51 protein-coding genes, 2 tRNA genes and 1 other RNA gene (2 of these 54 cut by a window edge) are annotated in these 57,469 nt (G+C 64.2%); 23 read left to right on the top strand and 31 right to left on the bottom strand.

All coding sequences use genetic code 11. The features are described 5' to 3' along the window. The 6 genes from eda to GRI97_RS03560 form a co-directional block, all read right to left on the bottom strand. Positions 1-314 carry the 5' portion of a bifunctional 4-hydroxy-2-oxoglutarate aldolase/2-dehydro-3-deoxy-phosphogluconate aldolase gene (eda, locus tag GRI97_RS03535; protein WP_161389732.1) on the bottom strand. 301 nt of this gene lie to the left of the window's left edge, so only the first 314 of its 615 coding nucleotides appear in the window; its start codon is at positions 312-314; its stop codon lies beyond the left edge, outside the window. After that, a complete protein-coding gene (gene glk, locus GRI97_RS03540; protein ID WP_161389733.1) occupies positions 311-1,300 on the bottom strand; it encodes a glucokinase in 990 nt (329 codons plus the stop codon). Before glk ends, eda begins: the two co-directional genes overlap by 4 nt. Positions 1,301-1,316: 16 nt before the next feature. Next, on the bottom strand, positions 1,317-3,128 hold the full coding sequence (gene edd, locus GRI97_RS03545; RefSeq protein ID WP_161389734.1) for a phosphogluconate dehydratase: 1,812 nt from the start codon (positions 3,126-3,128) through the stop codon (positions 1,317-1,319). Positions 3,129-3,152: 24 nt separating this feature from the next. Then, on the bottom strand, positions 3,153-4,586 hold the full coding sequence (gene zwf / locus GRI97_RS03550; RefSeq protein WP_161389735.1) for a glucose-6-phosphate dehydrogenase: 1,434 nt from the start codon (positions 4,584-4,586) through the stop codon (positions 3,153-3,155). Positions 4,587-4,683: 97 nt separating this feature from the next. After that, a complete protein-coding gene (locus GRI97_RS03555) occupies positions 4,684-5,502 on the bottom strand; it encodes a transglutaminase-like domain-containing protein (protein WP_328598490.1) in 819 nt (272 codons plus the stop codon). Between the two features lie 40 nt (positions 5,503-5,542). Beyond that, positions 5,543-5,959 carry a secondary thiamine-phosphate synthase enzyme YjbQ gene (locus GRI97_RS03560; RefSeq protein ID WP_161389736.1) on the bottom strand — a complete coding sequence of 139 codons (417 nt, stop codon included), beginning with the start codon at positions 5,957-5,959 and terminating at the stop codon, positions 5,543-5,545. A gap of 183 nt (positions 5,960-6,142) precedes the next feature. On the opposite strand from GRI97_RS03560, the gene GRI97_RS03565 reads away from it, so the two are divergent. Beyond that, positions 6,143-7,657, top strand: coding sequence for a PepSY domain-containing protein (locus GRI97_RS03565; RefSeq protein ID WP_161389737.1), 1,515 nt, complete (start codon positions 6,143-6,145; stop codon positions 7,655-7,657). Between the two features lie 69 nt (positions 7,658-7,726). Further along, positions 7,727-9,226 (top strand): hypothetical protein, encoded by a 1,500-nt coding sequence (locus tag GRI97_RS03570; RefSeq protein WP_161389738.1) that lies wholly within the window; start codon positions 7,727-7,729, stop codon positions 9,224-9,226. Positions 9,227-9,281: 55 nt separating this feature from the next. Here GRI97_RS03570 and GRI97_RS03575 read toward each other — a convergent pair whose 3' ends face one another. The 7 genes from GRI97_RS03575 to serS form a co-directional block, all read right to left on the bottom strand. Next, positions 9,282-9,863, bottom strand: coding sequence for a hypothetical protein (locus tag GRI97_RS03575; RefSeq protein ID WP_161389739.1), 582 nt, complete (start codon positions 9,861-9,863; stop codon positions 9,282-9,284). A 93-nt stretch (positions 9,864-9,956) separates the two neighbouring features. Continuing rightward, positions 9,957-13,304: a TonB-dependent receptor domain-containing protein gene (locus tag GRI97_RS03580; RefSeq protein WP_161389740.1), complete on the bottom strand. Its 3,348-nt coding sequence runs from the start codon at positions 13,302-13,304 to the stop codon at positions 9,957-9,959. Positions 13,305-13,896: 592 nt separating this feature from the next. Next, positions 13,897-15,261 (bottom strand): 30S ribosomal protein S12 methylthiotransferase RimO, encoded by a 1,365-nt coding sequence (gene rimO, locus GRI97_RS03585; protein WP_161389741.1) that lies wholly within the window; start codon positions 15,259-15,261, stop codon positions 13,897-13,899. 130 nt (positions 15,262-15,391) lie between these two features. Then, complete coding sequence (locus GRI97_RS03590) at positions 15,392-16,456, bottom strand: potassium channel family protein (RefSeq protein ID WP_235917593.1); 1,065 nt, start codon at positions 16,454-16,456, stop codon at positions 15,392-15,394. A 3-nt stretch (positions 16,457-16,459) separates the two neighbouring features. Further along, positions 16,460-17,245 carry a M23 family metallopeptidase gene (locus tag GRI97_RS03595; protein ID WP_161389742.1) on the bottom strand — a complete coding sequence of 262 codons (786 nt, stop codon included), beginning with the start codon at positions 17,243-17,245 and terminating at the stop codon, positions 16,460-16,462. Further along, the gene (gene surE / locus GRI97_RS03600; protein WP_161389743.1) at positions 17,242-17,997 is read right to left on the bottom strand and encodes a 5'/3'-nucleotidase SurE; all 756 of its coding nucleotides are present in this window, start codon (positions 17,995-17,997) and stop codon (positions 17,242-17,244) included. The genes GRI97_RS03595 and surE overlap by 4 nt, the downstream gene beginning before the upstream one ends. Before the next feature lie 14 nt (positions 17,998-18,011). Then, entirely contained in the window at positions 18,012-19,292 is a 1,281-nt protein-coding gene (serS, locus tag GRI97_RS03605) for a serine--tRNA ligase (RefSeq protein WP_161389744.1), read from the bottom strand. 194 nt (positions 19,293-19,486) lie between these two features. On the opposite strand from serS, the gene GRI97_RS03610 reads away from it, so the two are divergent. Next, positions 19,487-19,885: an HIRAN domain-containing protein gene (locus tag GRI97_RS03610; RefSeq protein WP_202392564.1), complete on the top strand. Its 399-nt coding sequence runs from the start codon at positions 19,487-19,489 to the stop codon at positions 19,883-19,885. An 80-nt stretch (positions 19,886-19,965) separates the two neighbouring features. Here GRI97_RS03610 and GRI97_RS03615 read toward each other — a convergent pair. After that, positions 19,966-20,040: transfer RNA gene (locus GRI97_RS03615), tRNA-Val, on the bottom strand. 115 nt (positions 20,041-20,155) lie between these two features. Then, the gene (gene sppA / locus GRI97_RS03620) at positions 20,156-22,060 is read right to left on the bottom strand and encodes a signal peptide peptidase SppA (RefSeq protein ID WP_161389746.1); all 1,905 of its coding nucleotides are present in this window, start codon (positions 22,058-22,060) and stop codon (positions 20,156-20,158) included. 124 nt (positions 22,061-22,184) lie between these two features. Between sppA and GRI97_RS03625 the strand changes: the two genes are divergently transcribed. Both GRI97_RS03625 and GRI97_RS03630 read left to right on the top strand, forming a co-directional pair. Further along, positions 22,185-23,225, top strand: coding sequence for an aspartate carbamoyltransferase catalytic subunit (locus tag GRI97_RS03625; protein WP_161389747.1), 1,041 nt, complete (start codon positions 22,185-22,187; stop codon positions 23,223-23,225). Beyond that, positions 23,222-24,454, top strand: coding sequence for a dihydroorotase (locus GRI97_RS03630; protein WP_161389748.1), 1,233 nt, complete (start codon positions 23,222-23,224; stop codon positions 24,452-24,454). Before GRI97_RS03625 ends, GRI97_RS03630 begins: the two co-directional genes overlap by 4 nt. Positions 24,455-24,521: 67 nt before the next feature. Here GRI97_RS03630 and GRI97_RS03635 read toward each other — a convergent pair whose 3' ends face one another. After that, on the bottom strand, positions 24,522-25,991 hold the full coding sequence (locus GRI97_RS03635; RefSeq protein ID WP_161389749.1) for a tetratricopeptide repeat protein: 1,470 nt from the start codon (positions 25,989-25,991) through the stop codon (positions 24,522-24,524). Between the two features lie 25 nt (positions 25,992-26,016). Next, positions 26,017-26,364, bottom strand: coding sequence for a hypothetical protein (locus GRI97_RS18345; protein ID WP_202392684.1), 348 nt, complete (start codon positions 26,362-26,364; stop codon positions 26,017-26,019). A 415-nt stretch (positions 26,365-26,779) separates the two neighbouring features. On the opposite strand from GRI97_RS18345, the gene GRI97_RS03640 reads away from it, so the two are divergent. The 6 genes from GRI97_RS03640 to GRI97_RS03665 all read left to right on the top strand — a co-directional run bounded on the left by GRI97_RS03640 (position 26,780) and on the right by GRI97_RS03665 (position 31,642). Further along, positions 26,780-28,003: an SPOR domain-containing protein gene (locus tag GRI97_RS03640; RefSeq protein ID WP_235917594.1), complete on the top strand. Its 1,224-nt coding sequence runs from the start codon at positions 26,780-26,782 to the stop codon at positions 28,001-28,003. A 60-nt stretch (positions 28,004-28,063) separates the two neighbouring features. Further along, positions 28,064-29,299, top strand: a complete 1,236-nt coding sequence (locus GRI97_RS03645; protein WP_161389751.1) for a DUF418 domain-containing protein — start codon at positions 28,064-28,066, stop codon at positions 29,297-29,299. 195 nt (positions 29,300-29,494) lie between these two features. Next, positions 29,495-29,722, top strand: coding sequence for a (2Fe-2S)-binding protein (locus GRI97_RS03650; RefSeq protein WP_161389752.1), 228 nt, complete (start codon positions 29,495-29,497; stop codon positions 29,720-29,722). Between the two features lie 130 nt (positions 29,723-29,852). Next, positions 29,853-30,335, top strand: coding sequence for a bacterioferritin (gene bfr, locus GRI97_RS03655; protein ID WP_161389753.1), 483 nt, complete (start codon positions 29,853-29,855; stop codon positions 30,333-30,335). A 60-nt stretch (positions 30,336-30,395) separates the two neighbouring features. Beyond that, positions 30,396-30,962 carry a DedA family protein gene (locus GRI97_RS03660; RefSeq protein WP_161389754.1) on the top strand — a complete coding sequence of 189 codons (567 nt, stop codon included), beginning with the start codon at positions 30,396-30,398 and terminating at the stop codon, positions 30,960-30,962. A gap of 62 nt (positions 30,963-31,024) precedes the next feature. Continuing rightward, entirely contained in the window at positions 31,025-31,642 is a 618-nt protein-coding gene (locus GRI97_RS03665; RefSeq protein ID WP_161389755.1) for a nuclear transport factor 2 family protein, read from the top strand. A 283-nt stretch (positions 31,643-31,925) separates the two neighbouring features. On the opposite strand, the gene der is transcribed toward GRI97_RS03665, so the two are convergent. After that, positions 31,926-33,317, bottom strand: coding sequence for a ribosome biogenesis GTPase Der (gene der / locus GRI97_RS03670; protein ID WP_161389756.1), 1,392 nt, complete (start codon positions 33,315-33,317; stop codon positions 31,926-31,928). A 117-nt stretch (positions 33,318-33,434) separates the two neighbouring features. Between der and GRI97_RS18350 the strand changes: the two genes are divergently transcribed. Then, a complete protein-coding gene (locus GRI97_RS18350; RefSeq protein WP_202392566.1) occupies positions 33,435-34,388 on the top strand; it encodes a CHAP domain-containing protein in 954 nt (317 codons plus the stop codon). Positions 34,389-34,451: 63 nt separating this feature from the next. Here the strand turns inward: GRI97_RS18350 and GRI97_RS03680 are convergent, their stop codons facing one another. After that, positions 34,452-34,892, bottom strand: a complete 441-nt coding sequence (locus GRI97_RS03680; RefSeq protein ID WP_161389757.1) for a VOC family protein — start codon at positions 34,890-34,892, stop codon at positions 34,452-34,454. Positions 34,893-35,100: 208 nt separating this feature from the next. Here GRI97_RS03680 and GRI97_RS03685 point away from each other — a divergent pair, with 208 nt between their 5' ends. Then, a complete protein-coding gene (locus GRI97_RS03685; RefSeq protein WP_235917687.1) occupies positions 35,101-35,751 on the top strand; it encodes an SIMPL domain-containing protein in 651 nt (216 codons plus the stop codon). Positions 35,752-35,799: 48 nt separating this feature from the next. Here GRI97_RS03685 and GRI97_RS03690 read toward each other — a convergent pair whose 3' ends face one another. After that, positions 35,800-36,552: a TorF family putative porin gene (locus GRI97_RS03690; protein ID WP_161389759.1), complete on the bottom strand. Its 753-nt coding sequence runs from the start codon at positions 36,550-36,552 to the stop codon at positions 35,800-35,802. A gap of 182 nt (positions 36,553-36,734) precedes the next feature. Between GRI97_RS03690 and GRI97_RS03695 the strand changes: the two genes are divergently transcribed. Continuing rightward, entirely contained in the window at positions 36,735-37,541 is an 807-nt protein-coding gene (locus tag GRI97_RS03695) for a metallophosphoesterase (RefSeq protein WP_161389760.1), read from the top strand. A gap of 49 nt (positions 37,542-37,590) precedes the next feature. Here GRI97_RS03695 and rnpB read toward each other — a convergent pair. From rnpB to GRI97_RS03715, 4 genes are all read right to left on the bottom strand, one after another. Then, an RNA gene (gene rnpB / locus GRI97_RS03700) (RNase P RNA component class A) lies at positions 37,591-38,025 on the bottom strand. Between the two features lie 8 nt (positions 38,026-38,033). Then, positions 38,034-38,789: an N-acetylmuramoyl-L-alanine amidase gene (locus GRI97_RS03705; protein WP_161389761.1), complete on the bottom strand. Its 756-nt coding sequence runs from the start codon at positions 38,787-38,789 to the stop codon at positions 38,034-38,036. Next, positions 38,782-39,420, bottom strand: a complete 639-nt coding sequence (locus GRI97_RS03710; RefSeq protein ID WP_161389762.1) for a histidine phosphotransferase family protein — start codon at positions 39,418-39,420, stop codon at positions 38,782-38,784. Before GRI97_RS03710 ends, GRI97_RS03705 begins: the two co-directional genes overlap by 8 nt. Before the next feature lie 126 nt (positions 39,421-39,546). Continuing rightward, complete coding sequence (locus GRI97_RS03715; RefSeq protein WP_161389763.1) at positions 39,547-39,942, bottom strand: Mov34/MPN/PAD-1 family protein; 396 nt, start codon at positions 39,940-39,942, stop codon at positions 39,547-39,549. Positions 39,943-39,958: 16 nt separating this feature from the next. On the opposite strand from GRI97_RS03715, the gene GRI97_RS03720 reads away from it, so the two are divergent. The 5 genes from GRI97_RS03720 (at position 39,959) to GRI97_RS03740 (ending at position 44,127) form a co-directional block, all read left to right on the top strand. Continuing rightward, positions 39,959-40,903, top strand: a complete 945-nt coding sequence (locus GRI97_RS03720) for an RluA family pseudouridine synthase (protein WP_161389764.1) — start codon at positions 39,959-39,961, stop codon at positions 40,901-40,903. Between the two features lie 129 nt (positions 40,904-41,032). Beyond that, positions 41,033-41,935 (top strand): RNA polymerase sigma factor RpoH, encoded by a 903-nt coding sequence (gene rpoH, locus GRI97_RS03725; protein WP_161389765.1) that lies wholly within the window; start codon positions 41,033-41,035, stop codon positions 41,933-41,935. 210 nt (positions 41,936-42,145) lie between these two features. Continuing rightward, positions 42,146-42,685, top strand: a complete 540-nt coding sequence (locus tag GRI97_RS03730) for a hypothetical protein (protein ID WP_161389766.1) — start codon at positions 42,146-42,148, stop codon at positions 42,683-42,685. 55 nt (positions 42,686-42,740) lie between these two features. Then, on the top strand, positions 42,741-43,409 hold the full coding sequence (gene mtgA, locus GRI97_RS03735) for a monofunctional biosynthetic peptidoglycan transglycosylase (RefSeq protein WP_161389767.1): 669 nt from the start codon (positions 42,741-42,743) through the stop codon (positions 43,407-43,409). Further along, on the top strand, positions 43,402-44,127 hold the full coding sequence (locus tag GRI97_RS03740) for a GH25 family lysozyme (protein WP_161389768.1): 726 nt from the start codon (positions 43,402-43,404) through the stop codon (positions 44,125-44,127). The genes mtgA and GRI97_RS03740 overlap by 8 nt, the downstream gene beginning before the upstream one ends. A 337-nt stretch (positions 44,128-44,464) precedes the next feature. Here the strand turns inward: GRI97_RS03740 and clpX are convergent, their stop codons facing one another. The 6 genes from clpX to GRI97_RS03770 all read right to left on the bottom strand — a co-directional run bounded on the left by clpX (position 44,465) and on the right by GRI97_RS03770 (position 52,138). Then, positions 44,465-45,733: an ATP-dependent Clp protease ATP-binding subunit ClpX gene (clpX, locus tag GRI97_RS03745; protein WP_161389769.1), complete on the bottom strand. Its 1,269-nt coding sequence runs from the start codon at positions 45,731-45,733 to the stop codon at positions 44,465-44,467. A gap of 173 nt (positions 45,734-45,906) precedes the next feature. Next, the gene (locus tag GRI97_RS03750) at positions 45,907-46,599 is read right to left on the bottom strand and encodes an ATP-dependent Clp protease proteolytic subunit (RefSeq protein ID WP_161389770.1); all 693 of its coding nucleotides are present in this window, start codon (positions 46,597-46,599) and stop codon (positions 45,907-45,909) included. Positions 46,600-46,740: 141 nt separating this feature from the next. Next, a complete protein-coding gene (locus GRI97_RS03755; RefSeq protein ID WP_235917595.1) occupies positions 46,741-47,607 on the bottom strand; it encodes a hypothetical protein in 867 nt (288 codons plus the stop codon). Then, a complete protein-coding gene (locus GRI97_RS03760; protein WP_161389771.1) occupies positions 47,607-50,186 on the bottom strand; it encodes a TonB-dependent receptor in 2,580 nt (859 codons plus the stop codon). The genes GRI97_RS03755 and GRI97_RS03760 overlap by 1 nt, the downstream gene beginning before the upstream one ends. Positions 50,187-50,396: 210 nt before the next feature. Then, positions 50,397-51,989, bottom strand: coding sequence for a trigger factor (gene tig / locus GRI97_RS03765; protein WP_161389772.1), 1,593 nt, complete (start codon positions 51,987-51,989; stop codon positions 50,397-50,399). A gap of 64 nt (positions 51,990-52,053) precedes the next feature. Continuing rightward, a tRNA-Leu gene (locus GRI97_RS03770) sits at positions 52,054-52,138 on the bottom strand. A gap of 186 nt (positions 52,139-52,324) precedes the next feature. Between GRI97_RS03770 and GRI97_RS03775 the strand changes: the two genes are divergently transcribed. The 4 genes from GRI97_RS03775 to GRI97_RS03790 all read left to right on the top strand — a co-directional run bounded on the left by GRI97_RS03775 (position 52,325) and on the right by GRI97_RS03790 (position 56,252). After that, a complete protein-coding gene (locus GRI97_RS03775) occupies positions 52,325-52,654 on the top strand; it encodes a DUF3297 family protein (protein ID WP_161389773.1) in 330 nt (109 codons plus the stop codon). A 123-nt stretch (positions 52,655-52,777) separates the two neighbouring features. After that, positions 52,778-53,689: a sulfite exporter TauE/SafE family protein gene (locus tag GRI97_RS03780; RefSeq protein ID WP_161389774.1), complete on the top strand. Its 912-nt coding sequence runs from the start codon at positions 52,778-52,780 to the stop codon at positions 53,687-53,689. Then, positions 53,686-54,468 (top strand): TIGR02186 family protein, encoded by a 783-nt coding sequence (locus tag GRI97_RS03785; protein ID WP_377018762.1) that lies wholly within the window; start codon positions 53,686-53,688, stop codon positions 54,466-54,468. Before GRI97_RS03780 ends, GRI97_RS03785 begins: the two co-directional genes overlap by 4 nt. A 113-nt stretch (positions 54,469-54,581) precedes the next feature. Further along, a complete protein-coding gene (locus GRI97_RS03790) occupies positions 54,582-56,252 on the top strand; it encodes an ATP-binding protein (protein ID WP_161389775.1) in 1,671 nt (556 codons plus the stop codon). Positions 56,253-56,325: 73 nt separating this feature from the next. Here the strand turns inward: GRI97_RS03790 and GRI97_RS03795 are convergent, their stop codons facing one another. Beyond that, positions 56,326-57,469: the 3' portion of an MATE family efflux transporter gene (locus tag GRI97_RS03795; protein WP_161389776.1), read on the bottom strand. 320 nt of this gene lie beyond the right edge of the window; only the last 1,144 of its 1,464 coding nucleotides appear in the window; its start codon lies off the right edge, out of view; it ends in the stop codon at positions 56,326-56,328.

The following is a 57,469-nucleotide window of genomic DNA, read 5'->3' on the forward strand; positions in this document are numbered from 1 at the left end:
AACGGCACCTTGGCCTCGATTGCCGCGCGACCGAGCGTTTCGGTCAGGCCGGGGGACACGATGAACTCGCTGCCTGCCGCCAGCGCCGCGTCCAGATCATGCGGGCCGTTCACCGTGCCCGCGCCGACAATGGCACCAGGAACCTGCTTCATCGCCCGGATCACATCCAGCGCCACCGGCGTGCGCAGCGTCACTTCCAGCACCGGTAACCCGCCGGCCACCAGCGCCTGGGCCAGCGGCACGGCCTGATCCAGATCGTCGATCACCAGCACGGGGATCACCGGGGCGGTGCGCATTATCCGTTCGATGGTCATGTCTGCGGTTCTCCGGAATGATCGAGGGCGAAGGCGGCAACAGCGCCGAACAGGCCGGGCTGGGGGTGGATGATCAGCTTGACGGGAATGCCCGCCATCATCTGCTGATACCGTCCCTTGAATCGAAATCGTTCGCCAAAGCCCGAACGCGGCAGCCATTCGCGCAGCCTCAGGCCAATTCCGCCGGCCAGCACCACGGCATTGGCGCCATGGGCCAGGGCGTAATCGCCGGCCACGCTGCCCAGCGACATGCAGAAGCGCTCCACAGCTGCCGTGGCCAGGCTGTCTTCGCGCGCCAGGCCGCGTTCCCAGATCGCCCGGTCCTCCACCGGTGTGTCGATCGGCCGTTTTTCCAGCGCGGAGAGCGCGCAATAGATTTCGACGATGCCCGGCCCGGAATTGACCCGTTCGGTCGAAACCCGCCGGTGCTGCTGCCGCAGCCGCGCCAGGATCGCATCATCGACAGCATCGAGCGGGGCGAAATCCAGATGCCCGCCCTCGGTTGCCTGCACGCGATAACCACCGGGAAAACGATGGAAATGCGCCACGCCCAGCCCGGTGCCGGGGCCAACCACGCTGGTCGTGCCCAGTGTCGGCAGCGGCCCCTGCGGCCCGGTGATATGTATCAGTTGATCCTCGGGCGCGCGGGCCACGGCATGGGCCACGGCGGCAAAATCATTCAGCACGCAGACCGCATCCAGCCCCAGCTGTTCGTCCAGCGCGCCGGTGTGCAGCACCCAGCTGTTGTTGGTCATGCGCACGGTTTCGCCATTGACCGGCCCGGCAATCGCGATGGCCGCGCGGCGCGGCACGCTGCAGCCGCACCGCCGTTCGAATTCCTCCCATGCGGTCTGCAGGCTGGCGAAATCCGATGTCTTCAGCGTGATCGGCTCTGCCAGCGAAATCGCGCCATCATCGGCGATCTCTGCCAGGGCGAAGCGGGCATGGGTTCCGCCGATATCGACCGCGACCAGGGACGTGCTCATGTCTTCGATGCTCCGCTCACAGTCCGGCCATCGCCAGCATCGCCGATCCGCCCTTTTCCGCCTCATCTGCGCAGAGCCGGAACATGGCGAACAATTCGCGCCCCGTGCCCATCTGCGGCTTGGGCGGGCTCGCAGCCTCGCGGGCGGCAAGATCGGCCGTCGTGGTCAGCACGCCGTCCTCGGCCGACAGCCGCACCATGTCGCCGTCGCGCAGCAGCGCCAGCGGCCCGCCGCCCAGCGCCTCGGGGCTGCAATGGATTGCGGCCGGCACCTTGCCGCTGGCGCCCGACATGCGGCCATCGGTCACCAGCGCGACGCGATATCCGCGATCCTGCAGCACGCCGAGCGGCGGCGTCAGCTTGTGCAGTTCGGGCATGCCATTGGCGCGCGGCCCTTGGAACCGCACCACCACCACCACGTCCCGGTCCAGTTCGCCGGCGGCAAAGGCCTCGATCACGCCCGTCTGCGTATCGAACACGCGGCAGGGCGCCTCAATGGTCCAGCGGACGGGATCGACCGCGCTGGTCTTGAAACAGGCGCGGCCCAGATTGCCTTCCACCAATGTCATGCCACCATCGGCCATGAAGGGATCGGCCGGCGTGCGCAGCATCTGCGCATCGCCCGACGGACCAGGATCGCGCCAGGCCAGCTGGTCGCTGTCGAGCCAGGGCTCTTCGGCATAGGCACGCAGGCTGTCGCCACCCACGGTCATGATGTCCTCATGCGCCAGCCCGGCATCCAGCAGTTCGCGGATCACGAAACCCATGCCGCCCGCCGTGTGGAAATTGTTCACATCGCCCGATCCATTGGGATAGACGCGGCAGAGCAGGGGCACGACCGCGCTCAGTTCGGCCAGATCGGTCCAGTCGATCTGCACCCCGGCGGCACGGGCGAAGGCCGGGATATGGATCGCGTGATTGGTCGATCCACCCGTCGCCAGCAGGCCGATGGCGGCATTCACCACCGCCTTTTCATCCACGCAGGCGGACAGCGGGCGATAATCCGCCCCGTCGCGGGTAATCGCGGCCAGCCGGTGAACCGCAGCCCGCGTCAGCGCTGTGCGCAGCGGCGTGCCCGGCTGCACAAAGGCGGCGCCCGGCAAATGCAGCCCCATCATTTCCATCATCATCTGATTGGAATTGGCCGTGCCGTAGAAGGTGCAGGTGCCGGCCGAATGATAGCTTTTGGCTTCGCTTTCCAGCAGCTCGGCACGGGTCGCCTTGCCTTCGGCATAAAGCTGACGGACCTTCTGCTTTTCCTTGTTGGCGATGCCGCTGGGCATCGGGCCGCTGGGAATGAAGATCGCCGGCAACCAGCCGAAACGCAGCCCCCCCATCAGCAGGCCGGGCACGATCTTGTCGCAGATGCCCAGCATGGCCACGCTGTCATACATCGCATGGCTTAGCCCCACGGCGGCGGCCTGAGCGATCACATCGCGCGAAAACAAGGACAGCTCCATGCCGTCCATGCCCTGGGTCACCCCATCGCACATCGCCGGGGTCGCGCCGGCAACCTGCGCCGTGGCGCCCACTTCGCGAGCCCATATTTTCATCTGCGGCGGGTAGGCGCCATAGGGCTGATGCGCGGAAATCGTGTCGTTATAGGCGCTGATGATGCCGATATTCGGCCCGCGTTCGGCGGCAATACTGGCCTTGTCCTCCCCCGCAGCGGCAAAACCATGCGCCAGGTTGGAACAGGGCAGCACGGTGTTGCGATCGCTGTGCCTGTCGGCCTCCACCGCCATCAGTTCCAGATAGGCGGAACGCGATGCGCGCGACTTTTCGATGATCCGGTCGGTCACCCGGTCGATAACAGGATGCAGCGTCATGAACGCTCATCCAGGCTGCGGTAACTACTCATGCCAGCTCACTCCGCCCCGTTCAGCCAGGGCAATCGCCGCGCTGGGCCCCCAGCTGCCGGCGCTATAGGTTTTCGGGGCCATCCCGTCCTTGTGCCATTCCTCGCGAATGCCATCGATCCAGGCCCATTGCGCTTCCACCTCGTCCCGGCGAACGAACAGCGTCTGATCGCCCTCGATCAGATCCAGCAGCAGCCGCTCATAGGCGATCCGCCGCACCTTGCCCGAAAAGGCATCGGGCATGGCGATGTCCAGCGGCACCTGCCGCAGGCTCATCCCCTGCCGGTCCAGCCCCGGCACCTTGCTCATCAGTGACAGGGTGATGTTTTCTTCCGGCTGGATGCCGATCACCAGGCGATTGGGTTTGGCCTTCGTGCCGTTGAAGATGGAATGCGGCACCGGGCGAAACTGCACCACGATTTCCGTCACCCGCTGGGGCAGGCGCTTGCCCGTGCGCAGATAGAACGGCACGCCCTTCCAGCGCCAGTTGTCGACATGGGCTTTGAGCGCAACGAAGGTTTCGGTGTTGCTGTCTCGGCCCAGTTCCTCGTCATAACCAGGCACGATCGTGCCGCTGACGGCGCCCGCGCGATATTGCCCGGTCACGCTTTCGCCCGATTCCATCCGGCGCAGGGCGCGCAGCACCTTCACCTTTTCATCGCGCACGGCATCGGCGGAAAAGCTGCTCGGCGGCTCCATCGCCACCAGCGCCAGCAATTGCAGCATGTGGTTCTGCACCATGTCGCGCAGCGCCCCGGCGCCGTCATAGAAATCGACGCGGCTTTCCAGCCCTACGGTTTCGGCAACGGTGATCTGGACGTGGTCGATATATTGGGCGTTCCACAGCGGTTCGAACAGCAGATTGGCAAAACGCAGTGCCAGCAGGTTCTGTACGGTTTCCTTGCCCAGATAGTGATCGATCCGGAAAATACAGCCTTCGGGGAAGGCGGCCGCGACCGCATCATTGATTTCACGGCTGGATGCCAGATCATGCCCCAGCGGCTTTTCCAGGCTGATGCGCGTGCCATTGTTGGCGAGGCCTGCCTGCATCAATCCCTTGATCGTCGGGCGGAACAGATCGGGCGCGGTCGACAGGAAGATTGCCAGGCGCTCCGCAGGCAGGCCCACCTTTTCCGCCAGCGGGCCGAAAGCCGCCAGATCGTTTACATCGACATGCTGATAGCTCAGCCGATTGAGGAAATCGGCCATCCGCCCGCGCCGTTCGGCGGGCATGAATTTTTCCAGCGAGGCGCGGGCGAAATTGCGATATTCGCCATCGCTCATATCCGATCGCGCGGCGCCGATGATACGCAGCTCCGGATCGATCAGCCCGTCTGTATGCAGGGCGCACAGCGATGGCAGGAGCATGCGCTGGGCCAGATCGCCCGTGGCACCGAAAAGGAGCAGTCTGTCCGCCCGGAAGCTCATGCTTTGCCCGTGACCTTATTGTTTTTTGACGCAGCCCCATGCTGCACTGCAAAAGGGCCAGCCGCAAGGGTCGGCCCCGATTTGCGCCGTCTTTCTGTCAGTTCCGCGCCGTCACCAGCACCTCTTTCGCCTGGAAATGGGCATAGCCGAAGGTGGTCATGAAACTGACGTCGGCGGCATCGCGGCCGACGCCGATCTTCACCGTTGTCGCCGGATCGGCCATGCGCGTGGCATCGATGATATGCCACACGCCGCCGCCGGGAATTTCCGGATCGGCCAGGAACACCTCTGCCACGGCGTGGAAATCGGGCGGGTTCACGCCCGGATCGTAAACGCTGAGGTAGCGCGCCGGGATCGCGGCGGCACGCGCCAGGGTGATCATCACATGGGTAAAATCGCGACAGATGCCGCGCCGTTCCACGAAACTGTCCAGTGCGGTGGTCTGCGGCGTGCTGCTGCCCGGTTCATAGGTGAAGCGCTGGTTGATCCAATCCTGCATCGCCAGCACCAGTTGCCCGCCGCTCAACTGCCCGAATTCTGCATTCACGAAAGGCTGGAACTGGCTGGCCGGGCAATATCGGGAATCGAACAGATACTGCACCGCCTCGCCAGGCAGCTCATGCGGCTCCAGCCGGTTCAACGTGGCCAGATCGTCCAGCCGGCGGCGCACTTCCACCGATGCGCGATATTCGATGTCGAACCGGCCGTCGGCATGCAGCCAGATGCGTTCGCCGATGTCGTCCTGCGCCGGAATGCGGGCGATGTGATCCGCTTCCCCGATCGAACAATGGCTCTCGATGATGTGCTGTTCGGGAATGGCGGCGGCTTCGAACTGCAGCAGCACATCGCTCGGCTGGTCCAGGGTGAAGGAAAAACTTGCGGTGATATCGGTCGTCATCGTCGTTTCACTGCCCATGCGTCTGCCCTGTCCGTCTGCGCAAACCGCCCATGATTCGTCAGGTTCCTGATATATGGGCAACGATGTTACGGCGATGGGGCGAACGGCGGTGTTCCGCCAGATAAATGCCCTGCCAGGTGCCCAGTTGCAGCCGCCCGCCGGCATACGGAATGGTCAGGCTGTTGCCGGTCAGCATGGTGCGGATATGCGCGGGCATATCGTCGGGGCCTTCGTCATCATGTTCGTAACCCGGCCCTTCCGGGGCGATCCGGTCCAGCCAGCGCAGCAGATCGCGCTGCACGGCGGGCGCTGCGTTTTCATTGATCAGCAGGCTGGCGCTGGTGTGCTGGCAGAACAGCGTCAGCAATCCCGTATCCGCGCCGCTGTCCGCCAGCCACCCGGCGATGTCGGGGGTGATCTCATGCAGTCCGCGCCCCGGCGTGGCGAAGCGCATGATGGTCTGGCTCTGGAGCATGGCGGGTCCTCTGGCTGCTGCCGGCGTGGCAGTTTTGCCGCTGTAACGTGGCGTAACCCCGGCTGTTACCGTAAAATGACTTACGCGGCTTGGGCCACCGTCTCTATCTGCTATGCCCATGGTTCCTGCCAAGCGATGCCGCGCCGCCCGGCGCTGCATCGATCATCTTCGGAAGTGAGTCTGATGTCTTCTCATTCGCCCTCCCGCGCTATCCCAGGGCGCACGGGCGATGCGCCGCGTTTCACCGGCCTGCGCAATGCGGGCCGATGGGCGCGGCGCACCTCTTTTCTCGTGCATCGCTGGCTGGGCGTGGCTCTGGCGCTGCTGATGGCGCTGTGGACGCTCAGCGGCATCGTCATGATGTACGTCTCCTTCCCCGAAACCACGCGGGAAGAACGGCTGGCCGGGCTTGCCCCCCTTGATCTGACCGCCTGTTGCGACAAGGCCTATCTCCCCGGCGGGGTCCCCATCACCGCCGCGCAGGTGGAAATGGTCGCTGGCGAACCCATGCTGCGCTGGCAGGGGCCGGCGGGGCCGGGCATCGCCAGCCTGGCCAATGTCGCTCTGCCGGATATCGGCCCCGAACAGGCTGCCACCGTGGCGCGCGATCATGTGCAGCGCGCCTTCGGGCTGGATGCGCAACCGGTGGTCGAACAGATCACTCGCGATCAGTGGACCGTCTATGGCCGGTTCCGCCAATATGGCCCGCTCTACAAGGCCAGCTTTGCCGATGATCGCGGGACGCAGCTCTATATCGCCAGCGGTACGGGCGAGGTGGTGCAGGATACCAGTGCGCACGAACGGTTCTGGAACTGGCTCGGCGCGGTGCCGCACTGGCTCTATTTCACCGCGCTCCGCGAAAATCAGCCCTTGTGGTCCAATCTGGTCACCTATGCCTCGCTGCTGGGCCTGTTTCTGACCGTGACCGGCATCTATGTCGGCATCCGCCAATATGGCCGGGGCAAGCGGCTTTCTCCCTATCGTGGGATGGCGCTGTGGCATCACTGGACCGGGCTGATCTTCGGCATCGTCACCCTGACCTGGGTGTTCAGCGGGCTTGTCTCGATGCAGCCCTGGGGCACGTTCGAGAGCGAAGGGCCGGGCCAGGCGATCGAACGGCTGGAAGGGCGCCCTCTGGCCGAAGCCGACATCACCACGCTGTTCACCGCGCTCAGGGCCCGTCCGCAGCCCGGTGTCGTCTCGGCAGAGGTGGTGATGCAGGCCGGGCAACCGGTGGCGATCCTGTCTGCTGCCGATGGATCGATGCGGCGCGCCACGCTGCCCGATCTGACCGCTGCGCCGCTCTCCGCCGCCGATCTGCGCGCCCGCGCCGCCTCCGCCCGGCCGGATGTACCGCTCGCCTCGGCAGAGATGATCACCCGCGCCGATGCCTATTATTACGGCCATCACACCGATGTCGTGCTGCCGGCCTATCGGGCGATCTACGCTGACGAGGGGCAGACCCGGCTCTATTTCGACCCCCGTAGCGGGGAAGTGGTGAGCTTCAGCGATTCCACCAGCCGGCTGTACCGCTGGCTGCACTATGGCCTCCACCGGCTCGATTTCGCGGTGCTGCGCGAACGCCCGCTGTGGGATGCGGTGATGCTGCCGCTGCTCGCGGGCGTCTCCGCGCTGTGCCTGCTGGGCGTGTGGATGGGCGTGCGGCGATTGCGGATCAAGGCACGCGGGAAGCGGTGACGGCTTTTCATTTTCCTTGCCGCAGTCCATGCTCCGCATCGGGAACAGGGATGATGGGGCAAAATCATCATGAAGATCTGGAAATACATGATGCCGGCCTTGATGCTGGCTGGTCCGGCGGCAGCGCAGGAAACCGGGACTGAGGCTTCATTCGCATCCTTGAGTCGGGAAGATATTGAGCTGAAGGTCCGGGACTATTTGTTCGCAAGTCAGATCGATCACTGCGTGCATGGCGTATCGCTTGGTCAGGAATTGCGCCGCCGGCTGCCTAATGAACCGCGATCTCAGGCGATGGTTGATTATGCCGACCTGAATTGCGCCGCGCAAAAAGGTGACTTCCAGACCGCCTACCGCGGATTGGTGGCTCTTGAGGGGCGGGGGTTCAAACTCACCGATGCGTTCGGTCTGTATCTTGCCGAAAGAACAAAGGACATCAGCGGCTCGTTGACCCGGCTGAGAAGGTTCCTTTTGTCGACCGTGAAGTTCCCGCAGTTGTCTCGGGAATTCCCGACGGCTTATGCGGCCATTCGCATGCTTTTGGAGGCCAATGAGGCTGAACAGTTGGGGGCGCTAGCGCTCAACATCATGCAGGACGCAGAATTCACGCAACTTGATAAGGGAATGCGGTCCGACCTGGCCTTGCTGGCAATAGATCAAGCGGTCAGGGCGGATCATGCGGTGGCTTCCGATCTGCTGACGGAAATTGGTTCGCCGGCCGCATTGCGCAGACTGCTGCTGCTTCGTCAGTATCAGCCTGTTTGGCCTGCGGTAGAACAGAAGGTGGGACCGCATTTCTCCATCGCTGACGAGCAATACCTGTCACAGATGCGTCTGGCGTACGAAAAAGACAGCGACAATTCTGCAAGGATGAGAGCGTATGTAGCCGCCTTGTGGGAGGTGGGAAAAACCGCTGATGTCGTGTCATTCGTGGAACAAGCTGCGCCTGTTGGCGATGATTTCAGTGAAATTGGGGAGGATATGGCATGGATTATCAACATCTACGCCTTTTCTCTTGATGCACATGAGCGTGTTGCAGAGGCCGACATCCTGTTTGACCGGTTGGCTGGAATCGAGAACAAATACTGGCAGGTCAATTTCGTGGTCAATCGCGCCGCGCGGCTGACCGATCAGGGCCGCTGGCAGGAGGCTCTCGCAGCGCAGCCTGCGGCCAGCGCAGTCGCGACTGCATCAGGTACGGACTATTCTCGTGCAATTGCAGCCCAAGTTCAGCTTTGTTCGCTCAGCAAGCTTGGTCGAAGCCAGGAGGCTGCCGCGTTGCTGCCAAGTTTGCGACAACTGGGCACTGACGCGGCCTGGCCTGTTGCAGAAGCGCTGATGTGTATGGATCGTGATGAGGAGGCCGCCGCACTTGTAGCATCGACAGTGGCAGATCCGGTCTATGGTGAAGACTTTGCTTTGGAACTACTGTCGGACACACCCGATGCACTCGGCGAATCCGCAGCTTTGCCGAGTTTGAAAGAACTGATCGAAAACTATCCGTCAGTGCGTGATGCCCTGCTGAAACGCGCGCGCCTGTTTCCTGAGGAGTTCCAGCGCGTCGAAAGCTAGATCGCGTGCCGGCCTGGAGACAGGCGCGGCCCGCGATCCCTGCAATCTGCTCTGATCACTGCACGCGGCGGATGCGCACCGGCCGCTGATCGCGATAATCCATCAGGAAACTGCCGAGAGAGGCTCGGCGCAGGCTGATCTGCGACCCGTCGCGCGGCGGATCGTAGGTGAACGGCACGGCATCCTGAAACTGCCATTGCGCCCCATCGCTCAGCGTCAGGCGATAGATACCCTCGCTCATCTTTTCGGCGCGGGCGATCCGGCCGGAATAGCGGCCATCGCTGTCGGTCTGGTCATCGCCCGGACGCGGCGCGCGCGGGGCGGGCAGGGTTTCGGCCCCGAAACCGGTCGGTGCAGCAGCCGCCGCCACAGCGCGCGGCGGGGCTGGCTGGGGCGATGGTTGCGGCTGATTGCGTGCCGGCTCGGCATCGCGGCGGGAAATCAGCCGGTCGGTGGCGATGGTGTTGTCGTAACAGGCCGCGCGCGCCTCCAGCGCTTCGATCTTCGCGCATTCGCGCATGATCCGCACGGTGGCTTCGTAATCGGTCTGCTGCGCCTGTGCCGGCGCAGCGACGCCCATGGCCAGCAGCGTCGATGCCGCTGCAATGTGCCATTGCCTGGTCAGGTGTCTGGTCATGTCGATGGTCCCTTCCAATGTCCGGTGGCGGTGAGTGAAGGGCTACCCACCGCCACCGGCGCGGAAAACCGGCCGCTGGCCGGCTCCGACAACTTACAGCTTGAAGTTCACGCCCAGATAGAACCGGCGCCCAAGGACGTCGTACTGGCTGGGCAGATAGGGATTGGCCGCCTGGTTGAAGCGCGTCCGCGCATCGCCGGTGACGTCGTCCGTGAAGAAGCCGACATAGGGCGGGGAGACATCGAACAGATTGTCGATGCCGCCGCGAATGGCGACGTTTTCCATCACATCATAGCGGAAGTTCAGGTTGAACAGGCTGTAGGCCGGCGCACCTGCCACCGTGGTTGCCGTGTCGGTGGCGGACTGCACGGACTTGACCGAAGGCTTGTGCTGCCACTGCAGGCCGATATTGGCCGGGCCGACCGAATAGTTCAACCGGGCGAACAGTTTCCACCGATAGGCGCCGGGGTTGGCGCCCACGGCATTGGCCGAATCCGGGCCCAGCGTACCGGCATAATCGGTCAGGGGCACGGCAATCTGGTCCGGCGTGGTCTTGAAGCTGTCGAGATAGTTGAAGTTGATATTGGTCGAAATCGCACCCGGCAGACCGATGCCCGCATCTTCGAAATTCAGACCCCAGTCGAGCTGGACATCGAAGCCGGCCGTCTGGATCGCGCCCTGGTTACTGAACCGGATTTCGACCGTCTGCATATTGCCGTTCACTTCATCGCGTTCGATGCGGCCGCAGGCGGCGTTCAATTCGAAGTTCGGATTGAACTCTTCGGTAAAGCACTGGCGCAACACTGAATCGATGCCCTGCAGCGAAATCCCGTCTTCCAGCTTGATGTTGTAATAGTCGACCGACAGCCGCAGACGCCGCAGCCAGGGATTGTCGGACAGGCCACTGATCACGCCACCGATGGTGTAGGTGGTGGCATTTTCTTCCCGCAGACCGTCTGCGCCCAGTTGCAGGGCGGTGAACAGCTGTGAACCGAGCAGATAGTCGGTGCGCGCGGGATCGTAATACAGCGCCGCCCCTTCGGCGCCCATCATCTGGCGGCACAGCGCCTCAACCCGCGCGGCGGTGCCGTTGGTGTTGAGGTCGGGGTTGGCGGAGTAATTCCCGTAACGCTGCGGCGAGGTGTTGTTGAGGCGCGAACACGGATCGCCATCGCCGGTGTTGAGCAAGGTGTTGGTGCGTGCCGTGAACAACTCACCCAGATTGGGTGCACGGCTGGCAGTCTGATAACCACCACGGAACCGCAGCCAGTCGGTCGGGGCCCATTCGCCATTGATCTTGTAGGTGCCGATCGATCCGACCGAATCATAGTCGGACAGACGATAGCCCAGCTCCAGGTTCAGCTCCTTGGCGAAGGGCAGGTCGGACAGGACCGGGACCAGCAGTTCGCCATAGAGTTCGCGGACGGAGGTCGAACCGATGCTGCTTGCCTGGGGGAAGGTGGTCGTGGTCTCGAGGAAGGATGAGCCTTCGAACGCCGAACTGTCGGAGGTGAATTCGATCGAGTTGCGGCGATATTGCCCACCGACGGCGAAGCGCAGCTTCCCGGCGGGAAGTTCGAACAGGCTGCCCTGCAGATTGGCTTCCAGCACTTGCTGGCCGATCTTGTTTTCGAACTGCAAATCCGCGCTGGTGGCCGTGTCGCAATCCGCGCTGAAGGCGGAATTGAGGATGAACGGGCTCAGGCCGGTATCACAACTGGCTGATGCGCCATAACGCTGGCCGTTGTTGCCCAAGGCGAAGAAATTGGCGCCGTAATTGGGCGAGGTCAGAATCGCGCGGAACCGTTCGAGCGAAATCAGCCCGACCAGATTGGTCTTGGCCACGGTTTCACCATGCGAACCCACCAGATCCCAGGTCAGATCGGTGCCGGGGATGGACCCCTCGAAACCGAGCTGCATCTGGAAGGTGTTGGTGAAGTTTTCCGTCCCCCGGCGGCCGAAGGCGTCGAGCGAGAAATTGGCATTCCAAGGGCCATTGGGATCGGCACGGCTGTCCAGCAGGGCAGCGATATTGGCCGGAACCGGGAACACCTGCTTGTTGGTGCAACCGCCGATCGGGCCGCAGTTCAGGCCGAAGCGCCCACCGGCCATGAAGTCCGGATTGGTCGGGTTGTCACTCAGATCGCCCGGGGTGCTGTCGGGCAGCACAGAGGATGATTTGAAGTTCGCGACGCCATTGATGTAGGGGCTGCCGACATAGATATTGTCGTCATAGGGGATCGGCGTGCCGGTGGAACCCAGCAGCACGGTGTTGAACGACAGCGATCGGGTCTGGGTGCGGGCGAAATAGGCTTGGCCGACGAATTTGGCCCAGCTGGTCAGCTCGTAATCGCCCTTCGCGAAGAAGGAATAGCGATCCTGCGGAGCAGACAGGATGCGGTCTGGATTGTTCTGTTCCAGCAGCCCGTTGTCGATGATCTTGCGGTTTTCATCCGCAAAGCCGCCCTGATAGTTCAGCAACAGCGGATGATAAACACCGTTCACCGTGGCGGAGGTGTTGATCCAGTTCGTGCCGTCATCGTTGAAATAGATGCTGGCGGTGCGCGGAATGTTCACACCCGCCGGACGACCGGGGAAGAAGCTGTTGATGGCATTCTGCCCGAACGGATTGGTGCCCGGGGTGGACACATAGTTTTCCGACAGGAAGAACTCATCGCCCCGTACGAAGGGATCGGCGGCCGCCCGGCGATAGCTTTCGCGGTCCGACCGCAGCAACTGCTCGCGCTTGTAATACTCCATGCCCAGGATGATCCCGCCGCGACCATCGTCAAGCGCGGCACCGAGCAGGGTGGAAACACGGTATTCCGCACCACCGCCCTGTGGCGAAAAGCTGCTCTGGGCGTCGAAATCGATACCGGTGAAATCATCTTTCAGAATGAAGTTGACCACGCCGCCCACAGCATCGGCGCCATAGGTGGACGATGCGCCGCCGGTGATGATCTCGACCCGCTGGATCGCGGCCGAAGGAATGGTGTTGATGTCGATCACGCCGGTGCCGTTGATCGGCGTGGCGCGGCGGCCATCCAGCAGCACCAGGTTGCGGTTGGCGCCCAGCTGGCGAAGGCTGATGGTCGAAGCGCCAGGGGTGACATTGGCGTTCGGCTGGATTTCGGCGGCATCGAACTGGGTCAGCGCTGGGCTGAACTGCGGCAGCTTGTTGAGATTCGCTTCCAGATTGACGGCGCTGCTCTGTTCGATCAGCTCGGAATCCACCGACACGATCGGGCTCGTCGCGTTGTAATCGGGCCGGGCGATGCGCGAACCGGTGACGATGATGCTTTGCTGCTGTTGCGGCGCGGCTTCTTCCCCGGCGGCCGGGGCGGCATCCTGCGCGAAGGCGGGCATGGTGATCGCCGCGCTGCAGGCCGATCCGGCCAGCAGCAGCGCACGGCAAAGTCTTGTCTTCTCTGAAATCCTCATGGTCTTCCCCTCTGGAAATCCCCGGCGGCTCCGCATCCGGGGCTTTCATTGTTCTCTTCGGGGGAAACACGCCGTCACATCTGTCACCGCTCCGGGGCGCGACCGGCCACGGGCGGAAAGCACGCATCCGTGCATCCGCCTTGCGGCACTTCCCGTTCACGGGCCCTGTTGCGGGCGAAGACGATTACGCGTGGGCGCTCTCCCCGGGCTGCCGATCTTGTCCCGATCGGCTTGCCTGGGGAATTGGTAACAATGATAAACCATTTAGTCGACATATGATTTTTAATCATACTGTTCGTACAAGAATGATTATCAGACATAATCAATTTGGGTTGGTCGGGTGGCACCCGGCATCCGCCGAACACGGATTGTCGCTGGCCGAACGGCACGCAGGAAAAGCCCCAGCCTGCGAAGGCAGGCCTCAGGGAGCCCGAGCCCGTTGGTCCGGCAAATTTCAGGGTGCAGAATTGGGACAGCGACAACTGCGCTGTGGCAAAATTCTGTTACAAACTAGGATGTAAGGCGCAGTCAGCCTGTCGGCATCAGCCTATTGCGCCGATCAGGGTGCGCCAAAGCGCATCCTGGCAGGGAATCAGGCGATCACCCCGAACATGTCATGTGCGTCGGTTTCCTCGATCGTGACATTCACGAAATCGCCAGGCTGCACCGTCGCCGGCACATTGCGCAGATAGACCTGGCCATCGATCTCGGGCGCATCCGCCTGGCTGCGACCGGTCGCGCCGATGTCGCCATCCTCGTCGGGCTCGCCCACTTCGTCGATGATCACCGGCACGGTGCGGCCGACCTTGGCCTGCAGCCGTTCGGCGCTGATCCGCTCGGTGACTTCCATCAATCGGGCGTAGCGTTCTTCCTTCACCTCTTCGGGCACAGGATCGGGCAGATTGTTGGCGGTTGCGCCTTCAACCGGTTCGAAGCGGAACGCGCCCACGCGGTCGAGCTGCGCTTCTTCCAGCCAGTCGAGCAGATAGCGGAAATCCTCTTCCGTCTCGCCGGGAAATCCGACCACGAAGCTGGAACGGATCGCCATGTCCGGCGCAATCGCGCGCCAGTTCTTCAGCCGTTGCAGCACCTTGGCGTCATTGGCCGGGCGCTTCATCGCTTTCAGCACATTGGGGCTGGCGTGCTGGAACGGAATGTCGAGATAGGGCGTCAGCAGCCCCTCCGCCATCAGCGGGATCACCGCATCGACATGGGGGTAAGGATAGACATAGTGCAGTCGGGTCCACGGCACCTGCCCGTTGGGCGTGCGCAGCTGGCCCAGCTCGCGCGCCAGATCGGTCATATGGGTGCGGACGGGGTTGCCCTTCCACATCCGCTCTTCATGGCGGACATCCACGCCATAGGCACTGGTGTCCTGGCTGATGACCAGCAGTTCGCGCGTGCCGGCGGCCACCAGCTTTTCCGCCTCGCGCAGCACGGCATCGATCCGGCGGCTGGCCAGCTTTCCGCGCAATTGCGGAATGATGCAGAACGAACAGGCGTGGTTGCAGCCTTCGGAAATCTTCAGATAGCTGTAATGGCGCGGGGTCAGCTTGATGTCGGGCTGGGGGATCAGATCGACGAACGGGCCTTGGGTCGGCGGGGCCGCCTCATGCACGGCTTCGACCACCTGTTCATACTGGTGGGCGCCGGTTACGGCCAGCACCTGGGGGAAGCGGGCGCGGATGGTTTCCGCCTCCTCACCCATACAGCCGGTCACGATCACGCGGCCGTTTTCGGCAATGGCCTCGCCAATCGCCTCCAGGCTTTCTTCCTTGGCCGAATCGAGGAAACCGCAGGTGTTGACCACCACCACATCGGCGCCCTGGTAGTCCGGGCTCATGGCATAGCCATCCGCACGCAGACGCGTCAGAATCCGTTCGGAATCAACAAGCGCTTTAGGGCAGCCGAGGCTGACCATGCCCACGCGGCGGGCTTCGGGAATCCGGGTTGCCATGATCGGCGCGCCTGTACACGGATGCGGGGCTTTGGGCCAGAAGGTTTTCCAGCCAGGCGAAACCACCCGCCCGCCCCGGCAACCGTCCAGCCTGTCGGGCGCTCACCCGCCCGATGCAAACCGCCGCGCGTCAGGCCTTGCCGGCCGTTTCCGGCGTAGGGATGATTTCCACGATCGTATCGCCTTCCTGCAGGGCCTCGCTGCCGGGTTCCCAGAAACCGATCACTTCATGCCGGCGGTGAATGCGCAGGCCTTGCCCGCCTGTCGCCAGCCGGGTCAGCGGCCGGCCGATTTCCTCCGGCAGCACCGGCCGTTCGACCAGTTCCACCCGCCCGCCGACAGAGGCCAAATCGGCAAGATATTCGGCCAGATGCGCGCCCTGGGCGCTGCCGGCCAGCAATTGCCCGGCAAAGCGCACAGGGTTGATCACATTGTTGGCCCCGGCCTGGTGCGCCAGCAATTCATTGTCGGCCGCCCGCACCACCACGCTGATCGGCACATTGGGCGCCAGATGGCGCACCGTCAGCACGATCAGGATCGAGGAATCGTCGCGCCCGGCAGACACCAGCACGGTGCGCGCGCGCGAAATGCGCACGGCGTGCAGATGCTCGTCGCGCGTGGCATCGGCCCTGATGACATTGCAGCCCAGTGCCTCGGCCTCGTTCAGCCGTTCGGTCCTGGTGTCCATCACCACGATATCGGCCGGCTCGGTGCCGCGCTGGATCAGTTCGTTGACCGCTTCGGATCCGGAAACCCCGAAGCCGAGCACCACCACATGGTCCGACAGCTTTTCCTGAATCCGGGCCATGCGCCATTTCTCCCAGCTGTATTTGATGATGAAATTATAGGCCGCGCCCACGAAGATGAAGATCACGATGAAGCGGATCGGGGTCACGATGATCGCTTCGACCATGCGGGCCCGGTCGGTCACCGGGGCGATATCGCCAAAACCTGTCGTGGTGATCGATATCATCGTGAAATACACGACATCGGTGAAGCTGACGTGGCCGTCGTGATTGTCCTGCAATCCGCCGCGATCCAGCCAGTGGATCATCACCACCACCATCACCAGCATCATCGCCGCGCCCACCCGCAGGCCCAGATCGGCCCAGACGGGAATATGCAGCCCGCGTTTCAGCGGGGTGAAATTATGCGGTGCCCCGCGCCCGATGCGATAGGGGAACCGGCGGGCCAAGGCTCAATTGCCCCCCGTCTGCCCCAACAGGGGCGCGGGATCGACCGGGGTTTCGTTGCGGCGGATCTCGAAATGCAGTTCCGGCCGCGTGGCCGTGCCGCCCTGGCCGCCGATGCCGATCCGCTCGCCGGTCTTGATGGCATCGCCGGCCTTCACCGTCACCCGGGTCAGATGGCCATAGGATGATGTCCAGCCATTGCCATGGTCGATGATCACCAGCTTGCCGAAGCGTGTCGGCTCATCGCCCGCGAACAGCACGGTGCCGGTGCCCGCCGCGCGGATCATGTCGCCGGGATTGACGGCATAATCGATGCCTTCATGCCCGCCACCATCGGCGCGGCGGCGCCAGCCCAGCAGCACCGCCCCATCATGCGGGCGGCGGAAATAGGGGCGGCTCGGCGTGCTGGCGGTGGTGCTGGCTGCGCGTTCGGGCAGCACGGCGGGAATGATCAGCCGCTGTCCGGCGCGCACCGTGCCGTCGGCGGGCAGCTGGTTGGCAATCGCGATCTGGGAAAAGGGTACGCCATATTGATAGGCGATGCCAAATCCGGTTTCGCCCGATTTCACCACATGGTTGCGCTGGCGCGGGATGATCAGCTTCTGCCCCAGGCGCACGCGATAGGGTTCGCTCAGCCCATTGGCCACGGCAATCACGCCCAGCGATACCCCGGCGCGATTGGCAATGCCGCCCAGCGTTTCCCCTTCGGTTACCACATGCTCGGTCTCGGTCCGGGGGTCACCGGCGGCCAGCAGCAATACGGCAAAGGGAAGCAGGGCAAGCCGTTTCATTCCGCATATCCTTCCGCAAGAATACCGATCGATGCATGATGGGTCAGGTCGAGCTGTAGCGGCGTCACGGAAATGAAGCCATCATTCACGGCTTCCAGATCGGTGCCATGATCCAGCGTATGTTCGACATCATGCAGGCCGAACCAGAAATAGGGGCGCCCGCGCGGATCCACCCCTTCGACCAGCGATCCGCGCTCATAATCATGGAACCCCTGCCGCACCACGCGGATGCCGCGAACATCATCGGCCGCCAGCGCCGGGAAATTGACATTCACCACCGTGCGGCGCGGCAGGCGTGTCGTCATCAGCGGGGCGATCACCTTGGCGGCCCAGGCCTTGGCGGCGGCAAAGCCATGGCCCTGTCCGCGCATTGCCTGGCTCAGCGCCACGGCGGGAATCCCCGCCAGTGCGCCTTCCATCGCGGCTGAAACCGTCCCGGAATAGGTGACGTCGTCGCCCAGGTTTTCGCCATTGTTCACGCCTGACAGGATCAGATCGGGCGCATGTTCGGTGAAGAGCTTGCGCAGCGCCAGATTGACCGAATCCGTTGGCGTGCCGGTCACCGCATAGCGCCGCTCGCCATGTTCATGTAGGCGGACCGGCTGATGCAGCGTCAGCGAATGTCCGACGCCGGATTGTTCTTCCGCCGGGGCGCAGACCCACACATCGTCGGACAATTCGCGCGCGATGGCCTCCAGCACGGCGAAGCCGGGGGCGTGGATGCCATCGTCATTGGTCAGCAGAATGCGCATCGGTTCTCCCCGGCTCAGGCAACCGGCGTCAGGCGGTCGATGCCCCCCATGTAACCGCGCAGCGCTTCCGGGATGATGACAGAGCCGTCATCCTGCTGATAATTTTCCAGCACCGCCACCAACGTGCGGCCCACGGCCAGGCCCGATCCGTTCAGCGTGTGGACGAATTCGGTGCGCTTGGCACCTTCCGGGCGGAAGCGGGCGTTCATGCGCCGCGCCTGATAATCGCCGCACCAGCTGATCGAACTGATCTCGCGATAGGCGGCCTGCCCGGGCAGCCAGACTTCTAGGTCATAGGTCTTCTTGGCCGTGCCGCCCATGTCACCGGCACACAGCAGCATCTTGCGGTAAGGCAGACCCAGCGCTTCCAGCACCGCTTCGGCGCTGGCGACCATATGGCCATGTTCGGATTCCCAGTCGTCGGGGCGGCAGATGGTGACCAGTTCCACCTTCCAGAACTGATGCTGGCGAATATAGCCGCGCGTATCGCGCCCGGCCGCGCCCGCTTCGGAGCGGAAACAGGGGGTCAGCGCGGTCAGGCGGATCGGCTGCGCCAGATCGCCCAGGATATGTTCGCGCACCGAATTGGTCAGGCTGACCTCGGCAGTCGGGATCAGCCAGCGGCCATCGGTGGTGTGGAACAGATCCTCGGCAAATTTGGGCAATTGCCCGGTGCCGAAGGCAGCCTCGTCGCGCACCAGCAGCGGCGGGGCGCATTCGCTGTAACCGCGCTGCGCGGTCTGGAAATCCAACATGAACTGGCCCAGCGCGCGTTCCAGCCGCGCCATCTGCCCGCGCAGAAACGCAAAGCGCGCGCCGGACATGGCGGCCGCCGTTTCGAAATCGAGCCCCAGCGCCGGGCCCAGATCGGCATGTTCCTTCGCTTCGAAGGCGAATTCGCGCGGCGTGCCCCAGCGCGACACCTCGACATTGTCGGCCTCGTCCTTGCCGGCGGGCGCATCGGGTGCAGGGATGTTGGGCAGCCGGGCCAGCCGGTCGTCCAGCTCCGCGCCCAGCGCCTTTTCTTCTTCTTCCAGCGCGGGGAGGGTGGTCTTCAGCGCGGCCACTTCGGCCTTCAGCGCCTCGGCCGTGGCGGTATCGCCCTGGCCCATGGCCTTGCCGATCGCCTTGGACGCATCATTGCGGCGCGACTGCGCCTCCTGCACCTGCGTGGTCAGCGCACGGCGGCGCTCGTCCAGCGCCAGAATGGCGGATGCGGCCGGCTCAGCCCCCCGAAGGGCTAGGCCGGCGTCAAAGGCTTGCGGGTTTTCCCGGATGATACGCAGATCGTGCATGGCGCATGCCTATGCCTGCGCGCCGGGCGCATTGTCCAGTGGTTCGCCATGTTTCGCGGCGGGCAGTTTTGCGGGCATGCTCATCGTTCGGAAGCTCGGCAAAAACGGGCTGCAGGGAATTGGTGTCATGTCCTGGGCCCAGCCACCCGCTTGTAGGGTTTCGGTCGCCAGGGGAGCGCCTCTATAAGGTCGCCATGCCCCCTCCTGCGATCACCCTTGCCATCGTCGGCGCGGCCTATCCGAACAAGGACGGCAGCAACCGCCAGTTCTCGATCGCCATGTGCAGCCCCGGCGATCCGCTGCACCTCGTGCCTGAACCCGACAATCCCATCGACGAACACGCCATCGCAGTGTTCAGCGAACATGGCGAACAGATCGGCTATGTCACTTCGGAACGGGCGCCCTATCTCAATGGGCTGATGCGGGCGGGGCATGAACTGCACGCGGTCTATCAGGCGCGCACCAAATGGGGGGCGTTTGCGCGCATCGGCATTGATGAGATGCCCAGGCTGGTTCCCTCAACCACGAAGCCAGCCGTGCCGGTTGAGGATGACAGCGGCTTCTATCCGAATTTCATCCCGCCTGACGACTGATTAAAGCGGCATTGCCGGGGGAACCAAATGCAAGGATGCCGGATCGTCGGCTGCTCCATGACATCCGCGAGCGGACGCCATGGTGGGCGCGACAGGGATTGAACCTGTGACCCCACCCGTGTGAAGGGTGTGCTCTACCGCTGAGCTACGCGCCCGCCTTATGGACTGTGCCGCTGATGGATCAGCTGCGTGTCCGGCAGGGGCGGGCCTTTGCCATGGCTCCGGCGTGCTGGCAAGCCCTCCCCAGACAGAAAAACACAATCGGAAAAATCAGCCGATCAGAAACTCCCGGATCATCATCCACACGCCGCTCTGCGGCTCGGTGCGGGCGGTGCCACGGCTCAGCCGCACCGGTGTGGCGGGGCATTCCAGGCAATGGGCCATGGCCCCGCGCGATGAAAACAGCCGGTCCAGATCGGACACGGCCTGCGCCGTCAGCGCACCCTGCTGATCGGCAAAGCGGGAGAACATGTCCCCGCCCACCGCCTTACGGGCGCTGTTCTGCCCCAGCAGGCTCGCCAGCAGCATGGCATTGGAATCCGGCGCGGTGCTCAGATAGGCGGTCTGCCACTCGTCATCCTTCAGCTTGGCCTGCTTGGCGGCCCATTCCAGCGCGGTGTTGAGGCTGCCGAACTGATCGACCAGCCCCAGCTGGCGGGCGCTGCCGCCGTCCCACACGCGGCCCTGGCCCAGCTCGTCGGCGCGTTCCGGCGTCACCTTGCGTGATGCGGCCACCAGGCTCAAGAAACGGCGATATCCCGAATCGACGCTCGCCTGCAGAATGGCGTCGGTTTCCGGCGTGAAGCCGGCGGCTACATCGGGCTGGCCCGACAGCGGCGTGGTCTGCACCCCGTCGGATGTCACGCCCCATTCGGCCAACGCATCCTGGAAAGTCGGCACCACGCCGAAGATGCCGATCGATCCGGTAATCGTGCCGGGCTCGGCAAAGATCCGGTCGGCCGGGGTGGACACCCAGTAACCGCCGCTGGCGGCTACATTGGCCATCGATACCACGATCGGGATCTTGGCGTCCTTGTGCCGCAGGATGGCGCGGCGAATGGCTTCGGAACCGGTCACCGTGCCGCCGGGCGAATCGACCCGCACCACCAGCGCGGCCAGCTCATCGTCCAGCGCATCGTCCAGCAGCGCCACGATGCGTTCGGCGCCCGCTTCGCCGGGGCCCGCCTCGCCATCGCTGATTTCTCCGGCAATGGTGATCACGCCGATCTTCTTCGCGCCCGACCGGTCATCCCCCGGGCCGATCGCGGCCAGCCAGGGATCGATTTCAGTCGCGGCAAAGGCGCCCGGGCTTTTGTCCAGATCATCCTTGCCCACCAGTTCGGCCAGCCGCTTGCCCCATTCGATGCGGGTGCCCACGCGGTCAGCCAGCCCGGCCTTCACCGATGCCTGTGCCACGTCGCCGCCGCTGGCGTTCAGCCATTCCACCACATTGCCGGTCACCAGCGCGATATCGGCCTTGGGGCGGGCCTTCTTCACATCCGCCTGCCATTCGTCCCACAGCGTGCCATAGAGCGATTGGGCATTCTCGCGCGCTTCGGGGGACATGCCGCTCAGCAGATAGGGTTCGACTGCGCTCTTGTAGGTGCCGACGCGATAGACCTTGGCGCGGATCTTCAACTTGTCGAGCAGGCCGGCATAATACATGCGCTTGCCGCCGGGGCCGGCAATGGCGACCCCGCCCAGCGGATCGACCCAGACTTCGGTCGAATGCGCGGCCAGCAGCATGGCATCATCGGACAGAGCAGTGCCATAGGTCAGGATCGGCTTCTTGGTCGCGCGGAACCGGTCCAGCGCATCACCCAGCGCCTGCATATGCACCTGTCCGCCACCCAGGAAGGTGGACAGGTCCAGCGCCAGCGCCTTGATCCGGTCGTCCTTCGCGGCCTTGTCGATCGCCCGCACCAGATCGCGCGCGGCATATTGGCGGGTCGGCACGGCAGAGGACAGCAGCGCGTTCAGCGGGTCCACATTGGCGACCTCTTCCACCACGCTGCCATCCAGCTGCAGCAGCAGGGCGCCTTCGCGCACCTTGGCCGGGCTGGGGCGTACGCTCAACGCGGCGGCAATGGCGGCGAAGAACAGCAGCAGGAACAGCAACGCCAGCGCATCCTTGATCCCGACCAGCAAACGCCAGACTTTGCCCGCAAAAGCCATTCCATACCTTTCCACACGCGCGGCCGTTCCGGCCCCAAGCGCACAATAGGTAGCGAGGTTTCCCACCAGTTCCAGCCGTTTCGGCTTGAGCCGCGCCCCACAGCGCGTTAGTTGCCCGGCTTTAATGACATCGCTGCCACCCACCCCGCCCGCAGGTCGCTATCCGGCCGGTGCGCTTGCCTTCCCGCATCGCGATCTTCTCGCCATCGGGCAGCTGCAAACGCATGAGATCCTCTATCTGCTCGACGAGGCAGAACAATGGGTGGCGCTCAACCGCCAGGCCTCCAAGCACAGCAATGCGCTGGCCGGGCTCACGATCATCAACGCCTTCTTCGAAAACTCCACCCGCACGCTGCTGAGTTTCGAGATTGCCGGCAAGCGGCTGGGCGCGGACGTGGTCAATATGCACGCCGCCCAATCCAGCGTGAAGAAGGGCGAAACGCTGATCGACACGGCGATGACGCTCAACGCCATGCGCGCGGATGCGATCGTGATTCGCCATGGCAGTTCGGGCGCAGTGCGGCTGATTTCCAACAAGGTCGATTGTCCGGTGCTCAATGCCGGGGACGGGCAGCATGAACACCCGACCCAGGCGCTGCTGGATGCGCTGGCCATCCGCCATGCCCTGCGTGCGCGGGGCCGTAATGAATTCAACGGGCTGCGGGTGACGATCTGTGGCGATATCCTGCACAGCCGTGTGGCCCGCTCCAACATCCTCTGCCTGCAGGCATTAGGTGCTGTCGTGCGCGTCTGCGCGCCGCCCGCGCTGATGCCGGCGGAAATCGAGATGATGGGCGTTGAACCCTTCCACGATTTCGACGCCGCGCTCGACGGGGCAGAGGTGGTGATGATGCTGCGGCTGCAGAATGAACGGATGGACGGCCAGTTCATCCCCAGCCCGCGCGAATACCGCCATCTTTATGGCCTGACTGTCGAACGGCTGGGCCGCGCGGCGAGTGATGTGATCGTCATGCATCCCGGGCCGATGAACCGGGGCGTGGAAATCGACAGCAATGTCGCCGATCTGCCCGGCACCTCGATCATCACCGATCAGGTGGAAATGGGCGTGGCCATCCGCATGGCCTGCCTCGACGTGCTGACCCGCCGCGCGCGCGGCGTGGACGGCTGGGGCGAAAAACAGGCACGACCGGGGGATTGGGTATGAAACAGGCACGCCCCTTGATCATCACCGGCGCGCGGCTGGTCCTGCCTTCGGGCGTTACCCCCGGCGCGCTGCGCAGCGTGGGTGGGGTGATCGACGCGGTCGGCGATGTGCAGCCGCAGGATGGCGACGAGATCCACGATGCGCGCGGCGCGCTGCTGGCGCCTGGCCTCGTCGATTTCGGCGTCTTCGCGGTCGACAAGCCGGCGTTCCACTTCGGTGGCATCACCCGCGCCGCGCTGATGCCTGATCAGTCGCCCGCGCTCGATCATCCCGCGCCGGTGCGATTCGCGGCGCTGAGCGGCAAGCCGGATTTCTGGGTCCACCCGCTGGCCGCCGCCACCGTGGGCCTGGCCGGCACGCATCTGGCCGAAATCGCCCTGATGCGCGACGCTGGCGCGCGCGGCATTGCCACCGGGCGGCGCTGGATCGCGGACAGCGGCGTGATGATGCGGCTGATGCGCTATGCCGCCATGCTCGATCTGGTGGTCGTGACCCATGCCGAAGACGGCGGCCTCGCCGGCACCGCCGTTGCCACAGCCGGGGACATCGCCACACGGCTCGGCCTGCCGAGCGCGCCTGTGGAGGCCGAAGCGCTGGCCGTGGCGCGCGATATCGCGCTGGCCGAAATCACCGGCGCCCGGCTGCATCTGCGGCAGGTGACGACCGCGGGCGCGCTCAAGCTGGTGCGCGCGGCCAAGGCACGTGGCGTGGCCGTCACCGCCGGCGTCACCCCGGCGCATTTCATGCTGTCGGATCTGGCGCTGGTCGAATTCCGCACCTTCGCCCGCCTGTCCCCGCCGCTGCGGTGTGAGGCGGATCGCCAGGCAGTGATCGCCGCGCTGGCCGATGGCACGATCGACGTGGTGTCCTCCGGCCACGATCCGCGCGGCCCGGAAGACAAGCGCCTGCCCTTCGCCGATGCTGCGCCGGGCATGGCCGGGGCGGAAACGCTGCTCGCCATGGTGCTGACGCTGGTGCGCGACGGGGTGATCGGGCTCGAACGCGCCTTCGATCTGCTTGCCCGCAATCCCGCCCGCCTGCTCGGCGTCGATGCCGGGGAACTGCGCGTGGGGGCGGAGGCGGATCTGGCGCTGATCGATCAGGATCGGCCCTGGGTGGTCGATTCGGCGCGCATGGCGGCAACGGCGGGCAACACCCCGTTCGATCGCCAGCCCGTGCAGGGCCGCGTCACCGCATTGTGGAAGGGCGGGGTCGAAGTCGACGACTGAGCCGCCCCACAGCCAGCCCGATACAAAAAGGGCCGGTCCCCAACTGGTGACCGGCCTTTTTTTGTTTTCAGCGCGATGCGAGCCGCGCGTTCTGCGTCGATGGCGCTTCGGCCATGGCGATGCAATTGCTGCCCTTGGCCTTCACCTTGCCGCACAGCGCATTGGACTGCGCCACATTCATGCCGCCGGCCGCGACGCGCCAGTATTGGCGGCCGTTCACATTGGCCTGGGTGATGACCATGCGGTGGTTGGCCAGTTCAGGGTATTGCCGGACATAGGTGCCCCAGGCGCGGCGGGCGCCCTGTTCGCTGGTGAAGCTGCCCAGCTGGACCTGCCGATTGCCACCCGCGGCCGGCGCCGGGGTTGCGGCGGCGACGCGCGTTGGGGCGGGGGCAGGGCGTGCCGGTGCGGCAGTGGGGCGCGCCGGTGCGGGCGCTACGCTGGCGACAACCGTGGGGGTCGGGCGCGCCATCGGCGCCAGCGCCGGCGGCTGTTGCACTGCGCGCGCGGCGGGTGCGGTCGGCACGGGCGTCACACCCTGGCGCACGGGCGCGCTGCGAGCTTCGGGCGATTGGGCGAACCGCACGGCATCCTGCGCCACCGTCGCCAGCGATCCGCCGGCCGGGGCCTGGGTGGCGAAGGCGGTCTGGAAATCGCGTGGGCGTTCGATCGCCGGCGCGCGATAGCCTTCCAGCGCCACGGTCGGGTCGACGGTCTGCGGCCCGCTGGTCGCGGCAGCCAGCGCCGGCAATTCGCCGGACGGCTTCGCCGCACCAGCCGCTTCGGCCAGCACCTGGTTCACTTCGGGCGATGTGTTCAGCGCCAGCCGCGCAGGCTGGCCGGCATCGGCCACATTGGCCGGCACGTTCAGCAGCGTGGCGATACGCGCCTGATAGGCTTCGGGCGCCACGGTGCGGCTCCACTGGTCGATCCGGCTGTCGATCTGGTCGGCCGGCACATCCTGCTGCGCCATCAGCCGCGCTTCGCGCCAGCGGCCGGCTAGCGCATAGGAATAGGCCAGGTTCTGCCGGCTCTTGGCCGTGTTCTGGCCGCCGCGAATGCTGCTTTCCAGCACGGAAATCCCGCGCGCCGGGTCACCGGCCAGCGCATAGGCCAGCCCGATGTCGGCGGCGGCGAGCTCTTTCTCCCAATCGCCGAGCAGAGCTACGGCCTCGGGCTGCTTGCCTTCGCCGATCAGCGAAAGGGCCATGCTCAGCGCGGTCCGCGCCGATGTATCGCCCAGCGTCATCGCATCGTCGAAGGCGCTCGCGGCAGAGGCGAAGCGACCGGCGTCGAGATAGGCCCGGCCCAGCATCGCACGATAGGACGCATTGCGCGGTTCGCCCACCACGGCCTCTTCGGCCAGGCGGATGGCTTCGGGTGTCTGGCCCACAGCCAAGGCGTCCTGCGCCTGCCCGGCGGAGGCTTCGGCGCGGGGGGATTGGCCTTCGGTGGCGCAGCTGGAAAGCAGCACCCCGGCCAGCGCGGTGGTGACGGCATAGCCGAAGAACCGGCGGTGATTGCGTGGGTTGCTCATGGCGTGAAGGCCTCTCTGTCGCATGTCAGCTGCGCTTGAGTTGGGTTGCGAGGTTTTCGATTTCGGGCAGTTCGTTCAGGAAACGGTCGAGCGCCTGGGTGACGAGCTGTTGCGCGCTGCAATTCTGCGCCGCACAGGCCAGCCGCAGGCGCAGGTGGCGCTCTGCATCCAGCCGCAGGGTGAAGGCGGTGGTTTCGGCGCGTGGCGCCGGTGTTGGTGTTGGCGCCGCCCGCGAACCGATCGCATCGGCGATCGCGCGCTGCTGGCGGTGCACCTCCAGCCCTGTGTCCTGCGGTTCCACGTCCGCGTCCGGTTCGCGCCAGTTCGGGCGGGCCGCATCGGCGGGGGCAGATCGGGGGGAAGGGCGGGGCATGACGGTCGGCCTATTGCGCCACTGGGCGGCTGGCGGCGCTGTCCGGCTGCAGGGCCTTGCGCGCCATGCTCCGATCCGCTTTCCGCAATGCCAGTGCCGGGACGTGCACGCCGAATTCCCCTGAATGTCGATGACAACGGTGGTTGTCTGTCCGTCGACGGGGATCGCAAATCCTGTTAAATTTTTGGTTAATAGGGCCTCATGCGGGCGGCCGCAGGCACGCGCGCCGTCCCGTTCAGGCACAAATGCACCGGTAAAGCCGGATCCGGGCCTGCATAAAGGCTTTGCTAACGATGGATTTCCTATGGCAGCGTCAAAGCGATTGGAAGAAGCAAGGAACGGGTTGATGCCGCCGCGGCCGAATAAACCGATATGGGGCCTGCGCCGGTCATCGCGGCGCATGTCGCCCAGGCCCTTGCTCGCCATTCTTCTGGTCGGCGGGGCCGCATTGCTGACGGCGCCGGCTCAGGCCGATGTGAAGGCCGGGGTCGATGCCTGGAGCCGGGGGGATTACACCACCGCCGTCCGCGAATGGGAAGGTCCGGCGCAGGCCGGCGACGCCGATGCCATGTTCAATCTGGGTCAGGCCTATCGGCTCGGGCGCGGCGTCCCGCAGGATGCTGCCCGCGCGGAACAGCTCTATGCCCGCGCGGCGCAGGCCGGCCATCTGCAGGCCGCCGACACCTATGGTCTGATGCTGTTTCAGGATGGCCGCCGTCAGGCCGCGCTGCCCTATGTCGAAGATGCCGCCCGGCGCGGCGATCCCCGCTCGCAATATCTGCTCGGCATCGCGCATTTCAACGGCGATGTGGTCACGCGCGACTGGGTGCGCGCCTATGCGCTGCTGACCCTGGCCAATGGCGCCGGCCTGCCTCAGGCGGCGGCTGCCGTGGCGCAGATGGACAATGATATCCCGCTCGCTCAGCGGCAGGAAGCGGCCGCGTTGGCCGTGGAAATGAAGCAGGAAGCCGATCTGGCCCGCGCCACCGAATTGGCCTCGCTCGATCTGGCCGATGGTGCCGGCAGTTCCGCGGCACGGCGCCCGTCGCGGCCGGCGGCGGCTTCTCCGGCCAGTACGGCCTCTGCTCCGGCGATCGCCGCCGCGCCATCCCGCAACACGCAGCGCCCGGCGCAATCGAGCGCCGTGTCGCCTTCGGTCGCGGCCGCGCTGGCCGCCGTTGCCGAGGCGCGCCAGGCCACCGGCACCGAAAGCCCGCAGGATGCCGGCGCATCCTTCGCCCGGCCTTCCAACCCGCCGCAGCGGGCCGCCGCCCAGCCTGCGCCCGCGCCTGTGCCGCGCCCGACCCAAGTGGCAGAGGCTCCGGTGCGCAGCCAAATCCAACCCAGGCCGGAACCCCGGCCCGAACCTGCGCCACGCCCGGCCCCCGCCGCCCGCAATGCGGCAACCGGCGGCGCTTGGCGCGTGCAGCTGGGCGCCTTCTCGGTGGCGGGCAATGCGGAACAGCTCTGGGCGCGGTTGCGCAACCGGCCGGAATTGTCGGGTGCGGAACGCGTGATGGTGCCGGCTGGCAATGTTACCCGCTTGCTGGCAGGGGGGTACGCCAGCCAGGCGGCGGCCGATACGGCCTGTCGCGGGCTGAAGCGGGCAGGAATTGATTGCATGGTCACGCAGCGCTGATCCGCGCCCGGGCGTCTCCATGAAGGGGGCGTGATGAGGTCGGACAATCAGCAAGCGGCAATGCCCCTGGCGCCCGTCGCCCATGACCGGCTGCTCTCGCTCGATTTCATCCGTGGCCTGGCGGTCATGGGCATCCTGTTTTCCAACATCACCGCCTTTGCCCATCCCACGCTCGCCTACAGCTGGCCCGGCGCGCTGCCGGCGGGTGGCTGGGTGTCGGATGGCTGGGTCTGGCTGTTCCAGTTCGTGCTGGTCGACGGCAAGTTTCGTGGGCTGTTCACCCTGCTGTTCGGGGCGGGCCTCTATCTGTTCAGCGAACGGCTGCTGGCCGGCGGCGCGGATGATCGGGTGCAGATGCGGCGCCTGTTCTGGCTGCTGATTGTCGGCCTGCTGCATTTCGTGCTGCTGTTCAGCGGCGATGTGCTGACGCTCTATGCCATTTCGGGCTTCGTGATCCTGCCGATGCTGCACTGGTCGGCGCGGCGGCAATTGCTGGCCGGTCTCGTCTGGTATGCCGCCGGAACCCTGCTGATGTGCGCCGCCATGGGATCGCCTGCCATGCTGGAGGGGTCACCCGAACGGCAGGCCGAATCCAGCCTGCAATGGCAGGGGCTGGAAAAAGCGTGGCAGGATCGGGTGGCAGAGACCGCGCAGGAACAGCAGGTGGTGCAGAGCGGGAATTTCGCCGCCGTCATCCGCTTCCGCGTAACTGAACATGCCGGCGCGCTGACGCAATTGCCGTGGCTGGCGGTGATGGAAACCATCCCGATGATGCTGATCGGCATGGCGCTCTATCGCATGGGCTTTTTCGCCTCCCGCCCGAACCGGCGCCGCCTTGCCCTGGCCTGGCTGGGGCTGATCGGCGGCGCGCTGGCCACGCTGCCGATCGGCCTGTGGGTGATGGCCGAACGCTTCCCGCCCTTCCTTACCGATCTGGCCCTGTTCGGCCTGTCCGCCTTTCCCCGCCTGCCGATGGTGATCGGCGCGGCGGCGCTACTGGTCTGGCTGACGCCGCTGGTGCAGCAGGGCTGGCTCGGCGGGCGGATCATCGCCGCCGGGCGCATGGCTTTCAGCAATTACATCGGCACCTCGCTGGTGATGGTGCTGCTGTTCCAGGTTTTCGCGACAGACCGCTTCGGCATGCTGCACCGGCTCGATCTGCTCGGCTATGTCGGCATGGGCTGCCTGCTGATGCTCGGCTGGTCGGAACCCTGGCTGCGCCGCTGCCGCCACGGTCCGCTCGAATGGCTGTGGCGCTGCTTGGTCTATGGCCGGTGGCTGCCCTTCAGGCGCTGATATCTCCCGTTCAGAGCGATTTCTAAGCAGGTGGAATCACCTGCTGACTCGGAAATCGCGGCAAACAAAAAGAGATAGAGCGGCGATCCGATGCAATCGGATCGAAAACCGCTCAATGCGAAGTCTTCGCAAAGGGCTTGCTACTGCAAGCAATTCGCATTAACTTGGCTACATCGTCTGGGAGAGTCGTGACCGATGTACGTCTGCATCTGCAATGCAGTGAAAGAAAAGGACTTCCGTGGCGCCGCCCGTCGGTGTTCCGGGGGCGATGCAGAACAGGTCTATGCCACCATGGGCAAGGTGCCGCAGTGCGGCCAGTGCCTGGAAGATGCCGAAGATATCCTGTTCGAAGAACGCCAGCTGTGCACGCGCCTGCCTGCTGCAAATGCTTGTCAGGGTTTGCGGGGTCTTGCACCCGCATAAGGCAGGCGGCTGACTTGCATTCGCAAAAGCCCTTCTTTCTGCGGGTTTTTGTTGTTTCCCATTGCGGAAATTCTTGCCACTCCAAGGGGAGGGGCCCATCTGCACGCCATATCCAATCGGAGTACGGCAGATGAAGGGTGACGAAAAAGTCATCGAGTTCCTGAACAAGGCACTCACCAACGAACTTACCGCGATCAACCAGTACTGGCTGCACTATCGCACGCTCAACCACTGGGGCGTGACCAAGCTGGCCGAATATGAACGCCACGAATCCATCGACGAGATGAAGCACGCAGACGTGCTGGCCGAACGCATCCTGTTTCTGGACGGGCTGCCCAACTTCCAGGCCCTGCACAAGCTCAAGGTCGGCGAAACGGTCGAGGAAATCCTCAAGGCCGATCTCGCGCTCGAATATGAAGCCGTGCCGCTGCTGCGCGATGCTATCGCCTATGCCGAAAGCGTGCGCGATTTCGTCAGCCGTGAAATCTTCGAACGCATCCTGGAAAGCGAAGAAGAACATATCGATTTTCTCGAAACCCAGTTCGACATGATCGAGCGGATGGGCCTGCAGAACTATGTGCAGCTCAATTCGCGCGCACCCGAGGCGCATTGATCGGCCTTGTGGGCGGGCGCTGAGGCAGCCCGCCCCTCCTGCTGCCGGTTTTTCGCGCCGGTGACGGTCGAGGCGCTGCTGGCGCAATTCGGCCTCCCGGCGATTTTTCTCGGCGCTGCGGCCGAAGGCGAAACCGCCGTCATACTGGGCGGCGTGATCGTCCATCGCGGGTTGGCCGGCTTCATCCCGGCGGTGGCGATGGCCGCGCTCGGCTCGTTTCTCGCCGATCAGCTGTTCTTTTTTCTCGGTCGCCGTTTTCGCGATCATCCCCGCATCCAGGCATTGCGCCGCCGCCCGGCCTTCGATCGCGCGGCCCGGCTCTTTGCGCGCTATCCCACAGGTTTCGTCTTCCTGTTCCGTTTCCTCTATGGCCTGCGCACAGTCAGCCCGTTGGCCATCGGCACGCTGGATTTCCCACCCGCCCGCTTCCTGCTGCTGAACGCGCTCGCGGCGCTGCTGTGGGCCTCGGTCTTCATCACGCTCGGCTATGTGTTCGGCCAATCGGTGGAGGCGCTGTTCGGCCGCATTCGCCCCTTCGAACATGTGCTGCTGGCCGTCGTCGCGCTCTCGGTCGTGGGCGCGCTGCTGTTCCACCTGATCCGTCGGCGGCGCCACCGCGCCGGCTGACCGGGCTTGCCATCCGGCCCCGCTTGCGGCGTTATGCCGCGCAACAACAGAAGGGATCAGGGATGGATTGGGAAGCGGAAGTGCGCGCGCTGGCGGCACGGCTGGATGCGGTGGAAAAACGCGCGCAGGCAGCGGAAGATCATCTGGCGGTGGCCAATCTCCAGCGGATCTACGGCTATTATGTCGACAAGAGCCAGTGGGAACATGTCGCCGATCTGTTCGCCCGCGATGCCACGCTGGAAATCAACGGGCGTGGCCGCTTCTTCGGCCATGAACGGATCCGCGAATACATGCGCCACTTCGGCCCGCCGCCGCCCGGCCTGCTGATGAACCACATGCAATTGCAGCCGGTCATCCACGTCGCCGATGACGGCCAGACCGCCAAATGCCGCCTGCGCGCGTTGATGCAGGTCGGGCGCATGGGCGGGGAAGCGATGTGGGGCGAATGCCTGTATGAAAACGAATATGTGAAGGAAGACGGCGTGTGGAAAATCGCCGTGCTCAAATCCTGGCAGGTGTTCTACACCGATTTCGACAAGGGCTGGGCCAAACACGCCATGCCGCTGCTGATGGATTTCGACGATCTGCCGCCGGATGAAAAGACGCAGCCCTATCCGGTCTATCCGGATTTCTATCTGCCCCCCTACCACTACCGCAACCCGGTCAGCGGAAGGGAATAGGCGCAGTCCCCCAAATGGAGTCGTCCCAGCGAAGCCTGGGAGCGTTCTCAAACAGGAAATACCCTAAAGTTTCGAATCGTTGCACCGACTGGATTCCCGCCTTCGCGGGAATGACTGAGGTAGGTGATTGTTTTAATTCGTCATTCCCGCGAAGGCGGGAATCCAGCAGCAACCTCAAATCCCGGCAAGGCAGCCCCAAACATCAGCGACGATATTGCCCCACCACGTCGCCCCGGCGAAAGCCGGGACCGCTCGCAATCAAAGCGCCTGTTCCCCCACGCCCTCAGGCAAACGGGTTCTTCGGGCTCTTCAGCGTCAACCGCACCGGCACCGCGCCAAAGCCCAGTTCGCGCCGGATGCCATTGATCAGATAGCGTTCGTAACTCTTGGGCAATTCGGTCAGCCTCGTACCGAAAATCACGAAGCGCGGCGGGCGGGTGCCGACCTGGGTGATATAGCGCAGCTTGATCCGCTTGCCGCCGGGGGCCGGCGGCGGATTGGCTTCCAGCGCATCGTCGAACCAGCGGTTGAGCCCAGCGGTCGGCACGCGGCGGCTCCAGGCTTCGCGCGTTTCGAACGCGGCCTGCAGCATGGTGTCCAATCCCTTGCCGGTCATCGCCGATACGGCCAGCAGCGGCACGCCGCGCAGCTGCGCCAGCCCTTCGTCCAGCGCGGTGCGAATGCCGTTGAACAGGCTGCTGGCGTTTTCCGCCACATCCCATTTGTTGATCGCGATCATCAGCGCGCGGCCTTCCTCGATCACCATGTCGGCAATCTTCAGATCCTGCACTTCCAGCCCGCGCGTGGCATCCAGCAACAGCACCACGACTTCGGCATAATCGACCGCCCGCTTGGCATCCTGGACGGACAGCCGCTCCAGCTTGTCCTGCACCTTGGCGCGCTTACGCATGCCGGCGGTATCGACCAGCTTGATCTGCCGGGTCTCGCCGCTCTTGGGGTCGGTCCATTCCCAATCGACCGAAATCGAATCGCGGGTGATGCCCGCTTCCGGGCCGGTCAGCAGCCGGTCTTCATCCAGCAGCCGGTTGATCAGCGTGGATTTGCCAGCATTGGGACGGCCGACAATCGCCAGTGACAGCGGCGCAGTGGTGTCGAATTCCTCGCCGTCATCGGCATCTTCCGAATCGGCCGCCTCGTCATCGCCCCAATCGTCGATCAGCGGCAGCAGGGCGGTAAACAGATCGGTCATGCCTTCGCCATGCTCGGCGCTGAAGGGCACCGGTTCGCCAAGTCCCAGCGCATAGGCTTCCATGATGCCGCCTTGCCCGGCCATGCCTTCGGCCTTGTTGGCCAGAACCACCACGGGCACGCCCTGCTGGTGCAGCCAGCGGGCGATTTCCTCATCCAGCGGGGTCACGCCGGCGCGCGAATCGATCACGAACAGCGCGACATCCGCGCCTTTCAGCGAAACTTCGGTCTGCGCGCGCATCCGGCCGGGCAGGCTGTCGGGTTCTTCATCTTCCCAGCCAGCGGTATCGACGGCCTGGAATTCCAGATCCAGCAGGCTCGCGTCGCCAAATCGCCGGTCGCGCGTCACGCCGGGCTGATCGTCCACCAGCGCCAGCCGCTTGCCGACCAGCCGGTTGAAGATGGTGGATTTGCCGACATTGGGGCGGCCGATGATCACAACTTGGGGGAGAGGGCGTTTTGCCATCCGCCGCAGGTGCAACCTGACGCGGCGCTTGGCAAGCGAAAGCAGGCGAAAGATTATCAGGGCGTTTACCAAAGGCGGAGAGGTGGCCCTAACCCGAATGCGGCAAATCCTTGCCGCATGAGGAAAAATCTTACCGCTTTTGCCGTTCTTGCGGCCATTTCGGGGATCGCTCCAGCCGCTGTCGCCGAAACGGCGCTCGGCTTGCCCGGTCGCCCCGGTGCCATGCGCGGCGGAGAATTGCCGGCCTACACCCAGAATGTGCTCTATGCCCGTCAGCAATCGGGCATCGAACTGTTCGGCGATGCCTATACCTGGTGGGGCCAGGCGGCGGGCCGCTATGATCGTGGGCGGGTCCCGCGGGAACGGGCGGTGCTGGCGCTGCGCCCGCATGACAATCTGCGCCTGGGCCATGTCGCGGCGGTCAGCCGCGTGGTGGACAGCCGCACCATACTGCTGCGCCATGCCAATTGGTCGCCGATCGATGGCCGGCGCGGCCAGATCGAAGACGATGTGCGTGCGGTCGATGTGTCGCCGAACAATGACTGGAGCATGGTGCGGGTTTGGTACGGCCCCAGCAATGATCTGGGGCAGACGGTCTGGCCCACCTATGGCTTCATCTATCCGGCCAAGACACCGCCCCGCGCGGCGCCGCGCAGCAATGCTGTTCCCGCGCGCCAGGCAACGTCCTTGCCGCGCGCCCATCTGGTCAACGCCACCCCGCCAGCGACCACGCCAGCCCGTTCACCAGTGGCCGCTCCGGCGCCTGCCCGCGCCACGTCGGCGGTGCCTGTCAGAACCAATGCTGCCGTGCAGACCAGTTCGAATTTGCGGACCCTGGCCCGTGCGCCCGAATCGATGATCCAGCAACAACGCCCGGCTCCGCAGCAGCCGGGCGCGCGGTCGCGCGTGGCCCAATCCGCCGCGCCAACGCGCAATCAGAGCACTGCGGGTCGCACCAATCCGGCTCCGGTGCGGTCCCAGAATGCCCCGGTGCAGGGGCAACCCCAACCCGCGCAGCGACAGCTTGCACGCCGGGATGTGATTGGCGACCTAATCCGCGCCAATCGATGAATCCCCGGCCTGCGCTTCCCGGTCCTGACATGTCAGGGCAGGGGGCGCAGGCCGGCGGAGGAATTACCAGCTGCCAGTGTTTTCCATGCTGGCCCAGGGTTCTGCCGGCGGCAGGGATTCGCCCTTTTGCAGCAGTTCGATCGAAACCCCGTCGGGCGTACGGACGAAGGCCATGTGCCCGTCGCGCGGCGGGCGGTTCACGGTCACGCCGGCATCGGCAAACCGCTGGCACATGGCGTAAATGTCATCGACCTCATAGGCCAGATGGCCGAAATTGCGGCCGCCGCCATAGACTTCGGCATCGCTGCCGTCTTCCGGCGGCCAGTTGTACGTCAGTTCGACCTGCGCATGTTCGGCATCCCCCGGCGCAGCCAGGAAGATCAGCGTGAAGCGTCCCTTTTCGCTTTCCTGCCGTCGTACCTCTTCCAGACCCAGGATCTTGAAGAATTCCACAGACGCGACAGGGTCGCTGACGCGGATCATGCTGTGGAGATATTTGACCATGTGTGGCTCCGTTTATCGCTATTCAAGCACAGTTCATCGCTGACTTCGCATATCGCTCATGCCAGCCCCGGTAATGGCCGTTGGATGGCGTGGGAGATATCCGATCATGTCCGATGTTAGCGAAGTCAATGCCCCTTCGGCCAACGCTTTCTGGCGCAGTTCACAGGCGAAGCTGTGGCTATCGACCGCCGCCATCCTGGCGGTGGGCATGGTTGCGGGCGGATATCTGCTGGGGGACGGGCTGACCCGGGCCAAGGCGGCCGATCGCTCGGTCACGGTTCGCGGGCTCGCCGAACGTGAAGTGATGGCCGATCTCGCCACCTGGACCATCGCTTATTCGGCCACGGCGGAAGATCTCGCCAGCGCCCAGGCCAGTGTCGATCGCGATACGGCGGCCATCCGCGCCTTCTTCAAGGAATTGGGTTTTCCAGAAGATGAGCTGCAGCCCACCGGCGTCAATGTCTCGACCTATACCGGCGAAGGCGTCACCCGCTTTACCGTGCGGCAACGCATGACCCTGCGCAGCACCGACATCGCCCGCGCCCAGCGCGCCGTGCGGCGGCAGTTCGATCTGGTGCGCCGGGGCGTGATCCTGGAAGAAGGCTCGGGCATGGCCTTCACCTTCACCAAGCTCAACGGCATCAAGCCGGAAATGGTCGCCGAAGCGACCAAGGATGCGCGCGCTGCAGCCGAACAATTCGCCAAGGACAGCGGCACCAGCGTCGGCGGCATCAAGCAGGCGACGCAGGGCTATTTCTCGATCGAGGCGCGCGATGGCGATGGCGGCGGCTGGGGCGTTGCCGATACGCCTTACAAGGCTGTGCGCGTGGTCACGACCGTGGATTTCTACCTGCGCTGATCGTCACGGCACCGGCCCGCACCCAACCGGGCGGGCCGGCAGTCCGGATCAGAAATTGACCGACAGCGAACCCAGCACCGCATCGCGGGTGAAACGGTATTCGCCCGGAAGATAATCCCCCTGTGCGCCCACATAACTCACGCCGACCGAAAAGCGGCGGTCCAGCGCCACGCTGGCGGCGATCGACCAGTCGAACGCATCGCCCTCATCGGTATAGGTAACCGGCCCATCGGTGTAACCCAGCCGACCGGTCAGCGTCACCGGCGTGCCGGGAACCGACGAACTGAGCTCGCCATAAAGATACAGATTGTCCTGACGGCCGATCGAATCCTGCGCCGGCGCCCAATGCGTGCCCAGCTTCGCCTGCGCCGGGCCCAGCGTATAGGCCAGCGATCCATACAGCTCGATCACATTGCGCCCGGTCAGCGCCACCTGCGCCTGCTTGGCGTCAGGGAACAGATAGGCCATCACCCCGGCATTCACGGTCAATCCGTTGCGGATTTCGCCCGACCAGCCGCCATAAATATCCAGTTCCACATCGCCGCGCTGGAAACTGTCATCGTCCAGCGACGATGCCCAGGCGCCGACATAGAAACCGCTGGTGTGGCTGGCATCCACGCCGCCCTGCACGGCGATGTCGCCGCCGGAACGGTCCACGCCGCGAAACCGGTATTGGGTCACCACAGCGGCATTGGCAGACAGGGAGATGTCCGATTCCTGCGCCATGGCGGGCAGGGCAGTTACCGTGCCGATAACGGCAGCAGACAGGGTCAGGCGGCGGATCAGGGGGGAATTGCGCATGTGCCCGCTTACCGCGAATGGTGCAGCGCGTCCTCCCCCAAAAATCCCCCGCCGGGGTGGGCGGGGATAGACCTGTGCTGTTTTGGTATCACCTGCCACAGATCGCGGCGGGAAACAGGGCAAGCGGTTGGACAATCGGCACCACTTGCTGCTTTGGACGTTCAGGTTACCAAGTCAGTATCATGTTCAAAGGTATCAAAAACCTCTTCTCCCGTACGGTGGAAACCCCACCGCCCGTTCTCCCTTCAGGGGAGCGGGTCTATGCGGTGGGTGACGTGCATGGCCGGCTCGATCTGCTGCAGGCGCTGGCACAGGCGATAGAAACCGATGATGCCGCGCGCGGCCGCGCCAACACCACCATCGTCATGCTCGGGGATCTGGTCGATCGCGGGCCTGACAGCGCCGGGGTGATCCGCTTCGTCCGCGACTGGCAGGCACGCCGCAAGGTCCATGTGCTGGGCGGCAATCACGAGGAAATGTTCCTCGACAGCCTGACCGATCTTAATGTCTTCAAGCATTTCCTGCGTCATGGCGGCCGCGAAACGGTGCTCAGTTTCGGGGTGAATGCGGAAAGCTTTCGCGACGCTTCCATGGAAGAAGCGCATGAACTGATGTGCGCGACCGTGCCGGTCGAGGATATCGAATATCTGCGCAATCTCGAAGATTGGGTGACGATCGGCGATTATCTGTTCGTCCATGCCGGGATAGAACCGGGTGTGCCGCTGGCAAACCAGCAACGGCATACCTTCCGCTGGATCAGGGAACCCTTCCTGTCGCACGCGGATTCGCACGGTCTGGTTGTCGTTCACGGCCACACCATCACCCGCGCACCCGAAGATCGCGGCAATCGCATCGGTATCGATACCGGCGCCTATCAGAGTGGCCGCCTGACGGCGCTGGTGCTGGAAGGTCGCAACCGCAGCTTCATGGAAGCCTTCGAACAGGAAGACGGCAGCATCACCGCCGGCCCGGTGCCCATTCTCGCCTGATCCGGCTTGTCGCTTTGAAAACAAGATCGGTCGCAGCTTCGGCTACAGGAATGCCAGGGGGCCTGTAAGCCGGGTTCTGTACCGCAGACGGTATCCTATGCGGGACCGTATCTGCGGTGGCAGCCATTCATCTTGGCGACCAATTGCCTGGCCGCTCTAGCAACCAACCCGGGCGACTGGCGCGAAACCCGCCTGTCCCGGATAAATCCGGAACGTGCCGCCCCTATTCGGTTTTGCTCCGGGTGGGGTTTGCCTTGCGGTTGCCGTTGCCGGCCCCCCGGTGCGCTCTTGCCGCACCCTTTCACCCTTGCCTGTCCCTGCGCCGAAACGCAGGCCATCGGCGGTTTGCTCTCTGTGGCACTTTCCCTTGGTCCGGATCCGAAAATCCTCGCCCGGCGGGCGTTACCCGCCACCCTTGTTTCGTGGAGCCCGGACTTTCCTCGGCAGTTCCCGAAAGAACTGACGCGGCTGCCCGGCCCCCTGGCACAGGCTCTATCTAGCGCTGCCGCGGTCTCTGTCCAAGAGCAGTTTGAACAGGATGGCGCGGATTTCCCCGTCGATCTCGCCATCGATCATTTCCGGGCGCCAGCGGCGCTGGAACGCCTCTACCGCCTTGTGCCGGTCGGTGATGTCGTAACCGAACCGTTCCAGCGCCAGGAAAAACGCCCCGTCATTGTCGAACGGATCGCCCAGATCCAGCCGCGTCGGGCGGGCCAGGCACAGCCGATGTTCGGCCAGCCGGTTCCAGGGGAAGAACTCACCCGGATCGATCTTGCGCGTCGGCGCCACATCCGAATGGCCGACCACATTGGCGCGCGGAATATCATATTGCTGCACGATCCGGCTCACCAGCGGCAGCAGCGCGTCGATCTGCGCCTCGGCGAAGGGCCGATATCCCAGCGCATGGCCCGGATGATCCAGCTCGATGCCGATGCTGGCCGAATTGACATCGCGCTGCCCGCGCCAGGAACTGGCTCCGGCATGCCAGGCGCGCTTGTCTTCCGGCACCAGCCGGATCACTTCGCCCGCTTCGCTGATCAGATAATGCGCGCTGACCTTTGCCTCCGGATCGCACAGCCGTTCCAGCGCGCTCTCCATCGGCTGCATTTCGGTATAATGCAGCACCACCATGCTGATCGGCTGGGTCCGCTCATCCCAATTGGGGGACAGCTGTTCGCGATGGACCAGCTCGTCACGCCCAGCCCCTTCACGCCCGGCCCGGTCACCGATCGCGCGGTCGTCAGCCATTGGGCAGCACGGCGCCCATGATCAGCGCCTCACCCGACAGCGCATATTGCACGCCGCCGCCCAGCTCTTCGGTCAGCAGGCGCACCATATGGGCCGGCGCGGTCCGGCCGGACAGTTCCGCTTCGTCCAGCGATCCGTCCAGCGCCTTGCCGATCGTGCCGTCGAACGCGACCTTGGGGCCCGATGCGCGCACCGCGATTTCCGTCGCCCGGCCGCGGTTTTCCGCACCCACCGCCAGCACGCCGCCGCGCACCAGCGAATCGACGCCGATCGCGGCGAGGTTCAGCAGCACCTTGATCGCCGGCTTGGGCAGGGTCGGTTCGGTGACCGCCCAATCCAGCTGCAGCCGTTCATTGGCGGCCACGATCCCGGCGATCAGCTCGCGCGGTTCGTCGGTCGGCACCGCATCGCCGAAACCGCCCGCGGCGCCATAGGCCAGGCGGAAGAACTTCAGCTTGTCCGCACTGATCCGCGCGCTCTGTTCCAGCAGTTCGAAACACCGCCGGCGCATCTCCGGGTCCTTCTCATCCGCCAGCAGTTCGAGCCCGTTGCTGAGCGCGCCGACAGGACTGAGCATGTCGTGGCACAGGCGGGAGCAGAGCAGGGCGGCAAGATCGGTTGCAGAGGTCATACGGTGTTTTCCGGACTGTAATCGGTGTGCGGTGCAGGCACAATTGGCGCGGTGCTGCCCGGGCTGATCGTGGGGTTCCGCAGGTGGGGCTGGCGGGTGGTCCTGATCATTTGGCAGAGCAGGGCCTTAGCCGTCCGAGAGCCGGTAGGGAAGCGGCACGAACTGTTCCCCGTCGTCGCGCCAGAACGTCACATCGCCCCGCGCCACGATCGCCCAGATCATTCCGTCCCCTGCCGCCATCGCGCGATCGGTGGCCGATGGCCGGGGCAAGCCGTTGGGATGCGAATGATAATAGCCGATCAGGCGCTTCCCCCCGGCCCGCGCCGCGCGGTGGGCGTCGATCAAAAGCTGTGGATCGATCTCGAAATGCCGCTCCCGCTCCGCCGCCATGTTGCGCGATGCCAGCAGCGCATCGATGCCGTCGCCGTCCCCCAGCATCAGGCCGCAGCATTCCTCCGCCCCGGCCATGGCGGCGGCGGCCTGCATTTGCTGCAAAACAATGCTTGTCACTTCGATCTCCATCCCCACATCTGTAACCATGGGGGAAGCAGAGGTCATCACCGGGACGCTCGCCGGGGATGGCCGGCTGGACAAATTGCTGGCCGATGCCACCGGCCTGTCGCGGGAACGGGTAAAGGCCCTCCTCGCCGATGGCAGCGTGCAGATCGCCGGTCAGGTCGTCACCAGCCCCAAGCTCAAGCCGGCCGCAGGCGCCGCCTTTGCCGTCACCATGCCCCCGCTGGTGGAGGCGCTGGCCCTGCCGCAGGATATTCCGCTGGTGATCGTCCATGAAGACGCCGACCTGGTCGTGGTGGACAAGCCTGCGGGCATGGTCGTCCATCCCGCCGCCGGCAATCTGGATGGCACCTTGGTCAACGCCCTGCTGCACCATTGCGCGGGGCAATTGTCCGGCATCGGCGGGGTCGCCCGCCCGGGCATCGTGCACCGGATCGACAAGGATACCTCTGGCCTGCTGGTCGTCGCCAAGAGCGATATTGCGCATGAGGGGCTGGCGCGGCAGTTCGCCGATCACTCGCTCGAACGCGCCTATATGGCGGTCGTGAACGGGCACCCCATGCCGCCCGCAGGCACGGTGAACCAGCGAATCGGCCGGTCTGACAGCGATCGCAAGAAAATGGCCGTGCTCGACCCCAGGTCGCCGCGCGGCAAGCATGCGATCACCCATTACAAGACCATAGAGCGGCTCACCCGCTGCGCCCTGATCGAATGCCGGCTGGAAACGGGCCGCACGCATCAGGTCCGTGTTCACATGGCATCAATCGGTCATGCGCTATTGGGTGACCCTGCATATGGACGCAACAACGCGCAGATTCGCCCCATTCTGCAGCGGCTCGGCTTTCAGCGCCAGGCCCTGCACGCGGCGATTCTCGGTTTCATCCACCCGGTCACGGGTGCCAGACTGTCGTTTTCCAGCCCCATTCCAGCGGACATGCGGGAACTAATCGACGAATGTGGTCATTGAGATCGATGAATTGCACACCGATCGGTAGGAAAATCGGTTATAGGGGGATCAAGACAGTGGCCGCGCCCCCGCAGACGCCCATCAGGGGTCAGCGAAAGCAGCGGTCGACATGAGAAAGGTTTGGGACAAATGAGCACCAACAGAAAATCCCTGGCGGTTCCCGCGCTGAGCGGTGAGCAGAGCCTCAATCGCTATCTGAGCGAGATCAAGAAATTCCCGCTGCTCAAGCCCGAGCAGGAATACATGCTCGCCAAGCGGTATCAGGAACACGAAGATCCGGAAGCAGCCGCGCAACTGGTCACCAGCCATCTGCGCCTCGTGGCCAAGATCGCGATGGGTTATCGCGGCTATGGCCTGCCGGTCAGCGATCTGATTTCGGAAGGCAATGTTGGCCTGATGCAGGGCGTCAAGAAGTTCGAGCCCGATCGCGGTTTCCGCCTGGCGACCTATGCCATGTGGTGGATCAAGGCCAGCATTCAGGAATTCATCCTGCGCTCGTGGAGCCTCGTCAAAATGGGCACCACCGCCGCGCAGAAGAAGCTGTTCTTCAACCTGCGCCGCATGAAGAAGAACCTGGAAGCCTTCGAAGACAGCGATCTGCATCCCGATGACGTGGCCAAGATCGCCACCGATCTGGGCGTGCCGGAACAGGAAGTCATCAACATGAACCGCCGCATGATGATGGGCGGCGATGCCTCGCTCAACGTCTCGCTGCGCGGGGATGAGGAAGGCGCCGGCCAGTGGCAGGATTGGCTGACCGATGATCGCCCGCTGCAGGATGTGGTGGTCGCTGACGAGGAAGAAGCCCAGGTCCGCCATGCCATGCTGGTCGAAGCGATGGATGGCCTGAACGATCGGGAAAAGCACATCCTGACCGAACGCCGCCTGGTCGACGAACCGCAGACCCTGGAAGAACTCAGCCAGGTCTATGACGTCAGCCGCGAACGCATCCGCCAGATCGAGGTGCGCGCGTTCGAAAAACTGCAGAAGGCGATGCAGCGCATCGCCGGTGAGCGGCTGCTGCCGGCCTGATCTCAGGGCACCGATGACGAAGAAGGGCGGCTTGTGCCGCCCTTTTTTGTGGCCGGTCTGATCCCGCATCCACCCGCAATTGTCAGGCGCTGAAAATCGTCCATAACCGCTTCAACAAACGAAAATGGGGGATGAGGGATGCTGCAGGGATGGTGTTCGCATGGCGGGCGAATCAGGCACGCGGCGCTTGTGCTGGGGCTAGCCTGCGCAATGCCCGCCACGGCGCAGACGGCGATTGAGAATGCGCCCGACCCTTGGGTCCACCCGGCCACGCAAACCGCATTCCCGGAACAGGTCGGCAAGTTTCAGCGTACCGGCCTGATCGACTATAGCGGCGATCAAAATGATGCCAGTGCCACTTACCGGCTTGAAAAGGGCGACGATCGTCTGACGGTGACCCTTTACCTTTATCCGCGCGATCCGGCGGTGGATTGCCAGACGGAATTCGCCGGTGTGAAGGACACGATTGAAAGCCGGACCGAAACCCCGCCCACACAGGAAGGAATGCGCCCCAGTCCATCAGGTGATCAGGCGAACGCCGCCTATTTTGCCGCTTACACCATCCGTGCCAATGCAACCAATCAGCACAGGGGTCCCGAAGCCCACACCGAGGCCTATCTCTATTGCCCCTCGGGCATTGACTGGCAGGTCAAATATCGCGCGACCTGGGTGGTCGGGAAAACCGATTTTTCCGCCGACATCGCGCGACTGATGCGGGCGATCAACTGGCCGGCCGCCCGCGCCGGCTGACGCGCGGGCGCCGTCCCCCATTGCACCCCTCCATCGCTGGCGATAGGTCGGCTGCATGGTTCGTGCGCTGCGCTATCTCATCTGGCTGATCGTCTGGTTCGTCGGCATCAGCCTGCTGCTGGTCATTCTCTATCGCTTCGTGCCGGTGCCGGTCACCGCCACCATGCTGATGGACAAGAACGGCATCACCAAGGATTGGGAACCGCTCAGCCGGATCGACCGCAATCTGGTCTCCGCCGTGATCGCGGCGGAAGATGGCAAGTTCTGTTCGCACAGCGGCTTCGACACCGAAGCCATAGAAAAGGCGATCGAGCGCAATGCCCAGGGTGGCCGTATCCGGGGCGGCTCCACCATCAGCCAGCAGACGGCCAAGAATGTGTTTCTGTGGCAGGGCGGCGGCTATTTCCGCAAGGGGCTGGAGGCCTGGTTCACCCTGCTGATCGAGAATATCTGGGGCAAGCGGCGCATCATGGAGGTCTATCTCAATGTCGCCGAAACCGGCATCGGCACCTATGGGGCGGAGGCTGGGGCGCAGCGCTATTACAAGCATTCGGCCGCCAGGCTGACCCCGATGGAGGCCGCCCGCATGGCCGCCGCCCTGCCGCTGCCGAAAGAACGCTCGGTGGTCAGCCCGGGCGGCTTCACCCGCCGCTATGGCAACACCATCCGCGCCCGCATCGGCGTGGTCCGCCGTGACGCGCTGGATGCCTGCGTCTATGAATGATCCTGCCCACAGCCGGCCCAAGGCGCGGCCGAAAAGCAGATTGGGCTGCGGCATCCTGATCGCCCCGCTGATCGTGCTGGCCGGGCTGGGCGCGCTGGGTTCCAAGGCCTGGGGCCCCTCGCGCGCCGATTATCCGGTGCAGGGTATTGATGTCTCCCACCATCAGGGCGCGATCAACTGGCCGCAACTGCCGGGGCAGGGCGTGGACTTCGCCTATATCAAGGCCACTGAGGGCGCCGATTTCACCGATCCCGCCTTTGCCGCCAACTGGCAGGCGGCGGGCGCTGCGGGCGTGAAGCGCGGTGCCTATCACTTCTTCACCCTGTGCCGCCCGGGCGCCGAACAGGCCGCCCATTTCATCGCCACCGTGCCCGTGGAACCCGGCGTACTGGCCCCGGCGGTGGATCTGGAATTCCTCGGCAATTGCACCCAGCGCCTGAAGCCGACCGATGTGCAGGGTGAACTGACCGCCTTCCTCACGGCGGTGGAGGCGCATTATGGCCAGCAGGCGGTGCTCTATCTGACCGGTGAATTCGATGAGGCGTACGATATCAGCGCCCGCTTCGACCGACCGCTGTGGCTGCGCTCGCTGGTGTTCGAACCGCGCTTCGGCGCCCGACCGTGGACGATCTGGCAGGCCAGCAATTTCCGCCGCGTGGAGGGGATCAACGGGCGGGTCGACTGGAATGCGATGCGCGGGCCGGCAACCCCGCAATAAACTCCCCCACCGCTTGCGCTGAATATGTGGCGATCAGGGTGGAGAGCTTGAGCTCCTCCCATCACCGCGCCCGCTCCGCTCAGCCTGAGCTCGTCGAAGGCCACGCGCCAACCTTCGCCTCACGGGCCGATGCAGTGGCTGTGCTTCGACAGGCTCAGCACGAACGGAGGTCGTGCAGCCGCTGGGCAACAAACCCACCCACAAAACAAAAACCCCGCCCGTCCTGAGCCTGTCGAAGGACAGCCACCACCGGCAGCCTCAGGCGGAGCACCCCGCCAATCCCTCAACACGCCCCGGACAAGCGGGGGTCGCAAATTCTATCAGGAAAGAAGCAGCCTCAGGCCGCTTCTTCCTTCTTCTTGCCTTCGCTGGAAACCACGCGGATCGGTTCCTTGCGGCCTTCCACCACGTCGCGGTCCACCACCACTTCGGTCACCCCGTCCATGTCGGGCAGGTCGAACATGGTGTCGAGCAGGATCGCTTCGACGATGGAGCGCAGGCCACGGGCACCGGTCTTGCGCTTGATCGCCTTCTGGGCAATCGCTTCCAGCGCATCGTCGGTGAAGGTCAGCACCACGTCTTCCAGATCGAACAGCCGGGCATATTGCTTGACCAGCGCGTTCTTCGGTTCGGTCAGGATCTGCACCAGCGCGGGCACATCCAGATCGTGCAGCGTGGCGATCACCGGCAGACGGCCGACGAATTCGGGGATCAGGCCGAATTTCAACAGATCTTCCGGTTCGCACTTCTGCAGCATTTCGCCGACCTTGCGCTTGTCCGGGCCGGCAACATGCGCGCCGAAGCCGATCGAACGCTTCTGCAACCGGTCGCCGATCACCTTTTCCAGGCCGGCAAAGGCGCCGCCGCAGATGAACAGGATGTTCGTCGTGTCGACCTGCAGGAATTCCTGCTGCGGATGCTTGCGGCCACCCTGCGGCGGGACGGAGGCGGTCGTGCCTTCCATCAGCTTGAGCAGGGCCTGCTGCACGCCTTCGCCCGAAACGTCGCGGGTGATGGACGGATTTTCCGCCTTGCGCGTGATCTTGTCGATTTCGTCGATATAGACGATGCCGTGCTGCGCCTTTTCGACATTGTAATCGGAAGCCTGCAGCAGCTTGAGGATGATGTTCTCCACGTCCTCGCCCACGTAACCGGCTTCGGTCAGCGTGGTGGCATCGGCCATGGTGAAAGGCACGTCGAAGGTGCGCGCCAGCGTCTGCGCCAGCAGGGTCTTGCCCGAACCGGTCGGCCCGACCAGCAGGATGTTCGACTTCGCCAGTTCGACGTCGCCGGCCTTGCCGCTGTGCTTCAGCCGCTTGTAATGGTTGTGCACCGCGACGGAAAGCACGCGCTTCGCCCGGTCCTGCCCGATGACATAGTCATTCAGGACATTGCAGATTTCCTGCGGCGTCGCGATGTCGCCATCCTTGCGTCCGGCGATGGAGCCCTTGGCTTCTTCCCGGATGATATCGTTGCACAGTTCAACGCATTCGTCACAGATGAACACGGTCGGACCGGCGATCAGCTTGCGTACTTCATGCTGCGATTTGCCGCAGAAGCTGCAGTAGAGGGTGCTTTTGCTGTCAGATCCGCTCAATTTCGTCATACTTTCATCCCATCCGCGGTTGGGGATTCCGCAGGATTCGTAACCACAAATGTAATCCCCGGCGGTGCAATATCAATCTCGTACCGCATTGCGGCAGGAAGGTGACGATGCCCGAAGGGGCGGGGTTGCCAAAATACTACAATAGAATGGCACCACGCCCCTTTCCATAGGGTTTATTCCGGCGCGCCCCCGGTGCCGAGTTCGCTGCCTTCCGTTCCGCCTTCGGAACGATGGGCGAAAACGCGGTCGACCAGGCCGAACGCCAGGGCTTCGTCCGCTTCCAGGAAGGTGTCACGGTCCAGCGCCCGTTCGATTTCTTCCAGGCTGCGGCCCGTATATTTCACATACAGATCGTTCATCCGCCGGCGGATACGCAGGATTTCCTTGGCCTGGATCTCGATATCCGACGCCATGCCGCGCGCGCCGCCAGACGGCTGGTGCACCATGATGCGGGCATTGGGCAGGGCGATCCGCATGCCGGGTTCACCCGCGGCCAGCAGGAAACTGCCCATGGATGCGGCCTGTCCCACGCACAGCGTGGAAACCTTGGGCTTGATGAACTGCATGGTGTCGTGGATGGCCATGCCGGCCGTCACCACGCCGCCGGGCGAATTGATATACATGCTGATGTCGCGGTCCGGATCCTCGCTTTCGAGGAACAGCAGCTGGGCCACGATCAGGCTGGCCATGTTGTCTTCCACCGGGCCGGTCACGAACACGATGCGTTCGCGCAGCAGGCGGCTGAAAATGTCGAAGCTGCGTTCGCCGCGGCTGGTGCTTTCGACCACGACCGGCACAAGCGCGCCCGTGATGGGATCAATCCGGAACTGGCCGTTGGCACCGATGGAGCCGTAAGGGTCGATCATGCAAATCCTCTTGTCTTGAAGGTATGGCCTATGTCGCGTGTGGCAACGCCATGTTCAAGAGCAATGCGCAATGCACGGGGGGTAACCGGCATGATGACCCGGATCCGTACCGGTCCGGGCCATCATCAAGTCGCTCTGTTGTCAGCTTTTCGGCCGGTTGATCTGGCTGGCGATCATTTCGCCTCCGCTGCGCGATATCGACCACAGCCGGTCGGGAACGGCGGGATCCCAGTCGATCGCCTGCCCGTCATTGGCCGTGCCCAGCACGGCGATCAGCTTCAGCGTGCTGCCGGCTTCGGGCAGGGTCAGCACATAGACCTCGGGCCGGTCGTGCCCGGTGGCATAGATCAGCCCGTCCTCGCCCCAGCTCAGCCCCGAACAGCTGTAGGGCGCCATGCGCGCCAGCACTTCGGGCGGGAAGGCCCAGCTTTCCAGGATGCGGAACTGGTCGTCCATTCTGGTCAGCATGGTGTATTCATGGCCGCGTTCGGGCACGCCGCCCCGGCGGCTGTAATTGGCGAACACACCCCACCAGCTGTCCTTGTGCCGGTCCATCACGGTCAGCGATCCGGGGCCGAAGCCCAGGCTGACCGTGCGCAGATGTGCCACCGGGCTGGTGGAGAAAATCTCCACCGCGCTGGTATGCGGCACCTGCGGATAGTTGGAGGCGGCGCAGATCAGTTCCTCCCCCACCACGGTGCAGCTGTTCATATGCGGGAACTGCGCGCGAGATCCCTGCCAGCCATCCACCCGGCGGCCGGTGGCGATCTCGTATTTGCCGATCTGGTCGTTGTTGGTGGCAAACACATGGGTGCCGTCCGATGCCACGCCCTGGCGCGCCTCGGGCGCCGGAATGCTCAGCGTTACCGGCGCCGGCGGCGGGGAAGGGCTTTCCACCGTCAGCGCTGCGGGCTGGGCGTTTTCCTGCGCGTTCAGCAGGGCGGGGAAGGCGGCGCCGGCAAAAGCCAGCACCGCCACCGCGCGACGAAACGTCTGGGTCGCAGCCATCACCAGCGGAACGATCCGCCAACGAAATAGGTGCGGCCATAGCGTTCATGCTGCGTCACCCAGTCGCGACGGTTGCCCTGATACTGACGGGTGGCTTCGTCGGTCAGGTTCTGGGCTTCGGCAAACAGGCGGAAATTGCGCGTCACATCCACCGCCACCTTGGCGTCCAGCCGCCGCAGATCGTCATTGTACTGGTCGGCCACGGCGATATCGCCGGCCGACAGCATGGCCCGGCCGGTGTGGTGATAGGCGACCGATGCCTCCACGATGCCCCGCTGATAGAACAGCTGTGCGCCCCACAGCAGCTTGGACTGTTCGGGGAAGCCGATCTTGCCGCGCGCCGGGTCCTTCAGCATCGCATCGATCAGCGTCAGGTTCAGGTTCACACCCAGGCCGGAAAGCGCGCCGGGCAGGAAGGTGAACTGATGCTGGTAGGATGCTTCCAGCCCCAGGATCTCGGCCTTTTCGGCATTCTGCCGCTGGGTGAAGCGCAGGATGTCATAGGTTTCGCCCAGGAAGCTGGCATCCTGAAGGGTGTAGCTCTGGGTGAAGATCGGATTGTCGATGAACTTGGCGAAGGCACCGATGCTCAGCATGCCACCCCGGGCGAAATACCACTCCGCCACGGCATCCAGCGCGTCGGAAGTATAGGGGTTGAGCGCCGGATTGCCGCTGGTGACGTTGATCTCGCTGCTGTCGCCGGTGGAAATGATTTCCATCTCCCCGCCCGGCGACAGATCGCTGAACTGCGGCCGGCCGACGGCGCGGGAATAGGCCAGGCGCAGCACCACATCGTCGCGCGGCTCGATCCGCAGCACCACGCTGGGCAGCCAGTCGGTGTAGCTGCGCGAACCGGAGGTCGGCACCACATCGGTCCCGCCTTCCAGCAGATAGCCGGTTACGTCCAGCTTGGTGTGCTCGACCCGCAGACCGGCGGTCAGCGCGGCCCGGCCGAATTCGACATTGGCCATGGCATAGCCGGCATAGACCTCTTCGGTCAGGTTGAAGTCGGACAGGGTCTGATTGGCCAGCGATGTGGCATCGTTGCGCACGAACTGCGCATTGCCCAGCTTTCCTTCGGTGAAATCGCGGATCAGCTGCTCGTCGATCGTCGGCGTCACCAGATAGGGGCGGTCCTTGCCCGGGCGCACGGTCACCGGCTCACCCGAAAGACCTTCCAGCGTGAAGCGGTTGGGCGCGGTGCCCCGGCCATAGCTGTCATTGGCCGAATCGAACGCCTTGTCGGTGGAACGCAGGTTCGCGCCGAACTTGACGAAGCTGTTCTCGCCGATCCCCGGCAATTGCCCGGTCACGTCGAACCGGCCCTGCCAGGTCTTTTCCAGCCCATATTCATCCTGCTGGGTATAGGTGCGGAAACCCAGATCGGCCGGGGCCAGATATCCATCCACCGGCACGGCGGTGAACAGCTTGTCGGTGAAATCCACCTGCACATCGCCGGGGTTGCCGCGGAACTGCCAGCTCTGGTTCGGCTCGATCACCTCGTTGCGGGTATGGGCGGCGCCGAAATCGATGGTCCAGATATCCGACAGCTCGGTCTTGCCGCCCGTCATGAACGACAGGATCGACTTTTCCTTGTATTCCAGCCGCAGGTCGGTGCGCTGTTCGCTGGTGCTGGCGAGGCCGGTCAGGCCGTTGGCGTCCCAGTCGATTTCGGAGAAATCTAGGCGGAAGCGCTGGCGATATTCATCCTCGGTGAACTTGGAATAGACGCCCCGGAAAAACAGCTCGGTCGAACCGCGCCGCCAGTCGAGCGATCCGGAAAAGCCCAGCCGTTCGCGCTTCAGCCGGTAATCGGTATATTTGATGTTGATCGGTACCGCGCCGCGTGCAGCCTCATCGTCCAGCGCCCAGTCGTCGGGATAGATGCCGTGGCTGTTGTAGGTGCGGTTGGAATAGCTGGCACCCAGCAGGATGCCGAATTCCCGGTCGGCGCCAAACCGCGTGCCAACGGTGATGTCGCCGCGCACCGGCTTGTCCTCGTCGCGCAGTTCCTGATACCCGATCTGGGCATTGGCCTGCAGGATGAAGGGCGTGTTGTAATCGAATGCGGTCTGGGTCACCAGATTGACGGTGGCACCGATGCCCTGGCCGATCAGGTCGGCGGTCTTCACCTTCGACACTTCGACGCGGTTGAGCAGCTGGCCGGACAGGATATCCAGCGGCAGGGCGCGGGTATTGCCATCCGGATTGCCGATCTCGAACCCGTTCAGCGTATAGCCGTTCAGGCTGGACGGCACGCCGCGCACGGCGACATAGCGGCCTTCGCCCTGGTCATATTGCACGCCCACGCCGGGCAGGCGTTCGATCACTTCGGCAATATTGCGGTCGGGCAGCTGGCCCATTTCATCGGCAGAGGCGACATCGACCAGGCCCAGCGCATCGCGCCGCTGATCGATCGCGCGCAGCTGCTGCGCGCGCTGGCCGCTGACGACGATGGCCTCGCCGGCGCCGTCGATGATCTCGTCAGCGACAGGTGCGGAATCCTGGGCTGCGGCAGAAAAGGGGAGGGTGATGGCGAATGTGGCGGCGCAGACGCCGCACAGCAATTGAGCGCGCATGGAATGACGATCCCTGAGATTGTTTTTTGCAGAAAGGCTCTGGGGCCTCTGCGCGCCGCCCTAGGGGCGCTGCATGTCAATCAGGGGTCATTCGGGTGACAATAGCATTACAGTGCGGCCACACCTTCGGCATCACCGGCCGGAAACTATCTGCTTGAAATGAAAAGAGGCGGCCAATGGCCGCCCCTCCTTGTTCAAATTGAACTGGGATCAGTCCTTGTCCGCCTTCTTGGCAGCGGGCTTCTTCGCGGCCGGCTTCTTGGCGGGCTTGTCCTCGCCTTCGGCCTTGGCGTCGTCAGCCTTGGCTGCGGCCTTCTTGGCCGGCGCCTTCTTGGCGGGCTTTTCTTCCGCTGCTGCTTCGGCGGGGGCGTCAGCTTCGGCTGCCGGTGCTTCAGCTTCTGCGGCGTCCTTCTTGGCGGCGGCCTTCTTCTTGGCCGGGGCCTTCTTTTCGGCCGGCTTGGCTTCCGCGCCACCTTCTTCCGCTTCGATCGCGGCTTCCAGCTCTTCGCGCGTCACTTCGCGTTCGGTCACTTCGGCCTTGTCGAACAGGAAATCGACAACCTTGTCTTCATACAGCGGCGCGCGCAGCTGGGCCTGGGCCATCGGATCCTGCGACACGTAATCGACGAAGCGCTGGCGATCTTCCTGGCGATACTGCTGGGCGGCCTGCTGGATCAGCATGCGCATTTCCTGCTGGCTGACTTCCACGCCATTGGCCTGGCCGATTTCGGACAGCAGCAGGCCCAGACGCACACGGCGTTCGGCTATGCGGCGGTAATCGTCCTTCTCGGCTTCGATTTCCTTCATCCCTTCTTCGGGATTTTCCTCGCGCGCGATTTCATTGGTCAGCTGTTCCCAGATCTGGCCGAATTCGGCTTCCACCATGGTCGGCGGAACTTCGAAATCGTGGTCGGCGGCCAGCTTGTCGAGCAGCTGACGCTTCATCTGGGTGCGGGTCAGGCCGGCAGATTCCTGCTCCAGCTGAACCTTCATCAGCTCCTTCAGCTTGTCGAGGCTTTCCAGGCCGAGCGAGGTGGCGAATTCTTCGTCAACGACGGTTTCGGATTCGGTCTTCACCTGCTGCACCGTGATGGCGAACTGGGCTTCCTTGCCCTTCAGGTTTTCGGCCGGGTAATCTTCCGGGAAAGTGACGGTGATGGTCTTTTCCTCACCGGTCTTCACGCCCACCAACTGTTCTTCGAAACCGGGGATGAATTGATTGGAACCCAGCACCAGCGGCGCGCCTTCGGCCTTGCCGCCTTCGAATTCGACGCCGTCGATGCTGCCGACGAAATCGATGATCAGCTGGTCGCCATCGGCGGCCTTCTTGGTCTTGGCCGCATCCTTGTAGCTTTTCTGGCTGCCGGCCAGCTTGGCCAGCGATTCGTCCAGCGCTTCATCGCTGACCGGTACGACCAGGCGTTCCAGGGCCAGGCCGTCGATCGACGGTGCGGTGATTTCGGGCAGAACTTCCAGTTCCACCGTCACTTCGGCATCCTTGCCTTCTTCATAGCCTTCGGCCAGGTCGACCTTGGGCTGCAGCGCCGGGCGCAGCTGCTTGTCGCGCATCAGCGTGTCGATCGATTCGCGCAGGCTGGCGTTCAGCGCTTCGGAATGCAGCGACGCACCGTGCATCTTGCGGATCAGATTGGTCGGCACCTTGCCCGGGCGGAAACCCGGCATGCGAACCTGCGGGGCAACTTTCTTCACCTCGGCGTCGATCCGCGCTTCGATGGAACTGGCCGGAATCGTCAGCGTATACGCGCGCTTCAGGCCTTCATTGGTCGTTTCGACGATCTGCATTTCTTGCCTTCCAAATACTAGGCGTCCGGCTGAAGCTTCCGGGACGTTCAGCGTGTTCGTGAACTGGTGCGGGCGAAGGGACTCGAACCCCCACATCTTGCGATACTGGAACCTAAATCCAGCGCGTCTACCAATTCCGCCACGCCCGCTGACCGATGAAGCTTCGCAGGCCGGATGCCTGCAAAACAGGGAAGCGCCCTTATAAGGACAGGGCTCAAAGGGCAAGCGTAACGGCTCTGTCTTGCAATGGATATACGCTCTGGCGCACCCGCGCGATCCCCGGGGCAGGGCCGACCGGATTGATTTTTGCCGCCCGCCATGGCTAAGCGCGGGGCATGACCGAAGAAAACACGCCCGAACCGACCGTCCCCGAACAGGTGGAAACGCCCGCAGCCACCGGCGACGACACGCCGCCGGACCGGATTGCGATCGATCCGTCGAGCCCGCATTTCGATGGTGATCGGCTGCGGCGCGGGATCGGCATCCGCTTCAAGGGTGTCGAGCGCAAGGATGTGGAGGAATACTGCATCTCCGAAGGCTGGATCCGCGTGCAGGCCGGTCGTTCGGTCGATCGGCGCGGTCGTCCGCTGACGATCAAGCTGACCGGCCCGGTAGAGGCCTGGTACGACGATCTGGGCGAAAACCCGCCCGTCGCACGCGCCTGATTGCGTAAGGAAAATCCGGCTGGTCGCTGCTGACCGGCCGGAATTTCCGTTTCGAACAGGCTTTTCTCCAGTTTCCGGCGGCTGCCGCCTTCAATCCATGCCCGCCATGCGTTAGGCAGGCCCATGGATGTTTACCTTCCCATTGCGAACCTTGCGGTCAATGGCCTGGTAATCATCGCGCTGGGCGTGGGTACGGGGGTGTTGTCCGGCATCTTCGGCGTCGGCGGCGGGTTCCTGACCACCCCGCTGCTGATCTTCTACGGCGTGCCGCCCACCGTGGCCGCGGCCTCTGCCGCTACCCAGGTCACCGGGGCCAGCGTCTCCGGGGTCTTCGCCCATAGCCGCCGCCAGGGCGTCGATTACCAGATCGGCGCGGTTACCGTCGTCGGCGGTATCATCGGCGCCGTGATGGGGGCCGCGCTGTTCAGCGCGCTGGAATCGATCGGCCAGATCGATACGGTGATCAACATTCTCTACGTCCTGCTGCTCGGCACGATCGGCACGGTCATGGCCCGCGAAAGCATTGCCGCGCTGCGCCAGACGGACGGCGTCGCGCCGCGCGCGGCCAAGCGGCGGCACCATCCGCTGGTCGCCAGCCTGCCGATGCGCTGGCGTTTCTATCGCTCGGGCCTCTACATCTCTCCGCTCGCGCCGCTGCTGCTGGGCATGGTGGTGGGGATCCTGACCATGCTGATGGGCGTGGGCGGCGGCTTCATCCTGGTGCCGGCGATGCTCTATATTCTGGGCATGAGCGCGAATGTCGTTGTCGGCACTTCGCTGTTCAACATCCTGTTCGTCACCATGGCCGCCACCATGACGCATGCGCTGACCACCCGCGCGGTCGATGTGGTGCTGGCCGGGCTGCTGCTGCTCGGTTCGGTTATCGGCGCGCAGATCGGCGCCCGCGTGGCGCAGAATGCCCGGCCGGAAATGCTGCGCCTGCTGCTGGCGGTGCTGGTGCTGGGGATCGCGCTGCGCATGGCCTGGGGCCTGGGAATCCGCCCTGACGAAATCTACACCGTGGTGCCGTTGTGAGCGGTGCCACCCTGATCAGAGGGGCACCGCGCGTCCTGCTCGCCCTGCTGGCCTTCTTCGCGCTCAGTGCCCAGCGTGATCCGATCCTCGTGCCGGAGGTGTCGCAGCATGAAATCCAGGTGCGGCAGGGTTTTACCGGCACCGAACTTTTGCTCTACGGCGCGATCCTCGCCCCCGATGGTTCGCGGGCGCAGAATGATTACGACATCGTCGTCGTGCTGAAGGGGCCGACCGAACCGATCCTGCTGCGTGAAAAGGAAAAAGCGCTGGGCATCTGGGTGAATGCGGATTCCCTGCGCTTCCGCTCGGCCCCGTCCTTCTTCGCCGTCGCCAGTTCGCGCCCGATCGATGAAATCGTCGATGATCGCACCGCGGCAATCTACGAACTCGGGCTCGATTTCCTGCAGCTTTCACCCTCGGGCGCCATCGATCCGGTGGAACAGCAGCGCTTCACGCGCGGGCTGGTGGATCTTCGCCGGCGGCAGGATCTCTATCAGGAAGACGGCAAGGGCGTCACGATCAGCGGCGGCGTGCTCTATCAGTCGCGGATCAAGCTCCCCTCCCATGTGGTGACGGGGCGCTACACTGCCGAAACCTTCGCCATTTCGCGTGGTCGGGTCATCATGTCGGCCACGGCAGAAGTGGAGGTGCGCAAGCTGGGGCTGGAACGGCTGGTGGCCGAACAGGCGCAGAAATCCTCGGTTCTCTATGGGTTGTTTGCCGTCACCCTGTCTGTGCTGATGGGCTGGGTGGCCGGGCGTCTGTTTGCTCTGGTTTGATGACAACGGGCCGTGTGTTGTCACAATTGACCCAATGTTAACTGCGCATGCCATAGGGAATGCTCGTATTTTTTTGGCGAGCGATCCGTATGGACTCAATTCAGGACCCGCGCATGACGGCCTTCAGCGATGCGGAACCATGGGAGGCTGCCCGGCAACAGCCGGACCCGCGTGCCGCCGCCGATCGCAGCAGCCAGCCGATCGGCGTGGTGCTGGAAATCGACGGGTCGCAATCGCAGGTGGTGTTTGATACCCAGCGGCTCACCGAATGCGCCGAAGATGCCGATCCCTCGATCGCCATGGCCGGCCGCGTCGGCAGCCAGGTCAAGATCCGCACGGCCGATGGCTGGCTGCTCGCCAATGTCCGCAACCAGAAACAGGATCGGCGCAGCGACGGCATCCTGTCCGGCATCGATTTCATGGGCGAAGGGCGGATCGAACCGCTGACCAACCGCATCATCGGTTTCCGGCGCGGCGTCACCCGCTATCCTATTCCCGGCGCGCTGGTCTATCCGGCCACCAATGACGATCTGCGGCAGATCTACGCCTCCGACGGGCGCAGCTCGATCCAGATCGGCACCGTCTATCCCACCGCAGACGTTCGGGCCGGCGTCCAGGTCGATGCGCTGCTGGGCAAGCATTTTGCCCTGCTCGGCTCCACCGGTACCGGCAAATCGACCAGCGCGGCGCTGATCCTCCATCGCATCTGCGAATCCGCCCCCAAGGGGCATATCGTCATGGTCGATCCGCATGGCGAATATGCCGAAGCGTTCAAGCACACCGGCGTCATCTTCGACGTCAGCAATCTGCAGATGCCCTATTGGCTGATGAATTTCGAAGAGCATTGCGAAATCCTGCTCTCCTCCAGCGGCAATGAACGGCAGGAAGATGCCGACATCCTTGCCCGCTGCCTGCTCAAGGCGCGCAGCAAGAACCGCCTGGCCGAACAATTGGGCAAGCTGACGGTCGATTCTCCGGTGCCCTATATGCTCAGCGATCTCTCCGCGATCCTGCTCGATGAAATGGGCCGGCTGGACAAGGCGACCTCGACCGCCCCCTTCATGCGGATCAAGAGCCGGATCGAGGAATTGAAGGGCGATCCGCGCTATCAGTTCATGTGGTCGGGCATGCTGGTGGCGGACACCATGGCCAGCTTCATCGCCCGCATCTTCCGCATGCCCTCGGATGGCAAGCCGATCTCGATCATCGATGTCTCGGGCGTGCCGACCGAAATCACCTCCACCGTGGTCGCGGTGCTCAGCCGCATGGTGTTCGATTTCGCCATCTGGGGCCGCGATGAAAAGACCAGCCCGATCCTGCTCGTCTGCGAAGAAGCGCATCGGTATGTTCCCAACGAACGCAACACCGATGGTTCTTCGGTCGGCCGGATCCTCAGCCGCATCGCCAAGGAAGGCCGCAAATACGGCATCTCGCTCGGCCTGATCACTCAACGCCCGTCAGACCTTGCCGAAGGGGTGCTGTCGCAATGCGGCACCATCATTTCGATGCGCCTCAACAACGAACGCGATCAGGCCTTCGTGAAGGCCGCCATGCCCGAAGGGGCGCGCGGCTTCCTCGATTCCATCCCGGCGCTGCGCAATCGCGAATGCATCATTTGCGGTGAAGGGGTCGCCATTCCGATGCGGGTGTCCTTCGACGAACTCGACCCAGCCAAGCGGCCGGCTTCGGACGATCCCAGCTTCGTCAAACTGTGGCGTGAAAGCGGCGGTGAAAACGATGTCGTGGCGCGCACCGTTCAGCGCTGGCGCGCGCAGGGCAAGTAGTCGAAAAACGCCTTCATGCGGTGGTGGCGCGCGTTCATGCGCAGGCAGGGCGCGCTCCTGCGCAGGCAGCGCGTCACAGATTCGGGGTCGCGCGGCCGCTCGGCTCCCCATCGGCCTGGCACTGTTCCTGCGCTTCCTCGCTGCTTTCTGCAATCGCCCGGCTGCGCCATCCGCTGTATCGATAGGCCAGAAAAGCCAGCACCAGCGCCACCGCTGCCGCCACCGGAAACGACAGCCAGATCGCGTCCGAACCCAGCCGGTCATAGGTCAGGTAATAGAACCCCAGCCGCACCGGATAAAGCGCAACCCCCAGAATCCAAAGGGGAATCCAGACCCCGCCGCCAGCCCGCATCGTCGCCGTCAGCACCATCGTCACGCCGAAGAAGATAAAATTCCAGCTCGCCAGCAGCTGAATATGCTGCGCCATCGGCACGGCCAGACTGTCCGGCCCCAGGAACAGCACCAGCGCCGGCCGGTCGAACAGCAGCAGCAGAACCGTCACCGCCCCGGTCATCACGAAATTGATAATCACCCCGGACCGCGTCACCCGATCCAGCTTATCCCACTGACCTGCCCCGATAAATTGCGCCGCCATGGCACTCACCGCGCCACCCACGGCCATCGCCGGCATCTGGATATAGGTGAACAGCTGCATCGCGGCCGCATAGGCGGCGGTCATCATCAGCCCTTCGCGGTTGACCAGCCCGACCACGATGATCCCCGCCGCGCTCATCAGCAGCATCTGGGCGCCCATCGGTAAGCCCTTGCTTATAATGAAGTTCAGCTCTTCCCGCACCGGGATCAGATAGCGCAGCTCCTCGCCCCTCAGCCGCAAGGGCAGGTCTTTCCAATAGACATAGGCGACCATCCCGATGAAGGCGACGAAGCTGGCCAGCACCGTCGACAGCGCCGATCCGGCAATTCCCAGGGCGGGGAAGGGCCCGATGCCGGCGATCAGCAACGGGTTGAAGATCGTATCCAGCACGACCGTAACGCCCATGAAAATCAATGGCGTACGCGCGTCGCCCGTGCCGCGCAGGCCCATGGTCAGCACGATCGACACCATCATGAAGGGCATGGAAAGGAAGATCAGCCGCAGATAGGTCAGCGCCAGCGGATAGGCGCCCTCGGGCGTTTCCAGCAGCTGCAACAGGCCCGGCGCGGCGATCCAGCCGATCACTGCGATTCCCGCCATCAGCACGGCACAGAACCCCACC

The sequence above is a fragment of the Croceibacterium xixiisoli genome (assembly GCF_009827305.1).
GTDB lineage: Bacteria > Pseudomonadota > Alphaproteobacteria > Sphingomonadales > Sphingomonadaceae > Croceibacterium_C > Croceibacterium_C xixiisoli.

Coding starts and splice junctions, on each gene's coding strand:
- GRI97_RS03580 (WP_161389740.1), bottom strand. CDS start 13,304: ATGAGGATTTCAGAGAAGACAAGACTTTGCCGTGCGCTGCTGCTGGCC.
- GRI97_RS03715 (WP_161389763.1), bottom strand. CDS start 39,942: ATGGAGATCGAAGTGACAAGCATTGTTTTGCAGCAAATGCAGGCCGCC.
- bfr (WP_161389753.1), top strand. CDS start 29,853: ATGAAGGGTGACGAAAAAGTCATCGAGTTCCTGAACAAGGCACTCACC.
- mtgA (WP_161389767.1), top strand. CDS start 42,741: ATGGTTCGTGCGCTGCGCTATCTCATCTGGCTGATCGTCTGGTTCGTC.
- GRI97_RS03575 (WP_161389739.1), bottom strand. CDS start 9,863: ATGACCAGACACCTGACCAGGCAATGGCACATTGCAGCGGCATCGACG.
- edd (WP_161389734.1), bottom strand. CDS start 3,128: ATGACGCTGCATCCTGTTATCGACCGGGTGACCGACCGGATCATCGAA.
- GRI97_RS03760 (WP_161389771.1), bottom strand. CDS start 50,186: ATGCGCGCTCAATTGCTGTGCGGCGTCTGCGCCGCCACATTCGCCATC.
- GRI97_RS03695 (WP_161389760.1), top strand. CDS start 36,735: ATGTTCAAAGGTATCAAAAACCTCTTCTCCCGTACGGTGGAAACCCCA.
- GRI97_RS03755 (WP_235917595.1), bottom strand. CDS start 47,607: ATGGCTGCGACCCAGACGTTTCGTCGCGCGGTGGCGGTGCTGGCTTTT.
- GRI97_RS03790 (WP_161389775.1), top strand. CDS start 54,582: ATGACGGCCTTCAGCGATGCGGAACCATGGGAGGCTGCCCGGCAACAG.
- sppA (WP_161389746.1), bottom strand. CDS start 22,060: ATGGCTTTTGCGGGCAAAGTCTGGCGTTTGCTGGTCGGGATCAAGGAT.
- GRI97_RS03555 (WP_328598490.1), bottom strand. CDS start 5,502: ATGGGCAGTGAAACGACGATGACGACCGATATCACCGCAAGTTTTTCC.
- GRI97_RS03650 (WP_161389752.1), top strand. CDS start 29,495: ATGTACGTCTGCATCTGCAATGCAGTGAAAGAAAAGGACTTCCGTGGC.
- GRI97_RS03720 (WP_161389764.1), top strand. CDS start 39,959: ATGGGGGAAGCAGAGGTCATCACCGGGACGCTCGCCGGGGATGGCCGG.
- GRI97_RS03690 (WP_161389759.1), bottom strand. CDS start 36,552: ATGCGCAATTCCCCCCTGATCCGCCGCCTGACCCTGTCTGCTGCCGTT.
- glk (WP_161389733.1), bottom strand. CDS start 1,300: ATGAGCACGTCCCTGGTCGCGGTCGATATCGGCGGAACCCATGCCCGC.
- GRI97_RS03780 (WP_161389774.1), top strand. CDS start 52,778: ATGGATGTTTACCTTCCCATTGCGAACCTTGCGGTCAATGGCCTGGTA.
- GRI97_RS03775 (WP_161389773.1), top strand. CDS start 52,325: ATGACCGAAGAAAACACGCCCGAACCGACCGTCCCCGAACAGGTGGAA.
- der (WP_161389756.1), bottom strand. CDS start 33,317: ATGGCAAAACGCCCTCTCCCCCAAGTTGTGATCATCGGCCGCCCCAAT.
- GRI97_RS03740 (WP_161389768.1), top strand. CDS start 43,402: ATGAATGATCCTGCCCACAGCCGGCCCAAGGCGCGGCCGAAAAGCAGA.
- GRI97_RS18345 (WP_202392684.1), bottom strand. CDS start 26,364: ATGCCCCGCCCTTCCCCCCGATCTGCCCCCGCCGATGCGGCCCGCCCG.
- GRI97_RS03710 (WP_161389762.1), bottom strand. CDS start 39,420: ATGACCTCTGCAACCGATCTTGCCGCCCTGCTCTGCTCCCGCCTGTGC.
- GRI97_RS03565 (WP_161389737.1), top strand. CDS start 6,143: ATGTCTTCTCATTCGCCCTCCCGCGCTATCCCAGGGCGCACGGGCGAT.
- GRI97_RS03610 (WP_202392564.1), top strand. CDS start 19,487: ATGCCCCCTCCTGCGATCACCCTTGCCATCGTCGGCGCGGCCTATCCG.
- clpX (WP_161389769.1), bottom strand. CDS start 45,733: ATGACGAAATTGAGCGGATCTGACAGCAAAAGCACCCTCTACTGCAGC.
- GRI97_RS03645 (WP_161389751.1), top strand. CDS start 28,064: ATGCCCCTGGCGCCCGTCGCCCATGACCGGCTGCTCTCGCTCGATTTC.
- GRI97_RS03560 (WP_161389736.1), bottom strand. CDS start 5,959: ATGCTCCAGAGCCAGACCATCATGCGCTTCGCCACGCCGGGGCGCGGA.
- GRI97_RS03730 (WP_161389766.1), top strand. CDS start 42,146: ATGCCCGCCACGGCGCAGACGGCGATTGAGAATGCGCCCGACCCTTGG.
- GRI97_RS03705 (WP_161389761.1), bottom strand. CDS start 38,789: ATGGCTGACGACCGCGCGATCGGTGACCGGGCCGGGCGTGAAGGGGCT.
- GRI97_RS03680 (WP_161389757.1), bottom strand. CDS start 34,892: ATGGTCAAATATCTCCACAGCATGATCCGCGTCAGCGACCCTGTCGCG.
- rpoH (WP_161389765.1), top strand. CDS start 41,033: ATGAGCACCAACAGAAAATCCCTGGCGGTTCCCGCGCTGAGCGGTGAG.
- GRI97_RS03635 (WP_161389749.1), bottom strand. CDS start 25,991: ATGAGCAACCCACGCAATCACCGCCGGTTCTTCGGCTATGCCGTCACC.
- serS (WP_161389744.1), bottom strand. CDS start 19,292: ATGCACGATCTGCGTATCATCCGGGAAAACCCGCAAGCCTTTGACGCC.
- surE (WP_161389743.1), bottom strand. CDS start 17,997: ATGCGCATTCTGCTGACCAATGACGATGGCATCCACGCCCCCGGCTTC.
- GRI97_RS03665 (WP_161389755.1), top strand. CDS start 31,025: ATGGATTGGGAAGCGGAAGTGCGCGCGCTGGCGGCACGGCTGGATGCG.
- GRI97_RS03630 (WP_161389748.1), top strand. CDS start 23,222: ATGAAACAGGCACGCCCCTTGATCATCACCGGCGCGCGGCTGGTCCTG.
- GRI97_RS18350 (WP_202392566.1), top strand. CDS start 33,435: ATGAGGAAAAATCTTACCGCTTTTGCCGTTCTTGCGGCCATTTCGGGG.
- tig (WP_161389772.1), bottom strand. CDS start 51,989: ATGCAGATCGTCGAAACGACCAATGAAGGCCTGAAGCGCGCGTATACG.
- rimO (WP_161389741.1), bottom strand. CDS start 15,261: ATGGCAACCCGGATTCCCGAAGCCCGCCGCGTGGGCATGGTCAGCCTC.
- GRI97_RS03625 (WP_161389747.1), top strand. CDS start 22,185: ATGACATCGCTGCCACCCACCCCGCCCGCAGGTCGCTATCCGGCCGGT.
- GRI97_RS03570 (WP_161389738.1), top strand. CDS start 7,727: ATGAAGATCTGGAAATACATGATGCCGGCCTTGATGCTGGCTGGTCCG.
- zwf (WP_161389735.1), bottom strand. CDS start 4,586: ATGAGCTTCCGGGCGGACAGACTGCTCCTTTTCGGTGCCACGGGCGAT.
- GRI97_RS03750 (WP_161389770.1), bottom strand. CDS start 46,599: ATGATCGACCCTTACGGCTCCATCGGTGCCAACGGCCAGTTCCGGATT.
- GRI97_RS03685 (WP_235917687.1), top strand. CDS start 35,101: ATGGTTGCGGGCGGATATCTGCTGGGGGACGGGCTGACCCGGGCCAAG.
- GRI97_RS03595 (WP_161389742.1), bottom strand. CDS start 17,245: ATGAAACGGCTTGCCCTGCTTCCCTTTGCCGTATTGCTGCTGGCCGCC.